Raw genomic sequence first — 55933 nt, 5'->3', positions numbered from 1 at the left:
GAAGGAATTCTCGACCTCGCCTGGAAGAAGCGGCTGATCGGGGCCAATCCGGCTCAGGGTATGAAGCCGGTTAGGCGTGAAGCCATGGAGGCCAGCGCGAAGCGCCGTCCCTTTGCGGCTGAACAGCTCAAGCAATTCTTCGGCGGGACGTTCTACCAAACGTGTGCGTTACATTCGCCGCCGTTCGGTCACGACAAGACCGGCTGGAGGTTCTGGCTACCTCTCTTGTGCTTGTTCATGGGCATGCGCCCAAACGAGGCCTGTCAGATGAGCGTTGGCGACGTCAAACAAACCATCAAAGGGACCGTGTACCTCGATATCGTCGCTTCCAGCGATGAGGATGACGCCGACCTGGGGGCTAAGCCCAAGAAAACCGTCAAAACCTGGAGCAGTAAGCGGAAAATTCCGGTGCATCCCCAGCTGATTTCAATCGGCTTTCTGGAATTCGTCGCGATCCGCCGCAAAACAGGGGCGTCGGTCCAGCTTTTCGGCGGCTTAAAGCCAGATGGTTACGGCAACCATGCGACGTATCCTCTCAAGCGTTTTCGGGAACAGTATTTGCCGAAGTCGATCCAACTCGAAGCCCGACAGAGCTTCTACAGTTTCCGGCATAATTTCAGGGATGCCCTTCGCCGGACCAGCGCTCCCCCTGACGCACTCCAGGCCCTGGGCGGATGGAGCCAAGGCAAACTGGTAAGTGACAATTACGGCGACAAATCCGATCCTGATTACCAGATCAAGTACATGCAGCTCGTTGATTTTCCTGGCCTCGATCTGCACCATCTTCAGTGGAAGGGCTGACGATAGTCAATGGCGTGCACTTGCTTCGGACGCCACCAGATACCCTGGCCGGTCCCGACCACGCCGTGTGGCTTACCATTAATCGCCTCGATGGGACGTCTCTCGCCCACGTTCGGTGAGAGTGCGCGAGCACAAGTTCTGGAGATCGGCAATATTGCCGATGGTCCACTCCGCACAAATACTCCCGTCATACTTCCACCCCTTTTTATTCTGACCTTCATTGTTCAGCTCATAGCTGAAATTTCCCGGAGCCAAGGAGGGCATTGATGGGAACGGTGACAACGTCATCGTCCGCCCCCCTGCGACCTGCGGACCGATCGACTTCGATGGGTCGCAGAGTGAGGCACCAAAATGGGAAAAAAGACCAAGAAGGCAAAGACGACAACCTACGGTAATCCGGGCGCCTACGCGATGGCGCGAAACCAAGCCGGATGTGATTGGGCCGCTGGCCTCTTATTGTATCGACTAAAGTTCAGATGGGGCCAGCAGACCAAGCTCAAACGACACAATAAAGAGTGGGTTGCGATGAGCAGGAGCGACTGGGCGAAAGAAGCGGGCCTTTCCGAAAGTGAAATGAAGAACCGTGCCCTGCCCAAGCTCCGAGAATGTCAGTTCGTGACCATACGCCAAATGAAATTGGGGGCTGTGAAACTGCTCTGGATGAGTTTGGACCTCGCAAAACTACACGAGTGGACCAAGGACGATGAGACCCATCAGATGCTCCTGAACGGCGCCACGTTCCCAGGATACGAAAAGCCCCCCGGAAATTATCCTTATAAGCAAGCGGAATGAGCACCGTTAGGCGACCTCCTCATTGCAATGCGTTTTGCGGGCAGGGGTGACTATCACTGAAAGTACTATCGGCCGCCGTTCATAGATAGTCCCCGGCCAAGACGATTAATATAAGAAGAGATATACGAGAGGAGCTACATAAGAGGATGACCTTCCCATTAGTATGAAGAATACTAATGGGGCACCCTACGCTGTCGCGTCGGGTGCAGGATCGCAACAACATAGAAAGGTTGATCCGGGGAGATAGAAAGATAAACGCGCGCGCGAGACGGCGTCAAAAATATTGGATCGCCAACCCGGCGGCATGCGTAGCGAGAATGCGACTTGTCACATCCCCGGCTCAATATTCGACCGCGCTTCAACGCCGAATTCGCACGCATAAGCTGGTCACTGTGACGTCTGCCGCGACTGGCTCTCGGTGATCGAGAGCCCACCTGCTGCTGTGCCGCGATTAGAAGCGTCACCGTGCGTTCTTTCATCACTGGGGTTAGGGTGGGGGCTCCGTCCGAAGAACTCGCACGTGCGCCTCTCTGTGGGGCTTGAGGGGGTAATCCTCTAGGCAGGCCGAAGCGCCGCATCCTGCCAGCCGGTGCCATCCAATACGAGAAAGGCCGGTCTTCAGTTTGGGACAACGAAACGCGGCCGGGGCCTCGTTGATAAAGAAGCAGCAACCGTCAGGATGTCGCGACAGGCCCTGCGGACTTGAGTTGGGACCAGACCAGCCCCAGAGGGAAGCCGTGGAAGACACGGTTCAGTAAAGCCTCGAACCGGGTTGGAGGTGATCCCTATTCGGCCCAATGCCCTCAGGAAATCAACAGTATACGCGCTGGTGAGACTTACGCCCCGATCGTGGTGGCAATGCTGTCCCGGAGGGCCAAGTCCCCGAGCGACAAACCCGGACGAAATCATAGTCCCCTGGCGAAGGCGGCGGCGACATTGCAGGACGCCCCGAGACATTCCTGGCCGGGCGTCTGCCGATGGGCCTTGGTTGTGATCGCAAGATCGAACGGCGCTTTTGGCGATTGTAGTGGACTTGGCGTCCCTGGCTCCCCTCAAAACTTCCAAATCACTCTTCGTTAAGATTGCTCATTTGGGGTGTCGCCCCTACCATCGGCGCAATTCCCGACGGCTGGTCGATGATGAGGACGGTCTAATCCGAAAGGTGTGCCTTGCAGAATACGAGAACTAGGGTGAACGTCCGAAAGCTAGCCGCGAAGGACTTAACAAATTCCGACATGATCCTCGTTCCCGGCGGCAGTTTCCGCATGGGTTCTGACAGGCATTATCCCGAAGAGGCGCCGGTCCATCGCGTAACGGTTGATGGATTTCGGATTGACCGCACACCGGTGACGAACCGTCAGTTCAAGGATTTCGTGCGCGACACCGGCCATGTCACCTTCGCCGAAATTCCGCCCGATCCGAAGGACTATCCGGGCGCGCTGCCGCACATGCTCTATGCAGGTTCGCTGGTATTCACGCCGCCCCCGCATCCCGTCGATCTCGGCAACTGGAGCCAGTGGTGGCAGTTCCTCAAAGGTGCGGACTGGCGGCATCCGTACGGCCCGAAGAGCAACATCAACACTCTCGGTGACCATCCAGTGGTTCACATCGCCTACTCCGATGCACTCGCCTATGCGCGTTGGGCCGGAAAGGACCTCCCGACCGAAGCGGAGTGGGAATACGCCGCGCGCGGTGGACTAGAAGATGCCGAATATGCATGGGGCGACGAATTGACGCCGGGCGGCTTGCACCTTGCCAACACCTGGCAGGGCAGCTTTCCGCACGAGAACCTGTTCGCCGACAGTTATGCCCGGACGTCGCCAGTGACAGCATTTCCTTCGAACGGCTACGGCATCCACGACATGATCGGCAATGTCTGGGAGTGGGCCAGCGACTGGTATTCCAACCGGCATGAAACCGATGCGCCGAAGGCCTGCTGTATCCCGGAAAACCCCCGCGGCGGACGCGAGGACGGCAGTTATGACCCGCGCGAGCCCAACGTCAGAATTCCGCGCAGGGTCGTGAAGGGTGGATCGCACCTTTGCGCACCCAACTATTGCCGCCGTTATCGTCCGGCTGCACGTCACGCGCATCCTGTTGATACGTCCACCAGCCACATCGGCTTTCGCTGCGTCATAAGGGAGAAGAAATTGTGAGTATACGCTCGTCGTTACGCCGCTGAATTCCACCATCCGATCCATCGCTGCCAATTCGCTTCACCATTTCACCAGGGAAGGATAGACTAAATGACTAACGGGATCGAGCGCGAGAAGGATCAGTCGAAGCCAAAGTCGAACAGCGCTTTAAATCGCCGCGAAATGTTGATGACTGGAACGTCGGCCCTCGCGGCCGCCGTCCTGCTGTCAACGGGGCAGACCACAATTGCACAAGCGCAGCAGCCAGCGCCTGCAGCAGCGACAGGCCGACGGCCCAACATTCTGATGATTTGGGGAGATGACGTCGGCTGGTTCAATATTAGCGCCAACAACAACGGCATGATGGGCTACAAGACACCCAACATTGACCGCATCGCCAAGGAGGGCGCGAACTTCACGGACTGGTATGGGCAAAATTCCTGCACCGCGGGGCGCGGGGCGTTCATCACCGGCCAGGTGGGCTTCCGCACCGGCCTGCTCACCATCGGAATGCCCGGCGGTAAGGAAGGAATTCAGGATCGCGACGTGACCCTGGCTCAGTTACTCAAAGGGCAGGGTTATGCCACCGCGCAGTTCGGCAAGAACCACCTCGGAGACCGCGACGAGCACTTGCCCACCGCACACGGCTTCGATGAGTTTATGGGTTCACTCTACCACCTCAACGCCGAAGAGGAGGCCGAGAATGAGGACTACTTCAAGGATCCTGAGTTAATCAAAAAGTTTCAAACGCGCGGCGTGCTCCACACTTGGGCGAACCCGGATGGAACGCAAAAGATCGAGCCCACCGGCCCGCTCAATAAGAAACGCATGGAGACGATCGACGACGAAGTGACCAAAGCCTCGCTCGACTACCTGCAAAAACGCAAGGCTGACGGCAAACCCTTCTTCCTCTGGTGGAATTCCACCCGCATGCACGTCCACACGCGTCTGAAGGACGAGAGCGTTGGGAAGACGGGTCTCGGTGTCTATGCCGACGGGATGGTTGAGCACGATGGCCACGTCGGCCAGCTTCTCGACAAACTCAAGGAACTGGGCCTCGAGGACAACACCATCGTCATGTACACCACTGACAACGGCGCGGAGAAATTTTCGTGGCCTGATGGCGGCAACTCACCCTTCCGTAGCGAAAAGAACAGCAACTGGGAAGGTGCCTACCGCGTGCCCTGCTTCATTCGCTGGCCCGGCGTGATCAAGCCCGGCTCGGTCTTCAACGACATCTTTGCCCACGAAGACATGCTGCCCACGCTGATGGCTGCTGCTGGCGTGCCCGATGTGAAAGAGCAACTGCTCAAGGGTATGAAAGTCGGCGACAAGACGTTCAAAATTCATCTCGATGGTTATAATCTCACCGACACGCTCGCGGGCAAAGTTCCTAGCCCGCGAAAGGAGTTCTTCTACTTCGCCGATAGTGGCTCGCTGGTGGGGCTCCGCTACAATCAGTGGAAGATCGTCTTCCAGGAGCAGCGCGCCCAGGGTATCGGTGTCTGGCGGGAGCCGTTCGTAACGCTGCGCAGGCCGAAGATCTTCAACCTCCGCATCGATCCGTTTGAGAGCGCCGACTATGAAGCTATAGGGTATGAAAGGTGGTGGTTTGACCACGCATATGTGATGGTGCCAGCGCTGCAATACGTTGGTGGGTTCCTCGGCACCTTTAAGGAATTCCCGCCGAGCCAGAAGGTCGGCAGCATGAGCCTCGACGACGTTATGGACAAACTTGCTGAGGGTGCGGGTGGAAAATAACGCCATGCCAGCCTAGTCACTGCTGATCGATGATTGGGGCTGCGCCTGCTTGCAACAGATGCAGCCCCGCTGGCCCTCGGTTATGTGCCGACGCTGGAGGATGGGCTCCGCCGTGATTGTAATCGTTACTCTTGGCCTGTTGGCGATGACGGTATGCCTCGCCTTCCAGGCGGTGGCATCGGTGATCGCCGCCCGCTACTTCGCCCGCGCTGCCAAGCGACCGCTGGGCGCTAAGCCGCGGTGGTCTATTTTCTTACAGTTCTCAGTACTGATGCTTACCCTCATGCTGGGCAACATTTTCCAGGTTGCATTTTGGGCGCTGATCTACAGGGCACTTGGGGCCTTCGAGGATTTCGAAACGGCGCTGTATTTTTCGGGCGTAACGTTCACGTCGCTGGGTTACGGCGACCTCGTGCTCGACGGCCGGATGCGATTGATTGCGCCACTGCAGGCGGCCAATGGTCTGATGATGTTCGGGATCACCACGGCTTTCTTCATCGCAGCCTTCCAACACGCTGCCAAGAACTGGAGGGAGACGCATCGAGATAGCGCGGGGCGCCGTGCAGACTAATGTGCCTTCCTGATTTCCGCTCATGACACCTTTCGGACATGCCAAGACTGCCGGACGATGTGCGCTCACTGGGGCAAAGCAGACATCCCCCTCGCCGAGATTTTTGAACTATCCGCTCAATTCTCCCTTTACATGACCGATCACAGGTTCATCCTTAACGGTGGGTAAGACGTCTCTAGGTGCTCCCCTCAACAACGAGGAGAGCGCTAAAATGGACCAGGCAGAATTATTCCAAGCCATCAGGGGCCGCCTATACGGCGCGGTGGCGGACTTCCAACCACCTCCGCCCCAGCTTCTGAATATCTCGCCCTACTTAGGGATGTCGCTGCTGCAGAAGGCAATCCGGCGCGGGAGGACAGAACTGGCCCTCAAGGCCGCAGCGACGCTTCTTCAACAATCACCGGAACGGCTGTGGCGGCGACTGGCATGCATCGCCTTCGAGGACGTGGGCCTTGGTGATCTCGACCTGGTGGCGATGGCAACCGCCGCCATGGCAGGTAAGAGAACGCGCGGACCCCTCGGGGGTGAATGGGCTGTTGCGAGCTTCCTAACGTCTAGGATGGCGGACGCGATCAAGTGTCGAGGCGCTGACGATCTCCTGCTCGTCGCCGAAAATCATCCTGACTTCGAGACCCAGCGGCTGCAATTCGGTTTCAGCACCATTAAAGAACTGACCGGATTAATCACCGGCAGCGAGCCGTTGCCCGTTAGGGCCTTGGCAGCCTGGTTCCTGCTGGGCACGGATCGCCGCCCGTCCCCTCGGCTTGCAAGACGTTCTGGCGACACCGCTGCACTGTTCGCGGCACTTGCAGGAATTCTGCCGCCCTGCCTAGTCGAGATCGCCCAGGAGGGCCATCGGCGCAGCGGCGAGGTGCTGCCAATCTTCGTAGCCTTGCTCGCTCCACAACTGCAGCCCGACCTGGAAACCAGCGAACCCGATGAGATGCCCCCGGAAGTAATGCTCGGGCCTGTCCCGGGGTGGGTCGTAGACCTCTACACAAGGCCCGGAAGGGCTGCACTCGCCAACTTCATCGACGGATCGACCCGGACAGCCCGATGGGTACGACTGCGCATTCCTCCCCGCCGGAGGGTCACGTTTCTAGGAACGATCGTGTTCCGATTGGAGGGGCAATGCGTGCGGCGTCGCTTACGATGGACCACAGCTGACGAACTGCGCCGACTTACCGATTACGAGTGCAATGGATCACATTGCCCAGATGCCACCGAAATCCTGCAACTCGCCCGAACTGATCTGGGCGAGCTGAATGCGATACGAGCCGAGCTTTTGGAGGCATCGAGCCATGCCAGCTGAACTTCTAACCCGTGATACTATTCACTTATCGGAGGTTAAAACGGCCTCGTTTGAGCGTTCAGCCACGCCATTGCAATTAATCTCACTCCCAACCGAATTCTCTCCAGAGACGCAATTTTTCGTCGAAAACAGCGTCTCGGAGAACAGCCGCCGGGCATACCTCAGTGATCTGCGGGAATATGAAAGGAGCGGCGGATCGATACCTACTTCCCCGGAGATGTTGGCCGCGCACATTGCTCAGAACGCTGGCAGGCTGAGCGTGGCGACCCTGGTGAGGCGTCTGGCATCAATCTCGAAAGCGCACGAGGTCGGGGGGCTACCTAACCCAACCCGCTCCGCCCTCGTCCGGGCGACCCTAAGGGGCATCAAGCGGACTTATGGCTGCGCCCAACATCAGGCTAGGCCGCTGCTGCTCGACGAGCTGATCCAGGTACTCGACGCAACGGGCGACAGGCCGAAGGACCTCCGGGATCGGGCTCTCCTTCTACTCGGCTTCGCTGGGGCGTTCCGCCGTTCCGAGCTGGTCGGCTTAAATGTCGGCGACGTCGAACATGCCCGGCAGGGCGTCATCCTGCATTTGCTCCGCTCAAAATCCGATCAAGAGGCTCGGGGGCAGAAAATCGGCATCCCACACGGCCGGGGGCGATGGTGTCCGGTCGCCGCCCTGGAAGCCTGGTTGGCGACCGCAGGCATCAGTGACGGGCCGATCTTTCGGCCGGTGGATCGCCATGGCAGGGTCCATGATTGTCGCTTGTCCGGCGAAGCGGTGGGCGAGATCGTCCGAGAGCGCGCCGCAGCAGCTGGCCTCGATCCCTCCGGGTATTCTGGGCATTCCCTAAGGGCGGGATTAGCTACGAGTGCCTCGCAGGTCGGGGTGCCGACTTGGAAAATTAGGGCGCAGACCCGGCACGCTTCCGACGCCATGTTGACCCGTTACGTGCGGGATGGCGCACTTTTTTCCCAAAACGCAGCCGCAGCACTGTTATGAAATACGGTATCTCCGCTCATGCGGCGTCGCGCGAGGCGGTGGCCGACTACAATTTATCGAACAGATCGGGTGTTTTTTCCGGAGGCTCAGGCAAATCTTCAAGCCGGATAACCTCCAAAGCCTCCGCTTTGCTATAGCGCCGAATATCGTCATCGTTCGAGTAAATGCGGTCCGCGCCCTCGACCTTCGCGATGGCAATAATTTGCCGGTCGAACTTGAGCTTCGCCCAGCTCTCGGCGCCCTCCTTCTTATCGTTGTTGCGCAACGCCTGCCGATGCCGCTCTGCCGCTTCCACGGCTGCACGCGGGCCGAACGCCGCAACCTTGAAACGCGGTGTCCTGTTCAAAATGTCCAAATAATGAGGTGCGGCATCGCCCGCCCCGATGAGTAGCTCGCTGAGGGCGGGTGTCGGGATAACGACGACGTCCCTCTGCTTATCGAGGGTTTGGACGAGGTGCAGGAGCTTCACATCCACCTCGCCAAAGCCTTTTACGCGTGGGTCCAGCAATGGGATGAGGAACGAAGCATCAAAGACCACGATCGCCATTTAGTGGCGGTCCTTATCGTCGCGACGCAGACCGAGAATATCTGTCAGCGCATCGTCACGCTGGTGCCAGGTGCCGCCCTCGACTGCGCGGAGCTGACTGACGACGTCGCCCATAGGGCTGTCCTCGAGAACTTCGAAATCATAGATGTCGAACTGCTCAAGCTCCCAGGTGCCGTTTTCCTCGCGCACCCATTTCCCGCTACCTTGCACCCGCAATATCCCATTGAGGTAATATGGCGCGAGCCGCAGAGCGATACCTTCGCCACGCACGTTGCAGTGATATTCGGCGTCCCCGTTCTTGAGCCAAACGGGTATGGTTTCGTCACGTCCCCCGATGCGAATGATCCGGCCTTCAAGGGTGCCGACTTCCCGGAACGGTCCATAGCGCACCGGTTTTGGCCGCGCGCGACCGGGAAATTCGATGACCTTGCTCATGCTCGGCGAAATGAGCACCGCAACGGCGCCGTCCTTTGCGAGCAGGTTATCAATGTTCTCATACGCCTGCATCGCATCTTTGGGGCCCTCGCCGTGGCTGACCCGCGTCACGCGCTCCTCGACCTTCGGGAAAGCGACCGGCTCGATGTTGGACACCAGCACGGCACTACCCGCCTCAAGGTGAGAGAAGTGCACGCGCTCGCGCTCGCCTAAAAGGGTAGCCAGCTCCGCCATGTACTCCGCGAGGCGGGCCATAGGCAGGCTAGCAACGCTGAAAACGTCGATCTTTAAGCGGTATTGCTCGTGCTCTGTCACGTCCATCGTTCCTCTAATGTTCTAACAATAACACCAACAGGGCCAAATAGTACGGGGAGGGGGTCAATTTTTTCCTCATAGGGTCCGACAACGGGCTTTTCGCACGCTAGAACGTCGGATGCTGCCGACCCCACGGGGCGGATTAACTTAAACTAGAATTTGGAACCATGTGGGTTCGGCGGGGGGACGGGTGCGGCTAAGCTGGAACGAAATTCGAGTGCGGGCCGCAGCGTTCGCCGACGAATGGAAAGATGCCCACTACGAAAAGGGCGAGACCCAAAGTTTCTACAATGAATTCTTCGAAGTCTTCGGCGTCAAGCGCCGCCGCGTCGCGAGCTTTGAAGAGCCAGTAAAACTGCTGGGCGCGAAGCGCGGGTTCATCGACCTTTTTTGGAAAGGCGTGTTGCTGGTCGAACAGAAGAGCGCAGGCCGCAGCCTCGTTCCAGCGAAAGCGCAAGCGCTTGACTATTTTCCTGGCCTCAAGGATGTAGAGCTGCCGCGCTACATCCTCTTGAGCGACTTCCAGACCTTTGAACTGCACGATCTCGACGAAGGCACCAAAACTAAACTCGCGCTCGCCGATCTGCCGCAGCACGCGGAGGCGTTCGGCTTCATCATCGGCGTCCAGAAACGTACTTTCCGCGATCAGGACCCGGTTAACATCGAAGCGTCGGAGCTTATGGGCAGACTACATGATGCCCTTAAAGCCTCCGGCTACACGGGCCATGATCTCGAACGCCTGTTGGTCCGGCTACTGTTCTGCCTTTTTGCGGACGACACAGGTATATTCGAGACGCGGGGCATTTTTGATGCCCTTATCCGGGAACGAAGCAACGAAGATGGCAGCGACACCGGCCAATGGCTGAGCAGCCTGTTTGACGTGCTCAATACGCCGGAGAAACTGCGGCAGCAGGCGCTTGATGAGGACCTTAAGCAGTTTGCCTATATCAATGGCGACCTGTTCGCGGAACGGCTGCCAATTCCAGCATTCAATCGCGGCATGCGCGAACGGCTGCTTGAAGCCTGCGATTTTTCATGGGATGCGATCTCCCCCGCAATTTTCGGTGCGCTGTTTCAATCTGTCATGAACGCGCGTGAGCGGCGCGCGCAGGGCGCGCACTACACGACCGAAAAGAACATCCTCAAGGTCATCGAACCGCTGTTCCTCGATGATCTGCAGGCGGAATTCGTCCGGCTGAAAGTCCGACGAGGCACCAGCCGCACGGCCGCGCTGCGCAGCTTTCAGAACAAGCTCGCGGGCCTGCGCTTTTTCGATCCAGCTTGCGGATGCGGAAACTTCCTCATTATCGCCTACCGCGAGCTGCGTACACTTGAAACCGAAGTAATCAAGGAGCTGAACCCAAAGGGACAGCGCGAACTCGACGTAACCGCGCTGTCCAAGGTCGATGTCAGCCAGTTCTATGGTATCGAGATCAGCGAATTTCCAGCGCGTATCGCGGAGGTGGCGCTGTGGATATGGACCACATTATGAATGTGCGCTTGTCGCTGGAATTCGGGCAGGTTTATGCCCGCATCCCGCTTGTGACCGCGCCGCATATTCACAACGCCGACGCGCTCGAACTCGACTGGAATACGGTCCTCCCTGCATCGAAATGCTCGTATGTCTACGGCAATCCGCCATTCATCGGTTTCGTGATGCGAGGCGCGCACCAGCAAGACCAGGCGTCCGGCCTTATGAACCGCTTGGGCGCTTCTGGAAGTCGCCTCGATTACGTGTGCGCGTGGTTCCTGAAAGCGGCCGAATACATTCAAGCGGGGAGCGCCAAGATCGGCTTCGTCGCCACGAATTCAATCACTCAAGGCGAGCAAGTCGCATCGGTCTGGCCCGCCCTACTTGACCGTTACCAGCTGGAGATTGCCTTCGCGCACCGCACCTTTGCGTGGGGATCGGACACGCGTGGCGTCGCACACGTCCATTGCGTGATCATAGGGTTGACGAAGCGTGATGCAGCACCTTCCGACCGTCGCCTATTCTCATACGATGGTCAGGATGCAGAACCCACCGAAACGCTGCACCGGGCGCTTTCGCCCTATCTATTCGATGCATCGCGGCTTAACAATTCGCACCTCGTCGTCACCCGCACCCGCCAAGCCGGAGGCGGCATGCCACCGATCCGGGTTGGATCAAAACCCGTCGATGGCGGCTACTTCATCATGGACAGCGTGGAGCGCGCCACGTTTGTAAGTAGTGAGCCCGCTTCGGCTCCGCTAATCCGACCGTATGTCGGTTCGGATGAACTCATAAATGGGGGGGACCGCTGGATCATCTGTCCACATGGGGTGGCACCAAACAAACTGCGCGCGATGTCGAAAGTACGCGAGGCAGTGGAGAGAGTGAGGTTGTACCGGCTCGGTCGCCTGCCGCCGCGCAAAGACCCGGACGGCGAGAACAAGAAAACGAGCGCCCTTTCAGTGAAGCTAGCGAAGACCCCGACCGAGTATCATGTCACGGTGCTGCCGAACCGGCCGTTTATGGTTATTCCGGAGGTGAGTTCGGAACGACGGCCATATTTACCTATCGCCTGGCTTGATCCGCCGACCATTCCTTCCAACAAGCTCTTGGTCGCCCTAGACGTTGAACTACACCAGTTCGCGCTGATCACCTCTCGCATGCACATGGCGTGGACCACCTATGTTGGTGGCCGCCTCAAAAGCGATTATCAGTACTCGCCCGGCATCAACTACAACCCGTTCCCGTGGCCCGCGCTCGACGATGCCGCAAAGACGCAGCTGAGCGGTCTGGCGCAAGCTGTCCTCGACGCACGATCCGCGCATCCAGGGGCAACCCTCGCCGATCTCTATGATGTTAATCTGATGCCGGGTAACGTTCGGCGTGCGCATGAAGGGTTGGACCGGGCTGTTGACCGCCTTTACCGTGCGGCTGCTTTCAGCGGCGACCGTGAGCGTGTCGAACACCTGTTCGGGCTTTACGAACGCATGGCTGCACCGCTGGCTCCGATGCCATTGCGGCGACGAACACGATCGCGCGCGGCATCATAATCCGATGCCAGCGCCAGTGCGTCGCCGATCGATGTGCAGACGCCGACACCTCAAACACCGGCCAGCCGAGTAAATTCGGAAAAACTTTTACTGACGCCGTCTTAGGCCTACCATCTTCCCAAAAACCAAGGAGAGGGTGGGATGAAATACGCTATTCTGGCACTGGGGCTGCTAGCCACCCCAGCACTGTCGGCTACCATTCGCACCAAGGACGAGTGCGACACGTTCAAGACTTATCTGGACGGCTGCGCCGAACCGATGGGAGACCCACCCGCGTGTCACGGCGGAATGACATCGGGCAGCATCGCTCGCCGCATGGCCGCCATCGAGCAGAAGTACCACATCAACCCAGAGCAGCTATATGCCATCTGCCGGAAGGTCTGCCATCAGAAGACTACGGTATCTGCCGCGCTCGACAAGTTCTGCCCCCGGGCCAAACCGTAGCCCAGTCCGCTTTCTCATCTGCCTGTTCGCTGGCGACTGAGGTACCGCTTGGGGCGCCATCTGCGCGCTGCACATTGGGTTCATGTCTGCCAATCGAAGCTCCAGCCCACCAGCTCGCACTTTGATTGCCCACCCAACCCTACAGCCCATCTGAAATAAGGCGCCCACGACCAATTCTCCTCGGTGTAGGCGCTGTTGGGGGGCAGCATCAATCCAGCGGCCCTTATACAGCCGTGGCGCAGCGAGGTATTGCTCTGGTACTGGGGCTGCTCGTCACTCCGGCCGCAGCGGCGCAGCAATTCGAGACAGTGTCCAAGAAGTTCATGATCTGCGGTTCTGTCGAGACCTTGCTCAAAAACTGCAACGAGAGCCGACTAAACAAGACGGGATGTAATTGGATCGTCACCGGCGGTAAGGCCAAGGGGTACAGTCAGATGCTCAATGATGGCTGGCTGTCGCCGAAGAAGTTCGAAGCCGTGTGCCACCGCGTGTGCGCCGGGCAGCTCAACGTATCCGATGCAACCCCGGTTCTGCCCCCCGGGCTGGCGCAAATCGTAACCCAGCCAGCCTTCTCGTTGTGGCGCTGGTTCGCTTTACGAAACTGACAGAAATTTTGGAGACGATTTCTAGCTCGTCGGTGCTTGCGGTCTACCCGCCTGCGCTGCCTCGGTGCGGCTCCTTTACTCACGGCGCCCAGGCGCTAATCTTCTTCCATTAGTTCATTCATTTAGATGGGGTCTTTCCATGTATCGCATTGCTTTGATCCTGTGGCTGCTCGTCACCCCGGCTGTTGCCGAAACTTACACGGCACGTGAGTGCGAAACGCTCGCCGGGGAATTTGAGTGTGGTCCATCCTCGGCATCCGGGGCTCGTCGGTTCGATGAGATACGCAAAAATCATAGAAAATGGGCGCTGAGTGCAAAATACAAAACCAAAACTGGCTTTAGCCCTACCGAAGAAGCGTTCGACGAGCTGCGGGGCCAGGTCTGTGACGGCAAAGTCACCCAGCAGGATGCGCTCAATAAATACTGCCCGGGCTACCGGCCCAAGACGCAGGTCGCGATCCCGGATACCGAGCCCTACACCCAACGTGACTGCGCTGCGATCGAGATGTTACTGACGGCCTGCAAGGTGTCGGGCAAGCGCATCCCGACCGAGCTGACCAAGGAAGAACAGCTCACGCTGTCCCGGGCCTACATATGGCTGGGGGCAAGGCACGCGAGTTGGTGGGGGGCAAGTGGCTTTGCGCCAACGTGTACGCAGCTGTTTGAGAGCAAAATCACCGGGGACGAGGTGTTACATAGATATTGCCCTAACTACCGGGCCAAGCCGTAGGCCGCCCCGGTTCTCAAGTCGCGAGCCCGGTGTAATGGACACGGAGGCGTGGCACTAACGTTGCCAAAATTGCACACCTCTGCCAGGCAAATTCAGGCGGCGGCAGTTCGCGATCGGTTCTGCCACCCACACCTACAGCCCACCTGAGATTAAGGCAGCCAGGACGAAATCACCTTGATGTAGGCGCTGTTGACCGATCAACCTCCTGGGCCGAGCACCCTTTTCCCTCGTGGCGCAGCTCAATCGATTACGATGCTGAAACTTGATGAATTTGGGAGTTGATAAGCAATTGGCGTTGAGACGTCGCCTTATGGCGGTCGAAATTGGTGGGATTTTGGAGGGATGACTTCCCCCTGCTCAACATTTTTTACTCTGCTACACAACCGTGCTACATCATGCGCTGACACGGCTCGATAAAACGCTGATTTTTATGGTGAAACATGGAGCCCGGAGATCACCCGCCTGGCTCCACCAGCCTTCGCTCGCTTCGCGAGCTTCGGCTGGGCAGGCCCGGACAGTCCATCGTAGCGAAGGGAGCGAAGGCTGCCCCGCCATAGCCCGAAGGGCGACGGCGGGCTCGGCAAGTTCTGCGACTCCACAGACTATCCACCTGCGGTATCCTGCCTTTCCGGGGTGGAGGGCTGACCGTGCGATACGTCTATATTCTCGAAAGTCTGGATTCGCTGCACTTCTACGTGGGCATGACAGATGACCTGCGCGCTCGTCTGGCTAAACATAACGCCGGTGAAGTGCCGCATACCTCGAAGTACCGCCCTTGGCGGTTACGAACTTATATTGCGTTCGATGACGAACAGCGCGCCATCGCGTTCGAGAAATACCTGAAGTCCGGATCCGGCCGAGCTTTTGCGAAGAAGCACTTCTGAAGGGATCCTACTCCCCCAACGCCGCATTCAACTTGTCGCGCAGGGCGAGCAGTTCATTCTTCATCGCCACCAGTTCGCCCACCGAGCACGCCGAGCTAGCCAGAATACCCTGCGGCACCGCCCGGGCTTTTTCCCGCAGCGCCTGGCCTTTCGGCGTCAGTGCGATCAGGACCTGGCGCTCATCCTCCGTGCTGCGTGTGCGCCGGATCAGTTCGGCGGCCTCCATCCGCTTCAGGAGCGGGGTCAGCGTGCCGGAATCGAGGAACAGCTTCTCGCCGATATCCTTGACGGGCACGCCGTCACGTTCCCACAGCACCATCATCACGAGATATTGCGGATAGGTCAGCCCGAGCTTGTCGAGCAGCGGCTTGTAGACGCGGTTGAAGGCATGCGCGGTGGAATACACCGCGAAACAGATCTGATTGCCGAGCAGCAGCGGATCGACCGCCGGTTTCCTAGCCATTTGCACCTCGCCAAGTGGGGACGCCCGTGATCATTTAGGGCCGCGGACGAGCCTAATCAATTGTATACAATTAAATTGCGGACCTCTTCATTCTTTCTATTGTGCACAATCTAATTGTGTGCAATACGATTGCCATCGAAACCAGACCCAAGGGAGACCAACATGTCCGTGAAAGTCCTCTACAAGACCACCGCAACAGCCACCGGCGGCCGCGACGGCACCGCCTCGACGGCTGACGGCGCCTTCAGCGTCAAGCTTGCGACCCCGAAGGAACTCGGCGGCGGCGGTGGCGCCGGCAACAATCCCGAACAGCTGTTTGCGGCCGGCTATGCCGCCTGTTTCATCGGCGCGATGAAGGCGGTTGCGGCTCAGGGCGGCGGCGTGAAGGTGCCCGCGGACGCCTCCGTGACCTCCACCGTCGGCATCGGCCCGCGCTCGGAAGGCGGCTTTGGCCTTGATATCGACCTCGCCGTTTCCCTGCCCGGCCTTGCCCGTGCCGACGCCGAAGCACTGGTCCAGAAGGCCCACCAGGTTTGCCCGTATTCCAACGCCACCCGCGGCAATGTGGATGTGCGCCTGACCGTGGTGTAACGACCGCGTCGAACGGCCCGCTGCAGCAAGCCGCGGGCCGTTTTTGCGCGTCTTCTGTCTCCGCATGCGCCTGTGCGCGCGCGGGCATTGCCGACGCGCCCGAAGACCGGTAGCTCAGGAATTCCATTGGTCTTACTTGAGCGAAGGTTTTTTCCATGAGTTCTCCGGCTCCCGGCGCAATGACCGGCCTGCGCGTGATCGATCTCACGCGCGTGCTCGGCGGCCCCTATTGCACGCAGATTCTCGCCGACCACGGCGCCGACGTGATCAAGGTCGAGCCGCCCGCCGGTGACGAGGTGCGCGACTGGGGCCCTCCGTTCCATGAGGAGGACGCGGCCTATTTCGTCGGCATCAACCGCAACAAGCGCTCGATCGGCCTCGACCTCGCCTCCGAGGGCGGCCGCACTGTGCTGCTAAAGATGCTGGAGACCGCCGACGTCCTGATCGAGAATTTCAAGCCGGGCACGCTCGACAAATGGGGCATCGGCAACGACGTGCTGCGCGCGAAATTCCCAAAGCTGGTGCATTGCCGGATTTCCGGCTTTGGCGGCGACGGCCCGCGCGGCGGCAATCCCGGCTATGACGCGATCATCCAGGCCATGACCGGCATGATATCAGCGACCGGTTCGCCGCAAAGCGGCCCGATGCGGATCGGCGTTCCGCTCGTCGACATCACCACCGGGCTTTATGCCGCGATCGGCATCCTGATGGCACTGTCGGAGCGGCAGCGCTCGGGGCTTGGCCAATTCCTCGAGACCACGCTGTATGAAACCGGCCTTGCGATCATGCATCCGCACACCGCGAATTATTTCATGCATGGCAAGCCGCCGAATCTGACCGGCAACGAGCATCCCAATCTCGTGCCTTATGCGATCTTTCCGACCCGCACCGACAACATCTTCATCGGCGTCGGCAATGACGGCACCTTCCGCAAGCTCGCCAAGGAAATCGGCAAGCCGGAACTCGGCACCGATCCGCGCTTTGCCCGCAACAAGGACCGCATCGCCAACCGCGATGCGCTGCGCGCCGAACTCGCCGCGGTGTTCAGCCAGCACGACGCCGCGCCGCTGTGCGACCGCCTGCTCGCGGCTGGCCTGCCGGCCGGCCCGGTCCAGTCGATCGACCAGGCGCTGACCGCCGCCCACACGGTTCACCGCGGCGATGTCATCGAGAAGGACTGGTACAAGGGCGTCGCCTCGCCGATTCGCCTGGAGCGAACCAAACCCAGCCTGCGCCGGACCCCACCGAAATTCAGCCAGCACTCCGCCGAGGTACTGGGCGAGTTCGGCTATTCCAAGAGCGAGGTCGAGGCGATGGTCGCCAAGGGCGTGGTCTGCGGCTCGGAGCGGAAGCGGTAAGCCGCATCTCCACCGTCGTCCCAGCGAATGCAAGGACCCTGCGTTCGCAGGGGCGACGTTAGGGTTGAGTCCGTCGGCCTCCGCCTATTTTCCGGCTTCCCTTGGCGCCCGCTTCCCCCCTACGCTGCTTTCGCTTATACGGTCATTTGTACGTCATCCGGCGCTGCTATCGCGCGAAACGAAGATGACGACCCAACCTGGAGGGAATTACATGGCATTTCGACAATTCGGCGTAGCGGCGAGCGTGACTGTCGCGCTTGCGCTCGCCACGCCTGCCTACGCTGTGACCGAGATCCAGTGGTGGCACGCCATGACCGGCGGCAACAACGACATCGTCAACAAGCTTGCCGAGGACTTCAACGCCAGCCAGTCCGACTACAAGGTCGTCCCCACCTTCAAGGGCAGCTATCCCGACACCATGAATGCCGGCATTGCGGCGTTCCGCGCCGGCACCGCGCCGCACATCATTCAGGTGTTCGAGGTCGGCACGGCGACCATGATGAGCGCCACCGGCGCCATCAAGCCGGTCTACCAGCTGATGAAGGATGCCAACGAGCCGTTCGACCCCAAGGCCTATCTGCCGGCGATAACCGGTTATTACTCGACGTCGAAGGGCGACATGCTGTCGTTTCCCTTCAACTCGTCGTCGACGGTGATGTGGATCAACAACGACGAGCTGAAGAAGGCCGGCATCGCCGAGATTCCGAAAACCTGGCCGGAAGTGTTCGACGCCGCCAAGAAGCTGAAGGCGGCCGGGCACACGACCTGCGGATTCTCCAACGCGTGGGCGTCATGGGTGCATATCGAACAGTTCTCGGCCTGGCATAACGTGCCGATCGGCAGCAAGGCCAACGGCCTCGACGGTTTCGATACCGTGCTGACGTTCAACTCGCCGCTGCACGTGAAGCATCTGCAGAACCTGATGGACCTGCAAAAGGACAAGACCTACGACTATGCCGGCCGCGCCAACGCCAGCGAGAACCGCTTTGCGTCCGGCGAGTGCGCGATCTTCCTGACCTCGTCGGGCTATTACGCCACCGCCAAGAGCACCGCCAAGTTCGACTTCACCTCGGCGCCGATGCCCTATTACCCCGACGCCGCCGGTGCGCCGCAGAACTCGATCATCGGCGGCGCTTCGCTGTGGGTGATGGGCGGCAAGAAGCCCGAGGAATACAAGGGCGTCGCCAAGTTCTTCACCTTCCTGTCCGACACCAACCGTCAGGCCGACCTGCACCAGAAGTCCGGCTACCTGCCGATCACCAAGGCAGCCTATGAAAAAACCAAGGCGGACGGCTTCTACGAGAAGAACCCCGTCCTGCAGACGCCGCTGAAAGAACTCACCAACAAGGAGCCGACCGAGAATTCGCGCGGCCTGCGATTCGGCAACATGGTGCAGATGCGCGATCTCTGGGCCGAGGAACTGGAAGCGGCGCTGGCTGGCAAGAAGACCGCCCAGGAAGCCCTCGACGCCGCGGTCGCGCGCGGCAATGCGATGTTGCGCACGTTTGAAAAGACGGCCAAATAGTATCGGCGAAGACTCCCTCTCCGCCTTTCGGAGAGGGAGCACCTCTGGCATCACAGCGTCCTGAATGGAAAAATCGGTCGTCTTCAACAACAAGCTGCTGCCATATCTGCTGCTTGTGCCGCAGCTCATCATTACATTCGTGTTCTTCTACTGGCCGGCGAGCCAGGCGGTCCTTCAGTCCTTCAAGCGCGAGGACGCGTTTGGACTGACATCCGAATTCGTCGGGCTGGAAAATTATCAGTCGCTTTTCGCCCAGCCTGAATATTACAAGTCGATGCTGACGACGGTGATCTTCTCGTCGCTGGTCGCAGCGTTGTCGCTTTCCATTGCGCTGCTGTTCGCAACCCAGGCCGACAAGAACCTCAAGGCCGCCGGCACCTACAAGACGCTGATGATCTGGCCCTATGCGGTGGCGCCCGCGGTCGCCGGCGTGCTCTGGATCTTCATGTTCCATCCCTCGCTCGGTACCCTGGCGCGGCCGCTGCGCTGGATGAATTTCGACTGGAATCCGCTGCTCAACGGCAACCACGCCATGATCCTGGTGGTGATGGCCGCGGTGTGGAAGCAGATCTCCTACAATTTCCTGTTCTTCCTGGCCGGCCTGCAATCGATCCCGAAAAGCGTGCTGGAAGCCGGCGCGATCGACGGCGCCGGCCCGATGCGGCGGTTCTGGACCATCGTCTTTCCGCTGCTGTCGCCGACGACGTTCTTTCTTCTCGTCGTCAACGTCGTCTACGTCTTCTTCGACACGTTCGGCATCATCGATGCGGTCACCGGCGGTGGCCCGGCCGGCGCCACCACCACGATGGTCTACAAGGTGTTTGCCGACGGACGGCTCGGCGGCGATCTCGGCGGCTCGGCCGCGCAGTCGGTGGTACTGATGGTGATCGTGATCGCGTTGACCGCGGTCCAGTTCAAATATGTCGAGCGCAAGGTGCAATACTGATGGTCGAGCACCGCCCGCTCAACGACATCATCGCCTACGCGATCCTGACGCTCGGCGTCTTCATCGTCGCCTTTCCGGTCTATCTGGCAATGATCGCATCCACCCACGACGCCGCGACCGTGGTCGGCGGCAGCATGCCGCTGACGCCCGGCAGCCAGACGCTGGAAAACTACTACCGCGCGATATTCGTCGGCGGATCGCGGACCAGCCGCGAGCCAGTCGGCCACATGCTGATGAACTCCTTCATCTCGGCGCTCGGCATCGCGATCGGCAAGATCTTCATCTCGATCCTGTCGGCCTACGCCGTGGTGTATTTCCGCTTCCCGTTCCGCAAGACCGCGTTCTGGATCATCTTCGTCACGCTGATGCTGCCGGTCGAGGTGCGCATCTATCCGACCTACAAGGTGGTCGCCGACCTCAAGATGCTCGACACCTATGCGGGGCTGATCATGCCGCTGATCGCTTCCGCCACGGGAACGCTGCTGTTCCGGCAGTTCTTCATGACGGTCCCCGAGGAATTGCTGGAAGCATCGCGGATCGACGGCGCGGGTCCGTTCCGATTCTTCTGGGATACGCTGCTGCCGCTGTCGGTAACGACGATCGCGGCGCTGTTCGTGATCCAGTTCATCTATGGCTGGAATCAGTATCTTTGGCCGCTGCTGATCACCACGCAGGATTCGATGCAGACCATCGTCACCGGCATCAAGAAGATGCTGTACACGACCGACGAGCTGGCCGAATGGCAGCTTGCGATGGCGACCGCCATCCTCGCGATGCTGCCGCCGGTCGCGGTGGTCGTGTTCATGCAACGCCTGTTCGTGCGCGGGCTGGTCGAGACGGAAAAGTGAGGACGCGAGTGGCGCTGGTGGCCCAAGGCAACGTAAATGGCTAACGTAACGCTGCGTAACGTCCGCAAGACCTATGCCGGTGGCTTCGAAGCCATCAAGGGCATCGAATTTGACGTCGGCGACGGCCAGTTCTGCGTGCTGGTCGGACCTTCCGGCTGCGGCAAGTCCACGCTGCTGCGGATGGTCGCGGGGCTCGAGACGATAACGGGAGGCGAGATCGATATCGGCGGCCGTGTCGTCAACCAGGTCGAGCCGGCCGACCGCGACATCGCGATGGTGTTCCAGAACTACGCGCTCTACCCGCACATGAGCGTCTACAACAACATGGCCTACGGCCTGCGCAACCGCGGCATGCCCGAGCCCGAGATCAAGACTCGCGTCGAGGAAGCCGCGCGCATCCTCGAACTCGGCGCCATGCTCGAGCGCAAGCCGCGGCAATTGTCCGGCGGCCAGCGCCAGCGCGTGGCGATGGGGCGCGCGATCGTGCGGCAACCGAAAGTGTTTCTGTTCGACGAGCCGCTGTCGAACCTCGACGCCAAGCTGCGCATCGCGATGCGGGTCGAGATCCGCAAACTGCAGCGTCGCCTCTCGACCACAGCGATTTACGTCACCCACGATCAGCTCGAGGCGATGACGCTCGCAGACATCCTTGTCGTAATGAATGCCGGCCAGGTCGAACAGATCGGCAATCCGCTCGACATCTACCAGAAGCCCGCGACCACCTTCGTCGCCTCGTTCATCGGCGCGCCACCGATGAACCTGATGCCGCTGCGGTCCGATGAACTGAAATCGCAACTGGCCAGCGACGTCAGACTCAACGAGGCCGGCATCCTCGGAATCCGTCCCGAGGACTTCGTCATTTCAAATGACGCCGTCGCCGGTGGTGTGGCACTTGGCCTCACCGTCGAGGCGATCGAGCATGTGGGGGCCGAAACCTTTATCTACGGCGCCCGACAGAACGAGACGCAGGCCGTGGCTGCAAACCCCGGCGAGCTGCCGCCCGGCGAGGTGATCGTGCGGATTCCCGGCGCCATCGGCCCCGCCATCGGCGAGCGAATCAGGGCGGTGGCACCAGCAGACAAACTGCATCTGTTTACCGCCGATGGCCGCAAGCGGGTGGGTGATTGATCCCGTCATTCCGGGATGGTGCGCTAGCACCAGACCCGGAATCTCGAGATTCCGGGTTCGGTCCTTTGGACCGCCCCGGAATGACGCAATAACAGGCCGCCGCGGCCGATTTACGCAGCGCCTGGAGCGGCTTGAACCCTCCCCAAATCACCCCCATATTGCTGTTTGACCGGTCAGCAAACCCGCCGGCCGGTCGCATGGGGTGCCGCAAGGGCCCCTCAAAGTCGCTTCGAGAGGACTTTGTAATGTCTCGTGTTCCATCGTTATCCAGTCCGTTCCTGCTTGGGTTCGACGAAATTGAGCGTGCGCTCGATCGCGTCGTCAAAGGCGCCGACGGCTATCCTCCCTACAACATCGAGCGCTGCGACCGCAGCAATGGGCAACCCGAACGCTTGCGCATCACGCTGGCGGTCGCCGGGTTTACCCGTGACCAACTCGATGTGACCATTGAGGAAAACCAGCTGGTGATCCGGGGCCGTCAGCAGGACGACAAGGCCCGGCAATACATCCATCGCGGCATCGCCGCGCGCCACTTCCAGCGCACCTTCGTGCTGGCGGAGGGGATGCAGGTGCTGGGCGCGGATCTGAAAAACGGGCTGTTGTCGATCGACCTTGCCAGGCCGGAACCTGAAAGGGTCATTAAGACAATTGCTATCAATGAGCACGAATAATGGAACGAGGAGCGGACTCGACCGCTTAGTCTCATAGAGGAGTCGAGACCATGAGTGATGTGAGTGTGACGTTCGAAACTGAAAAGGTTTCCGTTGAGGCATTGGCCCATCTTGGTGAGGGCCATATCGCCTACGTAAAGCAAGTCCGTTCCGAGGACGTGCCCGGGCTGTTTCCGCAGGCGCCGAAGATCGCGCCAGGACTGAAACTGTTCGCGCTGCATGCCGCCGACGGTACCCCGATCATGCTGACCGACAGCCGCGAGGCGGCGGTCGCCAATGCATGGAGCAACGAATTGCAGGCCGTCAGCGTGCACTGACACGGCGCTTGCTGCTGTCGCTGACGCAGGTTTGTAGGCCGCGATGAGAGTTCGCAATACGCGGGCATGTCCTCGGATCGGGGACGGCCCGCGTTTTTTTTGGCCGGTGCAATTCGCCGGCGTCAGTTCGAGAATGAGGATGTTACGCCGCGCTCGCCGGCGGCAGCGCCAACACCGAATAGATCGCCTGGGCGTCGCGCGAGGCGCGCAGTTTCTTGGCGACGTCCTGATCGCGCAGCAGGCGGGCAATCCGCGCCAGCGCCTTCAAATGATCGGCGCCGGCGCCTTCCGGTGCCAGCAGCAGGAATACCAGGTCGACCGGCTGGCCATCCATCGCCTCGAAATCGATCGGGCGTTCCAGCCGGGCGAAAAACCCGAACAGCTTTTCAAGCTTGGGCAGCTTGCCGTGCGGGATAGCAACGCCGTAGCCCACGGCGGTGGTCCCCAGTTTTTCGCGCTGCAGCAGCACTTCGAAGACCGCGCGCTCGTTCTGCCCGGTCAGGGTCGCCGCCCGCGCCGCAAGTTCCTGCAGCGCCTGCTTCTTGCTGATGACTTTCAACGCGGGGAGTATCGCCTCGGGTGCGACCAGATCGGTAATCGTCATGGGGCGTTCCGAGGTGAATTAAGCCGTCAGGGTGCGAAATGGGTTCGAGAACTTCAGCTTCAAGAATTGGGCGTCAAGAAGCTGAGGTGGGAGGCGGGCTTAGGCCCGGGTCCCGATTGGTCGGCTTCTACTCCAACGCATGACCGGTGCCAACTCCCACGGGCGAGTTCCCGCACGCTATCCTTAAAGGGCGGCGGACCATAGGGAGGGGCGCTTTGGGCGTCAATGCTGTCAGCCATGCTTGTCAGGGGGTAACCGCCGGCGGATCGACCCACCCGACATTGCCGTCCGTGCGCCGGTAAATGATGTTCAGCCGGCCGCTCGAGCCGTGCTGAAACACGATGCAGGCCGCCCCGGTCAGATCGAGCTCCATGACAGCTTCGCTGACCGATAGCCGCTTCAGCGACTTGGTCGCCTCCGCGATGATCACGGGACTATATTCAGAGACCTCGTCGTCGCCCTCCGGGGCCTCGATGATATAGCTCGGCGCGTCGAGGCCCCCGCCGTTCAACTCCGCGAGCGCCGCTGAAGCTGCATAGGTCTTGCGGGCCGAACGGTCCTTCAGCCGGCTCTTGTAGCGGCGCAGGCGCTTCTCGATCATCACCAGCGCCTGGTCGGCGCTGGCATAGGCGTCGGTGGCGTTCGAATCGGCTTCCAGCGTAATGCCGGAATCGAGGTGCAGCGAACAATCGGTACGGAAGCCGAAGCCATCCTTGCTCAGCGTGATGTGGCCGGAGTAATTGCCGTCGAAATATTTTCGCAGAACCTCATCGGTGCGCTCGCTGACGCGCGAACGAAGCGCTTCGCCGACGCTGATGCTTTTCCCGGAGATTCGAAGGGTCATTTGATGCCTCGCTTGATGCCTCGTTCACTCTGTCGGGAAACCGACACTATCGCGATTTGACGCGAACGCAATCAGGCCGGCGCCGTATCACGGGACCGGTCGGAGGAAGTGGCCGGGGCTGAAAGTGCGTTACCGAGCATGCTCTGTTTGTCACGGCGGCGCTGCACCGAGGAAGGAATTCGCATCGCTTCGCGGTACTTCGCGACGGTGCGGCGGGCAATATCAATGCCCGACTCGCGCAATCGTTCCACGATCGTATCGTCGGAGAGGATCGCGGCCGGGGCTTCCGCATCGATCAACTGCTTGATGTGGTGGCGGACCGCTTCGGCCGAATGGGCCTCGCCGCCGTCGGTCGAGGCGATCGAGGCGGTGAAGAAATACTTTAGTTCAAAGCTGCCGCGATTGGTCGCCATGTACTTGTTGGCGGTAACCCGCGACACCGTCGATTCATGCATCTGGATCGCGTCCGCCACCGCCTTGAGGTTCAGCGGCCGAAGATGCGCCACGCCATGGGTGAAGAAGCCGTCCTGCTGGCGCACGATTTCGGTCGCGACCTTCAGGATGGTGCGGGCGCGCTGATCGAGCGCGCGGACCAGCCACGTCGCGTTCTGCAGGCAGTCGGTGAAGTAGGATTTGTCGCCGTCCTTGCGGATCGTCTTCGACAGCTCAGTGTAATAGACCTGATTGACCAGCACACGCGGCAACGTGTCGCTGTTGAGTTCGACATGCCAGCCGCCGTCCGGGCCTGGCCGCACATAGACATCCGGCACCATTGTCTGGGTGCGCGCCGAGCCGAACTTCAGGCCGGGCTTGGGATCGAGCCGGCGGATCTCGCCGATCATGTCGGTGATGTCCTCGTCGTCGACACCGCACAATTTGCGCAAAGACGCGATGTCGCGCTTGGCCAGCAGATCCAGATGCTCGACCAGCGCCTGCATCGCCGGATCGTAGCGATTGAGTTCGCGGAGCTGGATCGCGAGGCATTCGCTCAAATTGCGCGCGCAGACGCCGGGCGGGTCGAACTTCTGCAGCACCGCAAGGACCGCATCGACATCGGCTTGCGCGGCGCCGAGCCGTTCGGCGGCCTGCCCGAGGTCCTGCGGCAGGTAACCGGCATCGTCGACCAGATCGATCAGATATTGTCCGATCATGCGCTGCACCGGACCGGGGAAAGCCACCGCCAGTTGTTCGGCGAGATGGCTGCCGAGGGTGATTTCGGCGGCGACGAACGCTTCCAGATTGTAATCGTCGTCGTTCGACGCGCCGCCGCCCCATTCGGTGTAGGCGGTGGGCGCCGCATCCTGCGCTGCCCGTGCAGCCGCTTCCGCAGGCTCCTCGGAGAAGACGTTGTCGAGCGGGGTATCCAGCGTCTGCTCAATTTCTGTGCGGCTGCCGAGATCGCGGTTCAGCCAGTCTTCCTGGCCGGCCTCGAACTGGCCGGGCTCAAAATTGTCGCCGGTGGAACCGGCCATCTCGCCCGGCTCGGCGCCGCCTTCGTCGCCATAGCTCTGGGAATCACCGGAATTGGAGAATTCGGCCTGTTCCGGGACCGGCTCGCCCCTGACCGGCGCTTCCGGGCCGTCGCTGGCCCGCTCCAGCAGCGGATTACGCTCCAATTCCTCCTCGACGAAGGCCGAGAGGTCGAGGTTCGACAGTTGCAGCAGCTTGATCGCCTGCATCAGCTGCGGCGTCATGACCAGCGATTGCGACTGGCGGAATTCTAGTCTCTGCGTCAGTGCCATGGAGGCGAGAACCGATCCACTGAAAGTTGGTCCGATTCTTGCTTATCCTAGTCCAAAGCCGATGTACACGGCTTGACGTCTGCTAAAAAAGGGCTAGAGGCGGAATTCCTCGCCAAGGTAAAGACGGCGTACATCCGGATCGTTGACGATGTCGTCCGGGCTGCCTTCAGTCAAGATTTCCCCGGCATAGACGATGTAGGCGCGGTCGGTCAGGCCGAGCGTTTCACGCACATTGTGGTCGGTGATCAAGACGCCGATGCCGCGATTGGTGAGGTGGCGCACCAGATCCTGAATGTCGCCGACCGCGATCGGATCGATGCCGGCGAACGGCTCGTCGAGCAGCATGTAGTTCGGACGCGTCGCCAGCGCGCGCGCGATCTCGACGCGGCGACGCTCGCCGCCGGACAGCGCGATCGACGGCGATTTACGCAGGCGCGCGATGTTGAATTCATCGAGCAGCGAATCGAGTTCCGCCTCGCGCTTCTTCCTCGAGGGTTCGACCACCTCGAGCACCGCGCGGATATTCTGTTCCACCGTGAGGCCGCGGAAGATCGACGCTTCCTGCGGCAGATAGCCGATGCCAAGCCGCGCGCGCTGATACATCGGCAGCTTGGTGACGTCATGACCGTCGAGTTCGATGGCGCCGCGGTCTGCCTTGATCAGCCCGGTGATCATGTAGAACACCGTGGTCTTGCCGGCGCCGTTCGGCCCGAGCAAACCCACCGCCTCACCGCGGCGAACATAGATGCTGACGCCGCGCACGACCTTGCGGGTGCCAAAGCTCTTTTCCACGCTATGCACAGCGAGGTAGCCCGGCCGCTGGATCAGGCGGGGCGCAGCTGCGCCATTGGTCCTGGATTGGTTCTTTGGGGCCTGGGTTCTGGGCGCCTGCGCGCGCGGGCGCGGTTCCTCGTACGGTGGCTCCACCGCGTGCTCCGGCGGCTGGGGCAATTCCAGTCCGGTCAGCGGGACGGCACGCGCCATCGGTGGCGCATCGCGCACCGGGTTCGTCAGCATGTCGCCAAAGGAATCGCCGAGCGCGGTGATGTCCTCGCGCGAACGCGCAAATCCTGCCGGCCCGCGCTTTGCGGGGCGTCGACGGAACATGCCGAGTAAATCCACCATCCCGCTTCGCTTAGCCTTTCACGGTGATCCCGCGACACTCGCCGGCGAATCGATCCGCCTGCAAAGCATGAATGAATGGATGTTCCGTGCCCAGTGGAACACCTTGCCGCGCCCGCCCAGTAGATACAGCCTCGGAACCCCGGCTTCAACCGTGCGAGCCCAAGATAATAATTAAGGCCTTGATCTGTCTTACTTTTTCCCAGGAAGCAGCATGGGTAGGCCCGGCTTCGCGCCGCCCGGCGTCGGCGCCGGCGCAGCTCCCGGCCCGCAGCCCTGTGAGCCCTGGTCGAACATGCCCTGTACCTTGCCGCTGTCGGATTCCACCCGCGACACGCCGGTAGTCATGTCCACCTTCAGGCGGTCGCCGCGCAGCACGTTCTTGCATTGGGTCAACACGATGCCGCCGGTCATCGTAATCAAATTGGCCTTGGTATCGAAGATGGCGGTCTCACCGGTCACCACCTGATCCTTTTGCGTGACGACGACGCTGCCCCTGGCTTCCAGCCGCCGGATCGATGAACTGCCGCCGGGTCCCGGGCTCGCAGCCTGCATCGGCGCGGATGCGGATTTGGCGGCGGCTTTGCTGTTGGCGGGCGGCGGGGTGGCCGGCGCCGCCGGGCCCGAATCGTAGAACACGACCAGGGTTTTCGACGTCATGGTGGTGTCGCCCTGCACGACCTTCACATTGCCAGCGAAGGTCGCCTCCTTCTTCTTGTCACGCATCTCCAGCGACGCCGCCTCGATCTGAATCGGCTGATCGCGGTTCTGCGAAAAGCCCTGCATCGCGTTGGGCACGCCCGACATCGCGCTTTGCGCAAGGGCCGCACCAGGCGCGCTCAGCGCAAGCGCCAACGCCGCCAGAGCCAGACTGCGCGAGGACATCTTCATGAAAATCATTTCGCGTTGGAAGATTTGCTGGAGACGGATCGCGTCTTCGGCGCTGGAGCAACGGGTTCGGGCGCTGGCGCAGGCTGAGCGGGCGCAACGTCATCACCCAGTTTGTCCAGATTCATCACGACATTGCCTTCGAACCGCACCACCTCGCCGCTGTTGAGGATTCTGAGCCTGTCGGCGACCAGCGTTCCGTTCAGCAGTTTGACATCCACATGTTCATCCGAGGTTACCGTGCCCTTGTTGATGTCGATATAGGCCTGCGACATGCGGGCTTCATAGCCGGTGGAGGATTGCAGGAAGATATCCTTACGCAGATCGAGCAATTGCTGCTTGCTGTCGTAATAGCCGGTGCGGGCGTCCATCGTCACCGTGCTCTTGTCTTCCAGCATCACCTTGGCGCGCGGCGCCTTGAGTTCCATATGGTCGGGATCGGTCAGATCCTGGATCGCGGCCTTGGCCCAGACTTCGTACGGCCGCTGATCGGTCGAAAAGCCGGCGAGATGCGGCGATTCCATCGTAATCTTGGTGCCGGAAACCACCAGATTGCCGATATCGACCGGGAGCTTCGGCAACAGCATCCGGAACGGGTTGAAAACCGACACGGCGACGATGCTCGCCATCGCCAGCACCACTGCCGACGGCACCGCGATCCGCAGCATCCGTACCATCCGGCTGTGGCGCGCCGCGCTGGCAAAGCGCGCCTCCATTCCGGCGACGTAGGCTGGGTTCTGTGACGAGTTCACCGCTGCTCCAGAGCGAGGTTAGCCCGCCATTGTAGCCGGGATTGCCTCACGATGCAGCCCGGACCTCGCTTTACCAGTGTGACCGAAACGGGGCGTAAACACCCCCAGGCACCCCGGGGACTGCTTCAAATCGCCCCGGTTCAGGAATGCGCGAAAATATCCTCGAGCTCCCAGCCGCCGAGGTCGAGCCTGGCCCGGGTCGGCAGGAAATCGAAACAGGCCTGCGCCAGTTCGGTGCGCCCCTCGCGCGCCAGCATGGCGTTGAGCCGTTCCCGCAGGCCATGCAGATGCAGCACATCGGAGGCCGCATAGGCGAGCTGCGCCTCGCTGAGGCTGGCCGAACCCCAGTCGCTCGACTGCTGCTGCTTCGACAGGTCGATATTGAGCACCTCGCGCACCAGATCCTTCAGGCCATGCCGGTCGGTATAGGTGCGGCTGAGCCGCGAGGCGATCTTGGTGCAGTAGACCGGCTGCGGCATCACGCCAAAGGCGTTGAAGAGGGCGGCCAGGTCGAAGCGGGCGAAGTGGAAGATCTTGATGACTTTGGGATTGGCGAGCAGCGCCTTCAGGTTCGGCGCGTCGCTGTGGTCCTTCGGGATCTGGATCACGTCGGCGGTGCCGTCGCCATTCGACATCTGCACCACGCAAAGCCGGTCGCGATGCGGATTGAGCCCCATGGTCTCGGTATCGATCGCAACCGAATCCGTGTAGCGGGAAAGATCCGGCAGATCGCCGCGATGCAGGCGGATGGTCATGGCGTTGGGAACCTCTTCGAATCGGCAGAGCCTAAAGTCCTAAAGTAACGTCGAAATCGCCGCCAAACGAGGGGCCGGCTCGCCAAATCGCGTACTTTATGGGGCCTTTTCCAGAATCGGCGGAGTTGCGTCAATATGGCCGCAACCACAAAGGGGGTGTACCGATGAAAGCCGAACAGCAGCGATTGCCCCGTTTTGCCGTGCTGATCGATGCCGACAACACTTCGCCGCTGATTGCCGGCGGCCTGTTCGAGGAAGTCGCGAAATTCGGCGAGGCCAGTGTCCGCCGCATCTACGGCGATTTTTCCGGGCCGCACCTCAAATCGTGGTCCGAGATCCTGCAAAAGTACGCCATCGATCCGTACCAGCAATTTGCTTACACCAAGGGCAAGAACGCATCTGATATCGCGCTGGTCATCGACGCCATGGACCTGCTGCACAGCGGACGGTTCGATGGTTTTTGCCTGGTGTCGTCAGACAGCGATTTTACCCGCCTTGCCTCCCGCATGCGCGAGCAAGGCGCCGATGTTTACGGGTTCGGCGCCCAGAAGACGCCCGAGAGTTTTCGGCAGGCGTGCCGCCGGTTTATCTACACCGAGAATCTTTTGCCGGCGGCGGCGACTTCGAGCGCAGAGACACCATCCAAACCGGTTTCCCTTCAGCCTCGAAGCGCCGCGATTCCATTTCTGAACAAGGCCATTTCGCAGATTGAAGGCGAGGACGGATGGGTCTCGCTGGGGCAGGTCGGCACGCAGCTGTCAAATCTGTTTTCCGATTTTGACCAGCGCTCCTACGGCCATAGCAAACTCATCGATCTCGTCCGCAAGACCGAAGCCTTCGACGTGGAAAGGATCGACAGCGGGCATGTGCGGATCAGGGCCAAGGCCGCCAGCAGCGGTCCGAAAGGCAAGGTCCAGATCGCGCATGAGCCGGCAAACACAAAATCGCGAAAACAACCCCATGCAAAGTAGAATGGGAGCCTGAAATCTGCTTGAAAAAGGGGCGGGCCAATAATAGTTATTGCCCCTGTAGGCAGGAAGGCCGGAGATCGGCATGGCAGTGAGCGCAGATTTGGGAGAGGTGCTGGAAAGCTTCGTGACTAAGCTCGTGGCATCCGGCCGCTACCATTCCAAGAGCGAAGTGCTGCGCGAAGGTGTGCGGCTCATTCAAGAACGCGAAGCAAGGTTGGCTGCGCTCGACGCGTCGATCGCGCGTGGCCTTGCTGACGCGGATTCCGGCCGGGTGAAGCCAAGCTCCGAGGTGTTTGACCGCCTGGAAGCGAAATTGGCGGTCAAAACGGATCGCAAGTGATCGTCGTCGTCACGGCCGAGGCCGAGGCCGATCTGGAGCAAATCGCGGCGTATGTTGCTGAGCAAAGCCCGCAGAGCGCGCTCACTCTGGTCCGCGAGTTGCGGGAGAGATGCGAGTCATTGCTGGACGCCCCGCGTGGCTACCCATTGGTACCGCGCTACGAGCACCTCGGCGTTCGACGCCGTCCCTTTGGCCGATTTCTGATTTTCTACCGCGTCAGTCAGGATGCGATTGAAGTCATCCATATCCTTCACGGCGCGCGAGATTATGAGCGCCTGCTATTCCCTGGGGAATGATGCGCACGAGGCAAGCGTTCTTGCGCAGACCTATTGCAGTCTAGCTGTCGATGCACCGCGCCGGGGGCGAAGACTTCTCGTCACATCGCCGTGATAACCAACGCGATTTTGTATTCTTTCGGAATTTTCGATGCGTTGCTTTGCGTTTAGACAACCTCTCGCCCGATTCTAACGCTTGATCGCCGGCGCCCGCCTCGGCTTGCGCCGTCCGCGTGAATCGATCTGTCCCAGCCCATATGTTCCCGGCAATGCGGCGTCCGTCCGGCGCGCCGCACGGCATCGCTCCCGACGGCGGAATCTCATGACCGAACAAATCGTGGCGGCGCCAATCGAGGAACAACCGGAGCAGGAGCGCGGCTTTTCGCGCTACCCGTCATTTCTCATTGCGCTGCTCGCGTTCGCGCAGTTCACGATCATTCTCGACTTCATCATCATGTCGCCGCTCGGCGCCATCCTGATGCCCGCGCTCGATATTACCGCCGGGCAATTCGGCGTCGCGGTTTCGGCCTACGCGTTCAGCGCCGGCATTTCGGGCATCCTTGCGGCCGGCTTTGCCGATCGATTCGATCGCAAGCGCCTGCTGCTGTTTTTCTATGCCGGCTTCACGTTGGGCACGCTGCTTTGCGCGGTGGCGCCGAACTATCACGTGCTTCTGCTTGGCCGGATCGTGACCGGACTGTTCGGCGGCGTGATTGGCGCCGTGGTGCTCGCCATCGTCACCGATCTGTTTCCGCTACAGCTGCGCGGCCGTGTGATGGGTTTCGTGCAGACCGCCTTCGCGGCCAGCCAGGTGCTCGGCATTCCCGCCGGACTTTTTCTCGCCAACCACTGGAGCTGGCATGTCTCTTTCGGCGCGATCGTCGGCCTGTCACTCGTCGCGATGGCCGCGATCCTGCTCGTGATGCGGCCGGTGAACGCGCATCTGCGGCTGAAGCAGGAACGCAATGCGTTCGGGCACCTGATCGCGACCGTCGGCCAGCCGCGTTATACGCTGGCTTTCGCGGTGACGACGCTGCTGTCGACCGGCGGCTTCATGCTGATGCCGTTCGGAAGCGCCTTCACCGTGCATAATCTCGGCATCGATATCCTGCATCTTCCGACCATCTATCTCGTTTCCGGCGCTTTCAGCATTTTCATCGGGCCGCTGGTCGGACGGGCGAGCGACGCGTTCGGGAAATTCCCGACCTTTGCGTTCGGCAGCGCCGATTCGGTGGTCATGGTGCTGATCTACACGCATCTCGGCCACGTCAGTTTGACGACCGCTATCATCGTCAACGTCCTGATGTTCGTCGGCATCTTTTCACGCATGATCCCGTCGCAGGCGCTGATTTCAGCGATACCGGACCCCAGCCAGCGCGGTTCGTTCAGCGCGGTCAGCGCGTCCCTGCAGCAACTCTCCGGCGGGCTCGGGTCAGTGTTTGCGGCTGCGATCATCGCGCAAAATCCGGACGGCACGCTCCGGCATTTCGACTGGCTGGGATACGTCGTGGTCGCGACGTCGATTCGCTGATCATGATGTATTTCGTGCAGAAGTCGGTCGCGAATCAGGCCGCCAGGCGCATGGTCTGAGGTTTGAGCGTTCCGCCAGCCGCGGCGCCCCGGCAGCGAGCGTCCGGTTTTGGGACCGTCCGGCGGACCGGTCGGCCCGCCATCAGCGACATCATGGGCATGGGCAAATGGTGCCCAGGAAAGGACTCGAACCTTCACGGCCGTTAAGCCACTGGCACCTGAAGCCAGCGCGTCTACCAATTCCACCACCTGGGCCCGGGCGGGTTAGTAAGGATCAGTCGCGAGCTTGTCAAATTGATGAATTGCAGGCTGCGCTATAAATTTTTGGCCCATCGCCCTTGCGGAAAACCGGAGCCCACTTTTCCGGGGCGGTGTGCAAATATGCTGTACAGCGACAGCGGGTTGGCGTATCGCGAATCCGCTAAATTCGCCCACGATCTCTCGAATTTGACCGCAGGAATGGACCCGGCAATGGACCCGATGGCATCGAACCAGGAAACGCTCGTCACGATCTTCGGCGGATCGGGCTTTCTGGGGCGAAACGTGGTCCGGGCGCTGGCCAAGCGCGATTATCGCATCCGGGTGGCGGTGCGGCGGCCGGAGCTGGCCGGGCATCTGCAACCGCTCGGCAGGGTCGGCCAGATCCACGCCGTTCAGGCCAATTTGCGCTATCCGGCCTCGGTCGAGGCCGCCATGCGGGATTCCCAGATCGCGATCAATCTGGTCGGCATCCTGGCCGAGGGCGGCGCGCAGTCCTTTGACGCCGTTCAGGCCAAAGGCCCCGAGACGATCGCCAGGGCCGTCGCCGCCGCCGGCGGGCGGATGGTGCATGTCTCCGCGATCGGCGCCGACGAGAACTCGCCGTCGGGCTATGGCCGCTCCAAGGCCGCCGGCGAACAGGCCGTGCTGGCGGCCGTGCCCTCCGCCACCATCCTGCGGCCGTCGCTGATGTTCGGCCCGGAGGATCAATTCACCAACCGTTTTGCCGCGCTCGCGCGGATGTCGCCGGCGCTGCCGCTGATCGGCGGTGGCGAGACCCGGATGCAGCCGGCCTATGTCGGCGACGTCGCGACCGCGGTCGCGGAGGTCGTCGACGGCAAGGCAAAGCCAGGCGCGACCTATGAACTCGGCGGGCCGGAAGTGCTGACCATGCGCGAGATCATGGAAATCATTCTGTCGATCACCGAACGTAAACGTGCGCTGGTCTCGCTGCCGTTCGGCCTGGCGAAACTGAACGCACTGTTCCTGCAATTCGCACCGGGTGCGCTGAAACTGACGCCGGATCAGGTCGCCATGCTGCGCTCGGACAATGTGGTGTCGGATGCGGCGAAGGCCGCAGGGCTGACGCTGGAAGGGCTCGGGATCGCGCCCGATTCGATGGAAGCGATCGCCCCGCAATATCTCTGGCGCTTCCGCGCCGCAGGCCAGTTCCAGCGGAAGGCCGTGTAGTTTGTCGTCCCTGCGAACGCAGGGACCCATACGCCGCGGCCGACATTGTCGAAAAAGAAGACAACGACCGGCGCGAAAAATTAATGTCGCCGGTGGCTATGGGTCCCCGCGTTCGCGGGGACGACGTGTGGATAGATCTACCTTCCCAGCGCCAGCGCGATCAGGCCGACCGTGCCGATGATGACGCGCCACCACGCGAAAAACGTAAAGCCGTGGCGCGTGACATAGGTCAGGAAGGTCTTCACCACGATCATCGCAGTGATGAAGGAAACCACGAATCCGATCGCGACGACGCCGATGTGATCGGTCGTCATCTCGCCGCGGTTCTTGTAGAAATCATAGGCGAAGGCACCGATCATGGTCGGGATCGCCAGGAAGAACGAGAATTCCGCCGCCGACCGCTTGTCACCGCCGAGCAACATCGCCGCCACAATGCTGGCGCCGGAGCGCGACACGCCGGGAATCATCGCCACGCACTGCGCGATGCCGATCCACAGATACATCATCAGCGGATACCGCGTGGCATCGTCCTCGCGCGGTTTGAGCTCGAGCTGATCGACCCACAACAGGACTGCGCCGCCGACAATCAGCGAGAAACACACCACCCACGGATTGAACAAAAGTTCCTTGATATACTTGCCGCCAATCAGGCCGACGATGACAGCCGGCAGGAACGCCACCAGCACGCCGATGACGAAGCGCCGGTCGTCGGGATTGGAGAACATCCCGAGCGCGACCCGCCACAATTTGCTGAAATAGAGCACCACGATCGCGAGAATCGCGCCGAGCTGAATCAGCACGACAAAACTCTGCCAGAAATTGCCCTCACCGAGGCCGAAGAAGCGTTGCGCCAGCAGCAAATGGCCGGTCGAGGAAACCGGCACGAATTCCGTGACACCCTCGATGATGCCGAGAATCACCGCCCGCACTGCATCTGACATCATGATTGGGTCCGTTCCGATCGAAAACCAGCCGAAAAAGCCGCGCCCTTCTCGCCTATTCGAACCCATCTCGCAATCGCAAAAAAACGGCAAACACCGGTTGCCTCGTATGCAGGCTCGGCTATAGCGTTTCGAGCGAACCGAACCCGGATCGGATAGCAATCTGCCTTACGCAGATCGGTAACTTATCTGCGGCAGGAAAACGCGTCGAAACAGGTGATTGCGGCCTCCCTTCTGATTTCAATCGGGACCCGAATAGGGTCTAGTGGCTCCGTTCGATCGACGCGGCCTTGAAGAGATTGAGGGTTTTTTAAGCGCCGCGAACTAACCCCTAATTCGAGGATTCCTGATCCAAGGACCAATTCAAGGACTTCATGTACACGCTGCACCATCATCCGTTCTGCCCGCATTCGCGTTTCATTCGCCTGGTCCTCGGCGAACACGGTCTCGATTTGCGCCTGGTGGAAGAACGGGTCTGGGAACGTCGCGAGGCGTTTCTCGCGCTCAACCCCGCGGGCACGACGCCGGTCCTGATCGCCGAAGGTTATCCTGCCATACCCGGCGTCGGCATCATCGCCGAATATCTCGATGAGGTGCATGGCCCCAGTGCCGACGAGCGGCGGATGCTGCCGGTCTCGATGGGCGAGCGCATCGAGGTGCGCCGGCTGATGGCATGGTTCAACGAGAAATTTTTCGAGGAGGCCTCCAATCCGCTGGTGACCGAGCGCATCTACAAGCGCTTCATGGCTGAGGAGAATGGCGGCGGCGCCCCGGCGGCCGACGTGATCCGCGCGGCCAAGGTCAATGTGCGCTATCATCTGGCCTATATCGGCTGGCTGGCGCAGACGCGGAACTTCCTTGCCGGCGACCGGCTGACCTACGCGGACCTCGCCGCCGCGGCACATCTTTCGGCGATCGACTATCTGGGCGACGTGCCATGGAGCGAGGACGACGCGGCAAAGGCGTGGTACGCGCGGGTGAAATCCCGCCCGTCGTTCCGCCCGCTGCTGAGCGAATGGCTGGCCGGCGTGCCGGCGTCGCAGAGTTACGTGGACCTCGACTTCTGAACAAGGCCAAACTCTCCGGCGAAGACCTCAAGGCCGCGCTGGCGCATGAAGCGCGCGCGCTCGGCTTCGATGGCATCGGCGTCACCGGTCCCGAAGCGATCGAGCAGGCCGGCATGCATTTTCGCGAATTCCTTCAGACCGGCGCCCATGGCGACATGGATTGGCTCGCCGCCAGCCCCGAGCGCCGCACCGATCCGCGCGTGTTGTGGCCCGGCGTGCGCTCGGTGATCATGCTCGGCGTCAATTACGGGCCCGATGAAGATCCGCTGCACATTCTCGAAAAGCGCACGCGCGGTGCGATCTCGGTCTATGCGCAAGGTGACGACTATCACGATTTGATCAAGAAGCGCCTCAAGGCGCTGGCGCGATGGCTGGTCGCGATGTCGGGCGACGAAGTCAAAGTGTTCGTCGATACCGCGGCCGTGATGGAGAAGCCGCTGGCGCAGGCCGCTGGACTCGGCTGGCAGGGCAAGCACACCAATCTGGTGTCGCGCGAGTTTGGATCATGGCTGTTTCTCGGCGCGATCTACACCGCCTCCGACCTGCCGCGCGACGAGGCGGACGGAGATCGCTGCGGCTCCTGCCGCGCGTGCCAGGACATCTGCCCGACCGCGGCATTCCCGGCGCCCTACAAGCTCGACGCGCGCCGCTGCATTTCCTATCTCACGATCGAGAACAAGGGCCCGATCCCGCGCGAATTCCGCAAGGCAATCGGCAACCGCATCTATGGCTGCGACGATTGCCTCGCCATCTGCCCATGGAACAAGTTCGCGCAACAAGGGCGCGAAACAAGGCTGGCTGCCCGCGCGGCGTTGCGAGCGCCCGCACTTTCGGAATTGGCCCGGCTCGACGACGGTGCGTTTCGCGCGCTGTTTGCGAAATCGCCGGTCAAGCGCATCGGCCGCGACCGCTTCATTCGCAATGTGCTGATTGCGGTCGGCAACTCCGGCGATGCGTCACTGGCGCATGAGGCCGAACGATTGCTTGACGACGAAAGCGCGCTGGTGCGGGGCGCCGCGGCCTGGGCGCTGTCGCAGCTGATGCCACCGGAAGCCTTTGCCGAACTGGCGAGCCGCGCGAGAGCCGGCGAGACCGACGCGACTGTTCGCGCGGAATGGATGGATTGCGCCCTGCCGGCTTGATTTTATCGCGCGGTTTCCGTCATGTTCGCCGGTCATGACAAACCAGCCCTTCTTCGCCAAAAACGGCGACGCCTTCATCCCCAATCCGGTCTCGAACGGTCCGTGGGACCCGAGCTCGATGCATGGTCGCGTCGTGGTCGGCCTTCTGGCCCACGTGATCGAGGAGCGTCACGGCTCCGACGAGTTTGTGCCGGCACGGCTGACGGTCGATATGTTCCGCCTGCCGGACATCCACACACCGGTGGAGGTCACCACGCGGCTGATCCGCGAGGGCCTGCGGATCAAGGTGGTGGAAGCCGAGTTTTTCTCCGGCACCACCCGCATGGCGCGCGCTTCCTGCCAGTTGTTGCGCCGGACGGAAAATGCGCCCGGCAATGTCTGGTCGCCGTCAAACTGGGACGCGCCGCTGCCGGAAACGATCCCGGCGCCGACCGACCCCAAGCTCGGCATGAACGGCAAATGGACGACCAGGCCGATCACGGGCCGCATGGGCTCGCTCGGCCCGCGGCGTTTGTGGATGAGCGAGGTCCGCGAGCTGGTCGAGGGCGTGCCGATGTCGCCCTTCGTCCACGTCGCCACCGGCGCGGATTTTGCGAGCCCGTTTGCCAATGCGGGCGATAAGGGGCTCGGCTATATCAACAGCGACGTCACATTGTATCTGCACCGGCTGCCGGTGACGCGATGGATCGGCTTCGACGTCGTCAACCATCACGCCAGCGACGGCATCGCGATCGGCGAGTGCTGGCTCTATGACGAAAAAGGCCCGATCGGCACGTCGACGGTCGCCGCACTGGCGCAGAAGAAGCCGATGACGAACGTGCCGCCGCCGTAGGTCGCTCCAAGCGTCATTGCGAGGAGCACTTGCGACGAAGCAATCCATCCATCCGTTATGCCGCGCTATGGATTGCTTCGCTTCGCTCGCAATGACGGGGAGAGAGAAATCTAATCCACCAAATGCCGCGCCATCTCGGGCCGCGCCTGCAGTGCGGCGCCCTGCTTGGCGACGATCTTGGCGATGCGCTCCGGCGCAAAATTCAGCTGGACGAAAGCGGGCGCGGTGTTGGCGACCTCGTGATATTCGAGAATCTTGCCGTCGCGCAGCCGCATGATCGAAACGCCCTCGAACATCGCCCGCGCGCCCTTGGCCTCCGGCAGCGTCGAGCGGTAGCTGAACGTGTAGCGCGCATAGAGCGTCTGGCCGTCACTGACCGGCGTGTGCATGTCCCAGCGAAAATCGGTGGCCGTGCGATAGAACCAGTCGTCGATCAATTCGGCGATTCTGGCGCGGCCGGCGAACGCGCCGTAGAACACGTCGTGATAGACGCCGTCTTCGGTGAACAATTCGGCGAACGCCTTGCCGTTGTGCTGTTCGACGCCGTCGCAGAACGCGCGCAGCAGCTCCGATGTGTTCATGGGGGTTCTCTCCCTTACCTTTTTCTTCCCCTCTCCCCTTGTTGTGGGAGAAGGAAGGGACAGTTTACCCGATCTCCGCCACCGCGGCGATGATCCGGGCGATGTCCTGCGGCCGCGACAGGCGGTGATCGCCGTCCTGGATCATGGTCAGCACCACGTCCTCGCTCGGCAGCCGGTGCGCCAATGCGAACGCGTGCTGCCACGGCACATCAGGATCCTGCGCGCCCTGCAGGATGCGGACGGGGCAACCGACCTCGATGGCGCTGCCGAGCAGAAGGTGATCGCGGCCGTCCTCGATCAGCGCGCGCGTGATCGGGTAGGGCGCGCCGTCGCCATATTGCGACGGCCGCATCCAGACACCCTTGGTCTGGATCTCCTGCTGAATTTCGGGCGTAAACTGGTTCCACATCAACTGCTCGGTGAAGTCGGGCGCCGGTGCGATCAGCACCAGTCCCGCCAAGCTCGGCCGGCTCGCTTGCGATGCCGCCTGGCTCGCTTCCCGCTTTGCGATCTCGCGCGCCAGCAGCAGCGCCATCCAGCCCCCCATCGACGAGCCGATCACGACCTGGGGGCCTCGACAAAACCGCGCGAACACGGCAACGCTCTCCTCCAGCCAGCGCCCGATGGTGCCGTCGATGAAGGCGCCGCCGGATTCGCCATGGCCGGAATAGTCGAACCGGACGCAGGCGCGGCCCTGTTCGGCGGCCCAGGCATCCAGCGACAGCGCCTTGGTGCCCTTCATGTCGGAGTTGAAACCACCCAGCCAGATCAGGCCGGGAGTACCTCCGGCCCGCGCCCGCACCGCGATTTTGCGCTCGCCATCGCCGCTACCCACCTCAATGAAGGCCGGTTCCTGATCGTTTACCGCTGGATTGGTCATGGATTCGCTACTCTTGCCCGCTGCTTTGTCGGCGAGCCCACCTCTTGGGTCAACCACCGGTCAACGCCGGCAAGCGCACAGGCAAATCTCGGGGCTGTCCTTGCGGAACGTGCCGTTGCGCTATATTTGCCGGGCGTGACCAAAATGCCTCGCATTTGACGGTTTTCGAGCGCAGACAGCGAGTTCGCTTGCCCAGCGCCGCGTATTGCTTCAAAATATAGCCTTCCTTCACAGCATTGGAGAATTACCCATTCGCCGTCCTAACAGAGCCCCGCCCGCTGCAGCCAAAGACGGGCCGCGCACCAATGATGAAATCCGCAACGCGCAGATCCAGCTGATCGATCAGAACGGCACCAACCACGGAACAGTCGAGACCGTGGTAGCCGTCAAGATGGCCGTTGAAGCGGGCATGGATCTTGTCGAGATTTCGCCGAACAATAATCCTCCCGTTTGCAAAATTATGGACTACGGGAAGTTCAAATATTCCGCGCAGAAAAAAGCCGCTGAAGCCCGCAAGAAGCAGAAGGTCGTCGAGATCAAGGAGATCAAGCTGCGGCCGATGATCGACGATCACGATTACGACGTGAAGATGCGCGCGATGCAGCGGTTCTTCGAGGAAGGCGACAAGGTCAAGATCACCCTGCGCTACCGCGGCCGCGAAATGGCCCACCAGGAGATCGGCACCAAGCTGCTGGACAAGGTCAAGGCCGACGTCGCCGAGTTCGCCAAGGTGGAGCAGGACGCGCGATTCGAAGGCCGCCAGGTCGTGATGGTACTGGCGCCGCGCTAACCAGCGAGACGCGTCTATTTCATACCGGAACACGCCCTCGGAATTGATCCGGGGGCGTTTTCATTTGGCGTCACGCCGAGACCTCGACGTCCCGGCGTTCGCGGCCCGAAATCATGGCGGCATCGATGCACGCAATGATGTGCCGCCCGTAGTCGCCGGTAACAGGCACATCCGTGTCATTGACGATCGCCGCCGCCAACGCCTGCCATTCCCTGACGACGGCGTTCTGCATCCACGCCGGATCATGGGAGTTCGGAACGTCCGTCCACTTTCCATTCTGTCCGATGGCAACCCCGCGATCGAAGTCGATCCGCAGCGTTCCTCGCTCGCAGACGAGGTCTATATCGAAGGTTCCCGCGCCGTCCCGGAAGCCGATGCTGGCCACCTGCCCAAACCGGCCGTCGGCAAAGCGCAGCAGCATCATGGCGCTGTCATCGGCTTTCTGATCGTGAAACGACGTGCTGACCGCGGCCGAAACCGACCCGACCCGGCCGTTCATCAGCCAGACCAGCTGATCCAGTGCGTGGATCCCGGCCGTCATCAGCATGCCGCCGCCGGTTAAGGGATCGAGGTGCCAGCCGCGGCGGTTCGGCTCCATCCAGATCTTCTGCAGCGAGCTCGACCCCATCACGGGCTTGCCGAGCTCACCGCGATCGAGGATCTCGCGCGCCACGAGGCAGGGCCAGACGAAATGCATGATCTGCCCGACCATCAGTTTGCGCCGGCCGGTTTCGGCTGAAGCAATGATGCGGCTGCATTCGGCGACCGACAGCGCCATCGGCTTTTCCAGCAACACGTGCTTGCCGGCCTGCAGCGCGGCCACCGCCAGCTCGCAATGCAAATGATGCGGGGCCGTGATCGCGACGGCGTCGACCGAATTGTCGGCCAGCATTGCGCGCCAATCGCCATATGGCCTGCCGCCATGTTCGGCGGCGAAAGCTTCGGCGAGCGCCAGTTCTTCCGCGCACACCGCGGCGATGCTGACATCCGGAACGGCCGCAATCGCGCGCGCATGAAAGGCGCCGAAAAACCCGGCGCCCAGAATTCCTACTCCCAGCATCAGACGTCCCTTGATCGAGCCGCGTCTTTCGCGCGTGTCGTCAAGCTACAGCCAATTCGGCGGATACGGCAAAGTCAGCTGCGTGTGGCCTGCCAGGTACCGCTGCAGCGATCACCGGTGATGATGCCGCTCCATGAGCCGGCACCGCTGGTGCCGGCGAGCCGGCCGCCGCCGCTGGCCTTGGATGCGCCAACCGACACGTTGACGGCAACCGCGCCGCCACGGCTGACGGAGCCGGAGACCCTGCCCCCGCCGGCCGATGACACCCGGGTTCCCATCACCTGGAACGGGACGCTGTAGCCGGAGCTGCAATTGCCCCGGGTGGTGGCGAACACCACGTTCCAGGTGCCGTTGTAGGCGCCTGAGGCTCTGGCCGCGTCAGCGGTGGAGGGCACCGCGGTCACGGCAAGCGCCGCGAACACGGGGAGCCAGCGCAGGGTCGAAAAGTGGGAAAAGGTGGCGAAGCGGGAAATGGAACGATGAAATCTGGTCATTTTGGTCCTGTTTCGGCTGGGACTGGGATCACATCAACGACTACGTCACAGCACAGGGTTTACCGGTTCAACGTTGCAAACATGCGTCTGGTCTGTCATAAGCCCAGCCTTCATCGCCCGGCTGATTAAGGGCTGCCGTGTCGATGACCCCGTGCGGGTGGTTTCGTTTTCGAAAAAACCTGAGCACTTTCAACGCTCTAACGAGCATTTTAAGCCGCAGAAGCGCCCCTCGGGGCGCGTTTTCCTGTGGCCATAGGAGAGCCAAATGCCCAAGCTGAAGACCAAATCAGGCGCTAAAAAGCGCTTCAAGGTGACTGCCACCGGCAAAGTGATGCACGCCCAGCGCGGCAAGCGCCACGGCATGATCAAGCGGACGAAGAAGCAGATTCGTCAGCTCCGCGGCACGCGCGTGCTGTTCAAGACCGACGGCGACAACGTCAAGAAGTACTTCTTGCCGAACGCCTGATCGCGCTCGCATTTCCGATTTAGCCGGCCGCGCGCGCGCGGCGATCCGTCACCTGATTTCAGATTTTAAGGATAGCAGTCATGTCTCGCGTCAAACGCGGTGTGACCTCTCACGCCAAGCACAAGAAAGTCTACAAGGCCGCCAAGGGCTTTTCCGGCCGCCGCAAGAACACCATCCGCGCCGCCAAGGCCGCGGTCGAAAAGGCCGGGCAATATGCCTTCCGTGACCGCAAGCGCAAGAAGCGCACGTTCCGCGCGCTCTGGATCCAGCGCATCAATGCCGCGGTTCGCCCGTTCGGCATGACCTACAGCGTCTTTATCAACGGCCTCTCGAAGTCGGGCATCACGGTGGACCGCAAGGTGCTGTCGGATCTCGCCATCACCGAGCCGGCGGCGTTCCAGGCGATCGCTGAAAAGGCCAAGGCTGCGCTCGCAGCCTGAGGTTCCAAGGTACCTGAAACGGCACCCGACTTGAGGCGTCAGCGGGCCCGCGCAGGGTTAGCTGCTTTCAGCGCCCGCTGCGAGTAACGCTGGGCGACCTTCGCCCGGCAGAACGCCGCGAACGAAATGTACATGGTGCCCTCCTCGCCGCTGTACTTGCGGTCGCAGGCATCCTTTTCGCGCTGATAGGCCTTTTTCTGCGCCCGCTTGAGGCGGGCGAGGAAGTCGCCCTCGCATTTTTCTTCAACGGCGTCGGTGAGCCCAACGTCGCCGGTGGCCCCGCCTGAGCAGGCCGAGGCGATTTGCATGGCACGGTTGCAGCTCGCCGCCTTCATCGCGGTCAAGACGTCGTCCCTCGACGTCGCCGGACAATCTTCGGCGGCGGCAGGTGCGGCAAACGACAGAACGAGGGCCAGGACGGCCACCCCAGGTCCAAAACGCATCGTGTATTCCTTCTCGAACTCACCTTGAGTAGAGCGCGCGGGATCAAGGGTTCAAAAGCCGCCTGATCCAGTTACGGGCTTTTTGCTTGACGTTTTAGCCCGGGAGCGGCGACAACCGGCGGCCTTTTGCGAAAGAGATTTGACCGTGTCCGACCTCACCACACTCGAACAGACCATCCTCACCGATATTGCCGCCGCCGCCGATGAAACCGCGCTCGAAGCGGTGCGCGTTGCCGCGCTCGGCAAGAAGGGATCGATCTCGGCGCTGCTGGCAACGCTCGGCAAGATGTCGCCGGACGAGCGCAAGACCCAGGGCGCCGCGATCAACGTCGCCAAGGACAAGGTCACGCAGGCGCTGACAGCGCGCCGCGATATTCTGAAATCGGCCGCCCTCGACGCCCGCCTCGCTTCCGAGACCATCGACGTCACACTGCCGCTGCGCGACGCGGTGGCCGAGCAGGGCCGCATCCATCCGCTGAGCCAGGTGATGGATGAGCTGACATCGATCTTCGCCGACATGGGATTTGCGATCGCCGAAGGTCCCGATATCGAGACCGACGACTACAATTTTACAAAGCTGAATTTCCCCGAGGGCCATCCGGCGCGGGAGATGCACGACACGTTCTTCTTCAACCCGAAGCAGGACAATTCGCGCATGCTGCTCCGTACCCACACCTCACCGGTGCAGGTGCGCACCATGCTGAACCAGAAGCCGCCGATCCGCGTGGTCTGCCCGGGCCGCACTTATCGCATCGATTCCGACGCGACGCATACGCCGCAGTTCCACCAGGTCGAAGGCCTCGTCATCGACAAGGGCTCGCATCTCGGCCACCTCAAATGGATCCTGCATGAGTTCTGCAAGGCGTTCTTTGAGGTCGACCACATCAACATGCGGTTCCGCCCGTCGTTCTTCCCGTTCACGGAGCCCTCACTCGAGGTCGACATCCAGTGCCGGCGCGACAAGGGTGAAATCCGCTTCGGCGAAGGTGAGGACTGGCTGGAGATTCTCGGCTGCGGCATGGTGCATCCGAACGTGCTGCGCGCCTGCGGCATCGATCCCGACGTCTATCAGGGCTTTGCCTGGGGCATGGGCATCGATCGCATCGCGATGCTCAAGTATGGCATGTCCGATCTCAGGCAGCTGTTCGACAGCGACGTGCGCTGGCTCAACCATTACGGCTTCAAGCCCCTCGACATCCCGACGCTGGCGGGGGGATTGAGCACGTGAGCGCGCGCGAACTCCGAAAGAATTCCACCGATGCTGAACGCATGCTCTGGTCTGAACTCCGCGATCACAAGCTGAACGGCATAGGCTTCCGGCGCCAAGTGCCGATCAAGAACTACATCGCCGACTTCGCCTGTCATACAGCAAAGCTGGTGGTCGAGCTCGATGGCGGGCAGCATTTTTCAGATCAAGCCGAGCAGGTTGATGCCGTTCGATCGTCCGTGATTGAAGCCCGAGGCTTCCAGGTGCTTCGCTTCAGCAATCATGACGTGATGACGAATCGCGCAGGCGTCCTTGAAACAATTGCCGCCGCCGTCGCGGAGAGAGCCCCCACCCTAACCCTCAAAGAGCGAGCTCCGCTCGTCTCGACCCGCAGGCGGGAGAGGGAGCAAGAAAAGCAACCGTCATGAAATTCACGCTCTCCTGGCTGAAGGAACATCTCGACACCGACGAGCCGCTGGAAAAGCTCGCCGACAAGCTCACCATGATCGGGCTTGAGGTCGAGCAGATCGAGGACAAGGCCAAGGCGCTGGCGCCGTTCTCGATTGCGCGGGTGATTTCCGCCGAACAGCATCCGAATGCGGATCGCCTGCGCGTCTGCATGGTCGATACCGGCGCAAAAAACGAACAAGGCTTGGGCGCACCGGTGCAGGTGGTTTGCGGCGCGCCGAACGCGCGCGCCGGCCTGATCAGCGTGTTCTCGCCTCCCGGCACGTTCATTCCCGGCAAGAACATCACGCTCGGCGTCGGCACCATCAGAGGTGTCGAGAGCCGCGGCATGCTGTGCTCGGCGGCCGAGCTGCAGATTTCCGAGGACCATGACGGCATCATGGAGCTGCCGGCCGATGCGCCCATCGGTGCGCCCTACGCGCAATGGGCCGGGCTCGGCGATCCCGTGATCGAGATCAACCTGACGCCGAACCGGCAGGATTGCACCGGTGTGCACGGCATCGCCCGCGACCTTTCCGCTGCCGACATGGGCAAGTTTAGGGATCCCGGTATCCGCCCGATCAAGGGTGAATTCCCCTGCCCGGTGACGGTGACGGTGGAAGACGCCACGCTGTGCCCGGGCTTCGCGTTGCGGCTGGTGCGCGGCGTCAAGAACGGCCCGTCGCCGGAATGGCTGCAGAAGCGGCTGACCTCGATCGGACTGCGTCCGATCAACGCGCTGGTCGATATCACCAACTTCATGACCTACGACCGCGCCCGGCCGCTGCATGTGTTCGACGCCAAAAAGGTGACGGGTAATCTCACCGTGCGCCGCGCGCGCGACGGCGAGAGCCTGCTAGCGCTCGACGGCCGCACCTATGCGCTCGATCCCGGTATCTGCGTGATCGCGGACGAGCATGGCGTGGAGTCACTGGCCGGCATCATGGGCGGCGAAGCCTCCGGCTGCGACGAGAACACCACCGACGTGCTGATCGAATCCGCGATCTGGAACGAGATCAACATCGCGCAGACCGGACGCAAGCTCGGCGTCAATTCGGATGCGCGCTATCGCTTCGAGCGCGGCGTCGATCCGGCGTTCATGGTGCCCGGGCTCGAGCTCGCGACCAAAATGGTGATGGAGCTCTGCGGCGGCACGCCGTCGGAGAACGTCGTCGTCGGCAACCCCTTCGGCGAAGATCGCGTGATCGACTTCCCGCTGAGCGAGGTCAAGCGCCTCGCCGCCATCGAAGTGCCGCTGGTCGAGATGAAGCGCATCCTCAGCCATCTCGGCTTCATGGTGGCCGGCAGCGGTCCGACCGTGAAGATCGCGGTGCCCTCCTGGCGTACGGATATCGGAGGCAAAGCCGATATCGTCGAGGAGATCGTGCGCATCGTCGGCGTCGACAAGGTGCCGATGACGCCGTTCGAGCGCGGTGACGCACCGCGCAAGCCGGTGCTCACCACGATCCAGCTGCGCACCCGCCGCGCCAAGCGCGCGCTGGCCGCCCGCGGCATGGTCGAGGCCGTGACGTGGTCGTTCATTGCAAAGCCGGCGGCCGAATTGTTCGGCGGTGGACAGGCCGAGCTCGCGCTCGCCAATCCGATTGCGTCCGACCTCTCCGACATGCGGCCGAGCCTGTTGCCCGGCCTGATCGCCGCGGCGCAGGCCAATGCCAATCGCGGCTCGTCCGATGTCGCGCTGTTCGAGGTCGGCCAGGTCTTCAAGGGTGACAAGCCGGAGGACCAGCTGGTCGCGGCCTCGGGCGTGCGCCACGGCTTTGCCTCGGCGAAGGGCATGGGACGGCACTGGTCCGGCTCGGCGGAGGTCGATGCGCTCGACGCCAAAGCCGACGCGTTTGCGGTGCTCGCGGCCGCGGGCGCGCCGATGCAGGCGCTGCAGATCGTACCGGGCGGCGCAAGCTGGCTGCATCCGGGACGTTCCGGCACCATCCAGATCGGCCCGCAAAATGTGCTCGGTTATTTCGGCGAATTGCATCCGCGCACGCTGGAGGCGCTCGGCGCCGACGGCCCACTGATCGCGTTCGAAGTGATCCTCGACCGCGTTCCCGACGCCAAGCACAAGCCGACCCGCGCCAAGCCGGTGCTTGAACTTTCCGCGTTCCAGCCGGTGTCGCGCGATTTTGCCTTCATCGTCGATCGCGCCGTCAAGGCGGGCGATATCGTGCGCGCCGCGCAGGGTATCGACAAGAAGCTGATCACGGGCGTGACCGTGTTCGACGTCTACGAGGGCAAGGGCATCGACGAGAGCAAGAAGTCGGTCGCGATTGCCGTGACCATCCAGCCGCGCGAAAAGACGCTCACCGATCAGGAGATCGACGCGGTGGCGGCGAAAATCGTGGCCGAGGTGACCAAGAAGACCGGCGGCACGTTACGCGCATGATACCGAACGGCGTGAGCGGTTCGGACATCACGCCCAAAAATACGTTCTAGAAACAGAACATGAGCCTCGAAGGCCTCATCCCCGCCAGCGTCAGCCTCACCGCCGCGATCGCGATCTGCGCGATTGCTTTCGTGTCCGGCTTGGCGCGCGGGTTTTCCGGTTTCGGCTCCGCGCTGATCTTCATGCCGCTGGCGAGCAGCATGGCGGCGCCGCAGCTGGTCGCGGCGCTGCTGCTGATCATCGATTTCATCGCGGCCGCACCTCTGGTCCCGAACGCGTGGAAACAGGCCGACCGCAAGGCGACCGCGGTGATGGTGTTCGGCGCCCTGATCGGCGTTCCCATCGGCACCTATTTCCTGAGCCGGCTCGAGCCGGTCACCACACGCTGGATCATTTCCGCCTTCGTGCTTGCGCTGCTCTTGCTGCTGCTTTCCGGCTGGCGCTACCGGGGCAAGGACCACGCCGCGATTTCCGTCGGCATCGGCGGCGTATCCGGCTTTTGCAGCGGGCTGGCGCAGACCGGCGGGCCGCCGATCGTCGGCTATTGGCTCGGCCGGCCGATCGCGTCCAACATTGCACGGGCGAACATCCTGCTGTTCTTCGGTGCGTCCGATTTCTTCTCGGTGGTCAGCTACAGCCTGACCGGGCTGATCACGATGGATGCGATCAAGTTCTCACTGGTGGTCGGGCCCGTCTACGGCATCGGCGTCTGGCTCGGCGCCTCCTTGTTCGGCCGAGCCAGCGAGTCATTGTTCCGCGCGATCTGCTACGCACTGATCGCGATGGCCGTCATTGCCGGCCTGCCCGCGCTGGATGGCGTGCTGCGCTAGGGCGTGGGTGGGGATAGTGGAGATGGCGGGGCTTGTTAAGCAGCGTTACTGCGTTCGACGTGCTGCGCCAGTTTATCGAGGGTCTGATAACCGAATTCGACCGCGCCGAAGCCGATCCCGGCATCACGCTGAGCCTTCGTCGGATGCAACTGCCGCAAGGTGATGACGGTCTTGCCGTCGCTCTGCTCATCGAACGTGAGGGTGGTGCGGAATATGCCGGGATCGTTGTCTTTGTCGGCGCCATGATCGATCTCGATCAGGTTCGGTCTCTCGATGCGCCGGAATTGCATCCGGTTCGTGTATCGCTTGCCGTCGGGCGCGATCATATCGAACCGCCATTCGCCGTTGACGCGGATATCCATTGACTTTGTCTCGACCCTGAAACCGGCCGGACCGAACCATTGGGGGAGATGACGTGGATCGGTCCAGGCGGAGAAAACCAGTTCTCGTGGCGCGTTGATCACGCGCGAAAGGACGATCTCTCGATCGAGCGCCCAGGTGGACAGCGGCGTTTCATTTTGACCTGCGCTTGCGGGCATTGGACTTCTCCCTTTTCTTCAGTTTCTCAACGTACGTTTCCAGTCGATCCAGTCGTTGCTCCCAGATCTCTCTTTGGACCGCCAACCAACCTTCGACGGTTGCGAGAGCTTCCGTCTGCAATGAGCACATCCTGACGCGACCGGTCTTCTCGGACGCAACGAGGCCGCTGCTCTCTAGAATGCGGATGTGTTTCATCAGGCTCGGCAGCGCCATCTCGAACGGCTTCGCCAGCTCTCCGACGGATGCCTCGCCGTCACATAGTCGCATGACGATCGCACGACGGGTCGCGTCGGACAGGGCCCCGAAAACGTGGTCGAGTTGCATTGATTGGTTAGCCATAAAGCTAACTATAGTGGAGACACAAACCTGTGTCAATAACAGTTCGCCATACGGCTAACTAATAGATCATGGGCACGGCGTCGTCGATCGAGTTTGCCAACTTGTGAAGCGAGAGTGCCCTTTGCAGAACCGAATTTATGAATTCGCGGCCTGGATCACCAGATCGCAGTAGGCGTAGCCATCGCGCTCGACGCGCTCACCGGTGCTGACGGAAAGTCGATGCGAAAACATCGGCCCCGCTACCACGCAGGTGTGAAATTCGCCGTTCTCGCCGCAGGGATCGACGCTGTCGGGCAAGTCAGCGAGCAGCTTCGCATCGAATTTGCGGCCCGCGAATTCCGCCGAAAGCTTCTTCATATCGACGGTTGCAAGGTAGGCTTCCAGCCCGCTCGCCATCATAGCCAGCGCCAGTTCGGGCGTCGGCCGGTCCCAGAGCGGAAAGATCGGCGTGATGCCAGTGCCTGCGAGTTTCGCTTCGCGATAGGCGCGGATATCCCGCAAGTACAGATCGCCGAAAATCATGTGCGTGACGCCGTCAGCGACCGCCTGCGCGACCGCCTCGCCCATGCGGGCCTCATAGATCTCGTTCGGGCAGGGATAGGGGATCGGCACGATCCGTTGCGGCAGGCCCGCGGCTTCGCATTGCGCCTGCAGGATCTCCTGCCGCACGCCGTGGATCGAAACGCGAGAAAAGGTCTCCGTCACCGTGGTCAGCGCGCCCACGACATCGAATTCGCCTGCGCGCCGCACTTCGTGCAGCGCAAAGGCGCTGTCCTTGCCGCTCGACCACGAGATCAGCGCCTTCGGTCGCAGCATCAGTTGAACTGCGAGGATGGCATTGACGCCTTCGGCTGCGGTGCGCGCTGACGCTGCTTCGGTGGCGGCGCTGCGGGTTCGGGATCTTTCAACGCGCCGATCCTGCGCAACGCCGCTTCGGCGGCGCGTTCGCCGCTTTCCCAGGCACCGTCGATCGTGCCCCACAGCGTCTCATGCGTGGCTTCGCCGGCGAGATACATGCAGCCGAACGGCTCGGTCAGAACCTTTCGCGAGGCCTGCGCGCCCGGCCCGGCTGCGGACATCGCACCGAGCGCGAACGGCGCGGCGTTCCAGCGCGTCGCGCTCGATTTCTTCACCGCCGCCGCAACCTCGCTGCCGTACAGCTTGGTCAACCACTCCACCGCAAAGGCGATCATGGCCTTTTCGCCCTGCGCGGAGAGATCGCGGCCGAACGAGCCGGCGACGTCGATCGAACACAGCGATGACGACCCCATATTGGCGTACAGCAACGCGGTGCGCGTCGAATTGCTCTGCTCGATGATGATGTCGTCGCGGGCGAGTCCCAGCGGATTGCCCGGCATTTGCAGGGCGATGCGGTCATAGCTGCCGAGGCTCAGTTTGGCAGCGGCATCCAGCGTGCGTTTGGGAATGTCGGGCGTGAATTTGATGTTGCCCGCCGCCAGCACGTTGCTCGAAACCGTCACGACGGCGGCGCGCGCGACAATCTTGCCCGAAGGCGTTTCCACCGCAACGTCCCGGCTGCCCCAGGAAATCCGGTTCGCGGGTGTCGACAGCGCCAACGGCACCTGCTCGCCGAGTTTCGCAATCAGCGTCCCCAGCCCCTGGCGGCAGGCGATCGCGGTGTTGCGATCCAGCGCGCGGACCTTGTCGACGACGGAAAGGTCCTTCAGATCCTTACCGGCGAAATTGGCGCCGAGCACGAATTCGGCGGTGCCCGCCCAGTCACCGAGGTCTTTCGGCAGCGCCGAGGCGCAGGAGACGTCGGCCCGGCGCGAGGCCTCGTCGATGGCGCGGTTGGCGCGCACCAAAGCTGCAAGAAACTCCTCGGTCTCGCCGGCGCGGGCGTTGCGGCGGCCGATGCGGATTTTCTGGCCCGACGGCGCGGTGATGATCTCGAGCCCGGCGGATCGCGCGAGCTTGATCATCGGGTTGGTTTCGGGATTGTGCATCCAGCGCGCGCCGCGATCGAACGGCACCTCGAAGGTGGTGGTATCGGTCTGGCAGCGGCCGCCGATCTGCCCCGCCGCTTCCACCACGATCACCTTGCGGTTCGCCGCCATGATCCGCCGCGCCGCAGCAATGCCGGCGGCGCCGGCGCCGATCACGACAATGTCAGCCTCGCGCGGCAGCGGCGCGGCCCCCGCCCGCCCACCGAAAACCGGCATCACCGCCAGGCCAGCGGACGCCGAGAGGAAATCGCGGCGAGTCATTGTCATGTCATGGTTTCCGGGGCCTTGAAGCAAAGAGAACAGCTAGCGAACTGTGCCGCATCTCACCGTGCGCAGCAACACTCATGGTAAATCAATCATGATTGACCCGCTTCACGCATGAACTAAATTGAAACGGCTTGCGACCATGCTAATGGAACATAAAAGCGGTCAAAGAACCGCGGGGGGATTTCATGGGCGTAATGCTCGATACGATTGGCCAGTTGATTGCGGGCTACCTGCAGAAGGAAGTCCCGGGCTATGAACCGTTCACGCCCAGTGATCCCGAGCATCTGCGCGGCGTCATCGAGCCCGGCGACGTGCTGCTGGTCGAGGGCAACAACCGCATTTCCGGCATTATCAAATACCTCACGCAATCGACCTGGTCGCACGCCGCGCTCTATGTCGGCCCGATCGACGGCGCGACGGAACCGGACGGCGAACCTCACGTCCTGATCGAGGCCAATATCGGCGAAGGCGTGACCTCGGCGCCGCTGTCGAAATATTTTCCCTATCACACCCGCCTCTGCCGTCCGGTCGGACTGTCCTATGAGGACCGCATCACGGTGTGCCGCTACGCCATCAACCGGATCGGCTTCGGCTACGACACCAAGAACATCGTCGACCTGGCGCGATATCTATTCCCGATGCCGGTGCCGCAGCGCTGGCGGCGGCGCATGATCGCGTTCGGCTCCGGCGATCCCACCAAGATCATCTGCTCGGCGCTGATCGCGCAGGCGTTCGACGCCGTGCGCTATCCGATCCTGCCCAAGATCACGCGCGCCGCCTCGCGAAAGGCCCGGCGCGAGATTCTCCACATTCGCGATTCGTCGCTCTACATGCCGCGCGATTTCGATATCTCGCCCTATTTCGAAGTCGTCAAACCCACCATCGTGCACGGCTTCGACTATCTGGCCTTGCATTGGGCCGACAAGCAGAAGCCGCTCCAGGAGGTAGCGGGCGAATTCGGTGTGTTTCCAGAAGTCGAGTCGCCGTCGCTTGTTCCTGAAGCGGTTGACGAAGCGGCGCCGCTTCCGGTTTCGTCTGAAGAAGTGATCGAGGTCGCGGTACCGACCGAGGTCACCGCGCAAACGACCATGGTCGAGCGCGTGACCGTGTCGGAGCATTTCCTCGCCGTGGAGTACGTCGCGGTCCGCCCGCCGGAGCGCCGCGCCCGTCCGCCCAGAAGGGTTATTGAGGCGGCGTAAGTTCTAGAATCTTCCCGCCAGCGTCAGCCGCACCGCGAGTGGCTCTGCCGGATGCACGTGGCGATCGGCAACGCCGTCGATCGGCTCGCCCGGCAACCGCGACAGATAATAATACTCGATCTGGTTGGTCTTCGCGTTGAACAGATTGAGCACGTCGAGCTGCAGGCGTATGCCGCTGTCGAATCTGTAGCCGGCCCGCGCATTGAAGATCAGCGATGACAGCGAACGCACACTGTCGTCCTCGATCAGCGGACGCGGACCGAAATAGCGTCCCTTCAGCGCGCCGAACCAGCCGGTTTCATTGCCTAAGGTGATCGCGCCACTCGCAATCCAGGCCGGCGCGCCGGGGATCCGATCGCCCGCGACATCGAAATCGGTAAAGCGGGCGCGCGTATACGCCACATCCAGATCGAACGTCAGCCACGGCACTGGCTTGTACTTGTTGGTCCACTCCACGCCGACCCGGCGGCTTGGCCTGCTGGCCTCCGTGGTGCCGGCATCGCCGACGAACAGCAGTTCGGAATCGAAGTCGAGCATGAAGACCGCGACCGAACTTGTAAGGCCTTCAACCGCCTTGGTGCGGATTCCGATCTCGGCGCCTTTCGACCGCACCAGCAGCGGCACGCGATCCTGCGGCGTTACCTTGTCGATCGGATCGACCGTGATCGTCGCGCCACGGATGTCGTTGCTGTGCAGGCCATAGCCGGCATTGCCGAAAAACTCCGTCTTGTACCAGGGTCCAAGCACGATGCCGGCCTTCGGGCTCGCAATCGAAGCCTGCGCATTGCCGGAGTTTTCAGGCGTGTCGCTCCGAACGCTGCCGGCAAAGACATCCTCGCGAATGCCGACAGTGGTCCGCAGCCAGTCTGTCCAGCGCGTGGTGCTGTCCATCCAGACGCCGACATTGCCTTCCCTGACGCGGTCCTCGCGCACGGTCGAAAGCCAGCCTCGCTGCTGCGTCTTGAACAGGCCGACATGGATATCGTCATAACGGCTTTGCAGGCCTACGCGTGTTTGCGTCTCAAGTCCGCCGAGGCGCCAATCGAAGGCGTGCCGTGCATCGAAGCCGCCGAGGGTACGGCTGTCGAGCTGGTTGAACTGGTCGCCATTGACGGGGTCGTCGAGGAAATAGGTGAAATTGTTGTAGAGCTGCAAGTTGGATCGGACGACATAGGTGTTGATCTTGGTCTGCCCGTATTCGCTCGAATGCGCAAAATTGCCGGACAGGCTGAAGCGGCTCGCCACACCGCCGTCGGTCGGATCGAGCGTGCCGAAGCGGCCGATCACGCCCTGGTCGATGGCGCGCTGCGCCACCTGGTCGGTCGAATTCCAGGCGTTGGAATAGGCCATGGCCGTCAGCGTCAATCCGTCGGTCACGGTACCTTGGCTGTAGCGCATGACGCCGTTGATCTTGCGCACATCATCAGGCACGTCCCATGGACCGTTGTACTTCACGCCTTCGATGGCGGAAAGAAGCGTACCCGCACCGACCGCGACTGAACCGGCGGCCACCCCGCGCCGATATCCGAAACTGCCAACCGTGAGCTCGGCCAGGTTTTTCGGCAGCCTGGTGAGGTAGTCGATTTCGACCGAACCCGCCGAGCTGAAGTCGCCCACATCGGAAAAATACGGACCCTTGCGGACATTCAGCGACTGGATCAGCTCGGGGATCAGAAAGTTGATATCGGCGTAGCCCTGTCCGTGGCCATGCGTCGGCATGTTGACTGGCATGCCGTCTACCTTGATGGACAAATCAGTTCCGTGGTCGAGGTTGAAGCCGCGCAGAAAATACTGGTTGGCTTTGCCCTCTCCGGAATGCTGGGTGACGATCAGTCCGGGCACGGCCTCCAGCGCCTCACCGGGCCTCAGGAAGGGAACGGCATTCACTTCCGCGCCGCTGATGCGCACGGCGCTGGCGGCGGTGGGCTGCAAGGCAGCAGCGCCATCGGATGAAGTACCAGGCGCTGCGCCGCTGGTGCCCGCAATGGCCGGCTGGTTCGTTTGAACAGCAGATGCGCCACGTGCCGCACGGCGCGGTGACGGCTTTGTTCGTTTCGCCGGCGCCGCTTCGGGCTGCGTCACCGTAACGGGCGGAAGCTGACTGGCCGCGGCAACGGTCTGCGCATTCACCGGAGGCGCGAAGGGGACAAACAATGCGGCGGCGGAAAATAACCGCCAGGAAACAACACGCAACGCCCATGCCCCCGCATGATAACTGCTACAATCGGCGCGACCGCACCAGTTCGACTAACCCGGCTCGCCAAGCTAGCAAGCCCGGTATGACGATACAATCAAAATATCATACTGCCGAAAGCACGGAATCCCAGATGCAACGGATCACCATCACGATCGAAGACGATCTGCTCGCCGAGATCGACGCCGCAGCCGAGGCGCGCGGCTACCAGAACCGCTCCGAGATCATCCGCGACCTCGCCCGATCAGGCCTGCAGCAAAGCGCCGAGGACGCCGCGCCGTCAGGGCAATGCGTCGCCGCGCTGGTCTATGTCTACGACCACGCCGCGCGCGACCTGTCGAAACGACTGGTGCAGAATTTCCACGGCCATCACGATCTGTCGCTGGCGACGCTGCACGTCCATCTGGACGACGACAGCTGCATGGAGGTCACGGCGCTGAAGGGCGCCTCCGGCGAGGTCAGGCATTTCGCCGACCACATCATCGCCGAGCGCGGCGTGCGCTACGGCCGCGTGGTGATGATCCCGACCACAGCCGCGGACAAGAAGCCGCGCAAGGGTGGGCATAAACACAGATGAAGGGTCACCTCGCCCCGCTTGCGGGGAGAGGTCGGATTGCGAAGCAATCCGGGTGAGGGGGTACCGGTCTATCAACAAACCCCGCTCGCGCGGATAGAGCCCCTCACCCCGACCCTCTCCCCGCAAGAGCGGGGCGAGGGAGAAGAGTCACGCCGCCTTCGCCGTCCCGCACGGCAATCCGGCTCGCGCCATGCCGCCATAAAGCTGCTCGTCCGGCATTTCCGATTTCAGGATAGAGCGCACCGCGACCAGTTTTTCGATATCGATGCCGGTCGCAAAACCCTTGCTCTCGCACAGGAACACGAGATCCTCGAACACGACGTTACCGGTCGCGCCCGGCGCGAACGGGCAGCCGCCGAGGCCGCCCAG

At 61.7% G+C, this 55933-nt stretch carries 58 protein-coding genes, 1 tRNA gene and 2 pseudogenes (2 of these 61 only partly in view); 38 read left to right on the top strand and 23 right to left on the bottom strand.

Annotated features, from left to right (window positions below; genetic code table 11):
• The 7 genes from JQ575_RS04240 to JQ575_RS04210 all read left to right on the top strand — a co-directional run.
• On the top strand, positions 1–801 hold the end of the coding sequence (locus JQ575_RS04240; protein ID WP_212032014.1) for a site-specific integrase. 951 nt of this gene lie to the left of the window's left edge; only the last 801 of its 1752 coding nucleotides appear in the window; its start codon lies off the left edge, out of view; it ends in the stop codon at positions 799–801.
• A 351-nt stretch (positions 802–1152) separates the two neighbouring features.
• Complete coding sequence (locus tag JQ575_RS04235; RefSeq protein WP_212032013.1) at positions 1153–1593, top strand: hypothetical protein; 441 nt, start codon at positions 1153–1155, stop codon at positions 1591–1593.
• A 1235-nt stretch (positions 1594–2828) separates the two neighbouring features.
• Positions 2829–3749, top strand: a complete 921-nt coding sequence (locus JQ575_RS04230; RefSeq protein WP_212032012.1) for a formylglycine-generating enzyme family protein — start codon at positions 2829–2831, stop codon at positions 3747–3749.
• 90 nt (positions 3750–3839) lie between these two features.
• Complete coding sequence (locus JQ575_RS04225) at positions 3840–5489, top strand: arylsulfatase (RefSeq protein ID WP_212032011.1); 1650 nt, start codon at positions 3840–3842, stop codon at positions 5487–5489.
• 112 nt (positions 5490–5601) lie between these two features.
• Complete coding sequence (locus JQ575_RS04220; RefSeq protein ID WP_212032010.1) at positions 5602–6060, top strand: potassium channel family protein; 459 nt, start codon at positions 5602–5604, stop codon at positions 6058–6060.
• Positions 6061–6271: 211 nt separating this feature from the next.
• Entirely contained in the window at positions 6272–7372 is a 1101-nt protein-coding gene (locus JQ575_RS04215; protein WP_212032009.1) for a hypothetical protein, read from the top strand.
• A complete protein-coding gene (locus JQ575_RS04210; protein WP_249166425.1) occupies positions 7362–8360 on the top strand; it encodes a site-specific integrase in 999 nt (332 codons plus the stop codon). Before JQ575_RS04215 ends, JQ575_RS04210 begins: the two co-directional genes overlap by 11 nt.
• A 46-nt stretch (positions 8361–8406) precedes the next feature.
• Here the strand turns inward: JQ575_RS04210 and JQ575_RS04205 are convergent, their stop codons facing one another.
• Positions 8407–8907 (bottom strand): PIN domain-containing protein, encoded by a 501-nt coding sequence (locus JQ575_RS04205; RefSeq protein ID WP_212032007.1) that lies wholly within the window; start codon positions 8905–8907, stop codon positions 8407–8409.
• A complete protein-coding gene (locus JQ575_RS04200; RefSeq protein ID WP_212032006.1) occupies positions 8908–9663 on the bottom strand; it encodes a hypothetical protein in 756 nt (251 codons plus the stop codon).
• A 163-nt stretch (positions 9664–9826) separates the two neighbouring features.
• Between JQ575_RS04200 and JQ575_RS44380 the strand changes: the two are divergent.
• The 6 genes and pseudogenes from JQ575_RS44380 to JQ575_RS04175 form a co-directional block, all read left to right on the top strand.
• A pseudogene (locus JQ575_RS44380) lies at positions 9827–11592 on the top strand (DNA methyltransferase); the annotation flags it as partial.
• Between the two features lie 189 nt (positions 11593–11781).
• Positions 11782–12678, top strand: coding sequence for a type IIL restriction-modification enzyme MmeI (locus JQ575_RS46375; protein WP_409364761.1), 897 nt, complete (start codon positions 11782–11784; stop codon positions 12676–12678).
• Between the two features lie 141 nt (positions 12679–12819).
• Positions 12820–13122, top strand: coding sequence for a hypothetical protein (locus JQ575_RS04190; RefSeq protein ID WP_212032005.1), 303 nt, complete (start codon positions 12820–12822; stop codon positions 13120–13122).
• A gap of 233 nt (positions 13123–13355) precedes the next feature.
• Positions 13356–13727, top strand: a complete 372-nt coding sequence (locus JQ575_RS04185; RefSeq protein ID WP_212032004.1) for a hypothetical protein — start codon at positions 13356–13358, stop codon at positions 13725–13727.
• 139 nt (positions 13728–13866) lie between these two features.
• Complete coding sequence (locus JQ575_RS04180) at positions 13867–14457, top strand: hypothetical protein (protein WP_212032003.1); 591 nt, start codon at positions 13867–13869, stop codon at positions 14455–14457.
• A gap of 647 nt (positions 14458–15104) precedes the next feature.
• The gene (locus JQ575_RS04175) at positions 15105–15341 is read left to right on the top strand and encodes a GIY-YIG nuclease family protein (protein WP_211995375.1); all 237 of its coding nucleotides are present in this window, start codon (positions 15105–15107) and stop codon (positions 15339–15341) included.
• 7 nt (positions 15342–15348) lie between these two features.
• Here the strand turns inward: JQ575_RS04175 and JQ575_RS04170 are convergent, their stop codons facing one another.
• A complete protein-coding gene (locus tag JQ575_RS04170; RefSeq protein WP_212032002.1) occupies positions 15349–15804 on the bottom strand; it encodes a MarR family winged helix-turn-helix transcriptional regulator in 456 nt (151 codons plus the stop codon).
• 162 nt (positions 15805–15966) lie between these two features.
• On the opposite strand from JQ575_RS04170, the gene JQ575_RS04165 reads away from it, so the two are divergent.
• The 8 genes from JQ575_RS04165 to JQ575_RS04130 all read left to right on the top strand — a co-directional run bounded on the left by JQ575_RS04165 (position 15967) and on the right by JQ575_RS04130 (position 23188).
• Entirely contained in the window at positions 15967–16395 is a 429-nt protein-coding gene (locus JQ575_RS04165; protein WP_212032001.1) for an organic hydroperoxide resistance protein, read from the top strand.
• A 155-nt stretch (positions 16396–16550) separates the two neighbouring features.
• On the top strand, positions 16551–17753 hold the full coding sequence (locus tag JQ575_RS04160) for a CaiB/BaiF CoA-transferase family protein (protein ID WP_212032000.1): 1203 nt from the start codon (positions 16551–16553) through the stop codon (positions 17751–17753).
• Positions 17754–17964: 211 nt separating this feature from the next.
• The gene (gene ugpB / locus JQ575_RS04155) at positions 17965–19278 is read left to right on the top strand and encodes a sn-glycerol-3-phosphate ABC transporter substrate-binding protein UgpB (RefSeq protein WP_212031999.1); all 1314 of its coding nucleotides are present in this window, start codon (positions 17965–17967) and stop codon (positions 19276–19278) included.
• Between the two features lie 64 nt (positions 19279–19342).
• On the top strand, positions 19343–20224 hold the full coding sequence (ugpA, locus tag JQ575_RS04150) for a sn-glycerol-3-phosphate ABC transporter permease UgpA (RefSeq protein WP_212031998.1): 882 nt from the start codon (positions 19343–19345) through the stop codon (positions 20222–20224).
• On the top strand, positions 20224–21072 hold the full coding sequence (gene ugpE, locus JQ575_RS04145; protein ID WP_211995369.1) for a sn-glycerol-3-phosphate ABC transporter permease UgpE: 849 nt from the start codon (positions 20224–20226) through the stop codon (positions 21070–21072). The genes ugpA and ugpE overlap by 1 nt, the downstream gene beginning before the upstream one ends.
• 36 nt (positions 21073–21108) lie before the next feature.
• The gene (locus tag JQ575_RS04140) at positions 21109–22200 is read left to right on the top strand and encodes a sn-glycerol-3-phosphate import ATP-binding protein UgpC (RefSeq protein ID WP_212031997.1); all 1092 of its coding nucleotides are present in this window, start codon (positions 21109–21111) and stop codon (positions 22198–22200) included.
• A gap of 245 nt (positions 22201–22445) precedes the next feature.
• Positions 22446–22871, top strand: coding sequence for an Hsp20 family protein (locus tag JQ575_RS04135; protein WP_024584318.1), 426 nt, complete (start codon positions 22446–22448; stop codon positions 22869–22871).
• A gap of 50 nt (positions 22872–22921) precedes the next feature.
• Positions 22922–23188 carry a DUF1150 domain-containing protein gene (locus tag JQ575_RS04130; protein ID WP_192736215.1) on the top strand — a complete coding sequence of 89 codons (267 nt, stop codon included), beginning with the start codon at positions 22922–22924 and terminating at the stop codon, positions 23186–23188.
• Between the two features lie 142 nt (positions 23189–23330).
• Here the strand turns inward: JQ575_RS04130 and ptsN are convergent, their stop codons facing one another.
• The 7 genes from ptsN to JQ575_RS04095 form a co-directional block, all read right to left on the bottom strand.
• Complete coding sequence (ptsN, locus tag JQ575_RS04125; protein WP_192736214.1) at positions 23331–23792, bottom strand: PTS IIA-like nitrogen regulatory protein PtsN; 462 nt, start codon at positions 23790–23792, stop codon at positions 23331–23333.
• 244 nt (positions 23793–24036) lie between these two features.
• The gene (gene hpf / locus JQ575_RS04120; protein ID WP_212031996.1) at positions 24037–24636 is read right to left on the bottom strand and encodes a ribosome hibernation-promoting factor, HPF/YfiA family; all 600 of its coding nucleotides are present in this window, start codon (positions 24634–24636) and stop codon (positions 24037–24039) included.
• A 71-nt stretch (positions 24637–24707) separates the two neighbouring features.
• On the bottom strand, positions 24708–26378 hold the full coding sequence (gene rpoN, locus JQ575_RS04115) for an RNA polymerase factor sigma-54 (RefSeq protein WP_212031995.1): 1671 nt from the start codon (positions 26376–26378) through the stop codon (positions 24708–24710).
• 93 nt (positions 26379–26471) lie between these two features.
• Positions 26472–27503, bottom strand: coding sequence for an LPS export ABC transporter ATP-binding protein (lptB, locus tag JQ575_RS04110; protein ID WP_212031994.1), 1032 nt, complete (start codon positions 27501–27503; stop codon positions 26472–26474).
• A gap of 189 nt (positions 27504–27692) precedes the next feature.
• Complete coding sequence (locus JQ575_RS04105) at positions 27693–28400, bottom strand: LptA/OstA family protein (RefSeq protein WP_212031993.1); 708 nt, start codon at positions 28398–28400, stop codon at positions 27693–27695.
• Complete coding sequence (gene lptC / locus JQ575_RS04100) at positions 28397–29140, bottom strand: LPS export ABC transporter periplasmic protein LptC (protein WP_212031992.1); 744 nt, start codon at positions 29138–29140, stop codon at positions 28397–28399. Before lptC ends, JQ575_RS04105 begins: the two co-directional genes overlap by 4 nt.
• Positions 29141–29280: 140 nt before the next feature.
• Positions 29281–29895 (bottom strand): ribonuclease D, encoded by a 615-nt coding sequence (locus JQ575_RS04095; RefSeq protein ID WP_212031991.1) that lies wholly within the window; start codon positions 29893–29895, stop codon positions 29281–29283.
• 164 nt (positions 29896–30059) lie between these two features.
• Here JQ575_RS04095 and JQ575_RS04090 point away from each other — a divergent pair, with 164 nt between their 5' ends.
• The 4 genes and pseudogenes from JQ575_RS04090 (at position 30060) to JQ575_RS04075 (ending at position 33071) form a co-directional block, all read left to right on the top strand.
• On the top strand, positions 30060–30866 hold the full coding sequence (locus JQ575_RS04090; RefSeq protein ID WP_212031990.1) for an NYN domain-containing protein: 807 nt from the start codon (positions 30060–30062) through the stop codon (positions 30864–30866).
• Positions 30867–30948: 82 nt separating this feature from the next.
• Positions 30949–31206: a type II toxin-antitoxin system ParD family antitoxin gene (locus JQ575_RS04085; RefSeq protein ID WP_212031989.1), complete on the top strand. Its 258-nt coding sequence runs from the start codon at positions 30949–30951 to the stop codon at positions 31204–31206.
• Positions 31203–31502: a type II toxin-antitoxin system RelE/ParE family toxin gene (locus tag JQ575_RS04080; RefSeq protein ID WP_212031988.1), complete on the top strand. Its 300-nt coding sequence runs from the start codon at positions 31203–31205 to the stop codon at positions 31500–31502. Before JQ575_RS04085 ends, JQ575_RS04080 begins: the two co-directional genes overlap by 4 nt.
• A gap of 301 nt (positions 31503–31803) precedes the next feature.
• A pseudogene (locus tag JQ575_RS04075) lies at positions 31804–33071 on the top strand (MFS transporter).
• Between the two features lie 108 nt (positions 33072–33179).
• Here the strand turns inward: JQ575_RS04075 and JQ575_RS04070 are convergent.
• Positions 33180–33266: transfer RNA gene (locus JQ575_RS04070), tRNA-Leu, on the bottom strand.
• A gap of 225 nt (positions 33267–33491) precedes the next feature.
• Between JQ575_RS04070 and JQ575_RS04065 the strand changes: the two genes are divergently transcribed.
• The gene (locus JQ575_RS04065) at positions 33492–34460 is read left to right on the top strand and encodes a complex I NDUFA9 subunit family protein (protein ID WP_212032118.1); all 969 of its coding nucleotides are present in this window, start codon (positions 33492–33494) and stop codon (positions 34458–34460) included.
• A 137-nt stretch (positions 34461–34597) separates the two neighbouring features.
• Here JQ575_RS04065 and JQ575_RS04060 read toward each other — a convergent pair whose 3' ends face one another.
• Positions 34598–35404: an undecaprenyl-diphosphate phosphatase gene (locus JQ575_RS04060; RefSeq protein ID WP_212031987.1), complete on the bottom strand. Its 807-nt coding sequence runs from the start codon at positions 35402–35404 to the stop codon at positions 34598–34600.
• Between the two features lie 371 nt (positions 35405–35775).
• Between JQ575_RS04060 and JQ575_RS04055 the strand changes: the two genes are divergently transcribed.
• Genes JQ575_RS04055 through JQ575_RS04045 form a run of 3 tightly spaced genes read left to right on the top strand, consistent with a single transcriptional unit; the run spans position 35776 to position 38442 of the window.
• On the top strand, positions 35776–36468 hold the full coding sequence (locus JQ575_RS04055; RefSeq protein WP_212031986.1) for a glutathione S-transferase family protein: 693 nt from the start codon (positions 35776–35778) through the stop codon (positions 36466–36468).
• Positions 36417–37610 (top strand): tRNA epoxyqueuosine(34) reductase QueG, encoded by a 1194-nt coding sequence (gene queG / locus JQ575_RS04050; protein WP_212031985.1) that lies wholly within the window; start codon positions 36417–36419, stop codon positions 37608–37610. The genes JQ575_RS04055 and queG overlap by 52 nt, the downstream gene beginning before the upstream one ends.
• A gap of 34 nt (positions 37611–37644) precedes the next feature.
• A complete protein-coding gene (locus JQ575_RS04045; RefSeq protein ID WP_212031984.1) occupies positions 37645–38442 on the top strand; it encodes an acyl-CoA thioesterase domain-containing protein in 798 nt (265 codons plus the stop codon).
• Between the two features lie 110 nt (positions 38443–38552).
• On the opposite strand, the gene JQ575_RS04040 is transcribed toward JQ575_RS04045, so the two are convergent.
• Together JQ575_RS04040 and JQ575_RS04035 are read right to left on the bottom strand one after the other, a co-directional pair.
• On the bottom strand, positions 38553–39023 hold the full coding sequence (locus tag JQ575_RS04040; RefSeq protein ID WP_212031983.1) for a nuclear transport factor 2 family protein: 471 nt from the start codon (positions 39021–39023) through the stop codon (positions 38553–38555).
• A gap of 64 nt (positions 39024–39087) precedes the next feature.
• Positions 39088–39903 (bottom strand): carboxylesterase, encoded by an 816-nt coding sequence (locus JQ575_RS04035; protein ID WP_212031982.1) that lies wholly within the window; start codon positions 39901–39903, stop codon positions 39088–39090.
• A 250-nt stretch (positions 39904–40153) separates the two neighbouring features.
• Here JQ575_RS04035 and infC point away from each other — a divergent pair, with 250 nt between their 5' ends.
• Positions 40154–40693: a translation initiation factor IF-3 gene (gene infC, locus JQ575_RS04030; protein ID WP_211995551.1), complete on the top strand. Its 540-nt coding sequence runs from the start codon at positions 40154–40156 to the stop codon at positions 40691–40693.
• A 70-nt stretch (positions 40694–40763) separates the two neighbouring features.
• Here the strand turns inward: infC and JQ575_RS04025 are convergent, their stop codons facing one another.
• Together JQ575_RS04025 and JQ575_RS04020 are read right to left on the bottom strand one after the other, a co-directional pair.
• Complete coding sequence (locus tag JQ575_RS04025) at positions 40764–41753, bottom strand: Gfo/Idh/MocA family protein (protein ID WP_212031981.1); 990 nt, start codon at positions 41751–41753, stop codon at positions 40764–40766.
• 74 nt (positions 41754–41827) lie between these two features.
• Positions 41828–42247, bottom strand: coding sequence for a hypothetical protein (locus tag JQ575_RS04020; protein ID WP_212031980.1), 420 nt, complete (start codon positions 42245–42247; stop codon positions 41828–41830).
• Positions 42248–42512: 265 nt separating this feature from the next.
• Between JQ575_RS04020 and rpmI the strand changes: the two genes are divergently transcribed.
• Positions 42513–42713 carry a 50S ribosomal protein L35 gene (rpmI, locus tag JQ575_RS04015; RefSeq protein ID WP_008539890.1) on the top strand — a complete coding sequence of 67 codons (201 nt, stop codon included), beginning with the start codon at positions 42513–42515 and terminating at the stop codon, positions 42711–42713.
• Positions 42714–42793: 80 nt separating this feature from the next.
• The gene (gene rplT / locus JQ575_RS04010) at positions 42794–43153 is read left to right on the top strand and encodes a 50S ribosomal protein L20 (protein ID WP_192736192.1); all 360 of its coding nucleotides are present in this window, start codon (positions 42794–42796) and stop codon (positions 43151–43153) included.
• Positions 43154–43191: 38 nt separating this feature from the next.
• On the opposite strand, the gene JQ575_RS04005 is transcribed toward rplT, so the two are convergent.
• Complete coding sequence (locus tag JQ575_RS04005) at positions 43192–43596, bottom strand: hypothetical protein (protein ID WP_212031979.1); 405 nt, start codon at positions 43594–43596, stop codon at positions 43192–43194.
• Between the two features lie 145 nt (positions 43597–43741).
• Here JQ575_RS04005 and pheS point away from each other — a divergent pair, with 145 nt between their 5' ends.
• From pheS to JQ575_RS03985, 4 genes are read left to right on the top strand one after another with little or no spacing between them, the layout of a single operon-like run.
• Entirely contained in the window at positions 43742–44824 is a 1083-nt protein-coding gene (gene pheS / locus JQ575_RS04000; RefSeq protein ID WP_212031978.1) for a phenylalanine--tRNA ligase subunit alpha, read from the top strand.
• Positions 44812–45231 carry an endonuclease domain-containing protein gene (locus JQ575_RS03995; protein ID WP_409364760.1) on the top strand — a complete coding sequence of 140 codons (420 nt, stop codon included), beginning with the start codon at positions 44812–44814 and terminating at the stop codon, positions 45229–45231. Before pheS ends, JQ575_RS03995 begins: the two co-directional genes overlap by 13 nt.
• Positions 45228–47651, top strand: a complete 2424-nt coding sequence (gene pheT / locus JQ575_RS03990; RefSeq protein ID WP_212031977.1) for a phenylalanine--tRNA ligase subunit beta — start codon at positions 45228–45230, stop codon at positions 47649–47651. The genes JQ575_RS03995 and pheT overlap by 4 nt, the downstream gene beginning before the upstream one ends.
• 59 nt (positions 47652–47710) lie before the next feature.
• Positions 47711–48481: a sulfite exporter TauE/SafE family protein gene (locus JQ575_RS03985; RefSeq protein WP_212031976.1), complete on the top strand. Its 771-nt coding sequence runs from the start codon at positions 47711–47713 to the stop codon at positions 48479–48481.
• Between the two features lie 35 nt (positions 48482–48516).
• On the opposite strand, the gene JQ575_RS03980 is transcribed toward JQ575_RS03985, so the two are convergent.
• The 4 genes from JQ575_RS03980 to JQ575_RS03965 form a co-directional block, all read right to left on the bottom strand.
• Positions 48517–49020 carry an SRPBCC family protein gene (locus JQ575_RS03980; RefSeq protein WP_212031975.1) on the bottom strand — a complete coding sequence of 168 codons (504 nt, stop codon included), beginning with the start codon at positions 49018–49020 and terminating at the stop codon, positions 48517–48519.
• The gene (locus JQ575_RS03975; RefSeq protein WP_212031974.1) at positions 48995–49360 is read right to left on the bottom strand and encodes a helix-turn-helix transcriptional regulator; all 366 of its coding nucleotides are present in this window, start codon (positions 49358–49360) and stop codon (positions 48995–48997) included. The genes JQ575_RS03980 and JQ575_RS03975 overlap by 26 nt, the downstream gene beginning before the upstream one ends.
• A gap of 135 nt (positions 49361–49495) precedes the next feature.
• Positions 49496–50176 carry an adenine nucleotide alpha hydrolase gene (locus JQ575_RS03970; RefSeq protein ID WP_212031973.1) on the bottom strand — a complete coding sequence of 227 codons (681 nt, stop codon included), beginning with the start codon at positions 50174–50176 and terminating at the stop codon, positions 49496–49498.
• Entirely contained in the window at positions 50176–51594 is a 1419-nt protein-coding gene (locus JQ575_RS03965; RefSeq protein WP_212031972.1) for an NAD(P)/FAD-dependent oxidoreductase, read from the bottom strand. The genes JQ575_RS03970 and JQ575_RS03965 overlap by 1 nt, the downstream gene beginning before the upstream one ends.
• A gap of 185 nt (positions 51595–51779) precedes the next feature.
• Here JQ575_RS03965 and JQ575_RS03960 point away from each other — a divergent pair, with 185 nt between their 5' ends.
• Complete coding sequence (locus tag JQ575_RS03960) at positions 51780–52793, top strand: YiiX/YebB-like N1pC/P60 family cysteine hydrolase (protein WP_212031971.1); 1014 nt, start codon at positions 51780–51782, stop codon at positions 52791–52793.
• Positions 52794–52796: 3 nt separating this feature from the next.
• On the opposite strand, the gene JQ575_RS03955 is transcribed toward JQ575_RS03960, so the two are convergent.
• Positions 52797–54875 carry a TonB-dependent receptor plug domain-containing protein gene (locus tag JQ575_RS03955; RefSeq protein WP_409364759.1) on the bottom strand — a complete coding sequence of 693 codons (2079 nt, stop codon included), beginning with the start codon at positions 54873–54875 and terminating at the stop codon, positions 52797–52799.
• Positions 54876–55120: 245 nt separating this feature from the next.
• Between JQ575_RS03955 and nikR the strand changes: the two genes are divergently transcribed.
• Positions 55121–55564 (top strand): nickel-responsive transcriptional regulator NikR, encoded by a 444-nt coding sequence (gene nikR / locus JQ575_RS03950; RefSeq protein WP_212031969.1) that lies wholly within the window; start codon positions 55121–55123, stop codon positions 55562–55564.
• 147 nt (positions 55565–55711) lie between these two features.
• Here the strand turns inward: nikR and JQ575_RS03945 are convergent, their stop codons facing one another.
• Positions 55712–55933, bottom strand: the final stretch of a protein-coding gene (locus tag JQ575_RS03945; protein ID WP_212031968.1) for a hydroxymethylglutaryl-CoA lyase. The gene runs 723 nt beyond the window's last position; the window shows 222 of its 945 coding nt (coding positions 724–945); its start codon lies off the right edge, out of view — the gene reads right to left on this strand; its stop codon occupies positions 55712–55714.

This window comes from Bradyrhizobium sp. JYMT SZCCT0428, assembly GCF_018131075.1.
Classification (GTDB): Bacteria; Pseudomonadota; Alphaproteobacteria; order Rhizobiales; family Xanthobacteraceae; genus Bradyrhizobium.
This window is presented reverse-complemented; position numbering and strand designations above follow the sequence as displayed.

Coding starts and splice junctions, on each gene's coding strand:
- JQ575_RS03985 (WP_212031976.1), top strand. CDS start 47,711: ATGAGCCTCGAAGGCCTCATCCCCGCCAGCGTCAGCCTCACCGCCGCG.
- rpoN (WP_212031995.1), bottom strand. CDS start 26,378: ATGGCACTGACGCAGAGACTAGAATTCCGCCAGTCGCAATCGCTGGTC.
- JQ575_RS04005 (WP_212031979.1), bottom strand. CDS start 43,596: ATGCGTTTTGGACCTGGGGTGGCCGTCCTGGCCCTCGTTCTGTCGTTT.
- JQ575_RS04210 (WP_249166425.1), top strand. CDS start 7,362: ATGCCAGCTGAACTTCTAACCCGTGATACTATTCACTTATCGGAGGTT.
- JQ575_RS04170 (WP_212032002.1), bottom strand. CDS start 15,804: ATGGCTAGGAAACCGGCGGTCGATCCGCTGCTGCTCGGCAATCAGATC.
- ugpE (WP_211995369.1), top strand. CDS start 20,224: ATGGTCGAGCACCGCCCGCTCAACGACATCATCGCCTACGCGATCCTG.
- JQ575_RS04065 (WP_212032118.1), top strand. CDS start 33,492: ATGGCATCGAACCAGGAAACGCTCGTCACGATCTTCGGCGGATCGGGC.
- ptsN (WP_192736214.1), bottom strand. CDS start 23,792: ATGACGATTACCGATCTGGTCGCACCCGAGGCGATACTCCCCGCGTTG.
- queG (WP_212031985.1), top strand. CDS start 36,417: ATGGCTGGCCGGCGTGCCGGCGTCGCAGAGTTACGTGGACCTCGACTT.
- hpf (WP_212031996.1), bottom strand. CDS start 24,636: ATGACCCTTCGAATCTCCGGGAAAAGCATCAGCGTCGGCGAAGCGCTT.
- JQ575_RS04235 (WP_212032013.1), top strand. CDS start 1,153: ATGGGAAAAAAGACCAAGAAGGCAAAGACGACAACCTACGGTAATCCG.
- JQ575_RS46375 (WP_409364761.1), top strand. CDS start 11,782: ATGCCACCGATCCGGGTTGGATCAAAACCCGTCGATGGCGGCTACTTC.
- JQ575_RS04190 (WP_212032005.1), top strand. CDS start 12,820: ATGAAATACGCTATTCTGGCACTGGGGCTGCTAGCCACCCCAGCACTG.
- JQ575_RS04165 (WP_212032001.1), top strand. CDS start 15,967: ATGTCCGTGAAAGTCCTCTACAAGACCACCGCAACAGCCACCGGCGGC.
- JQ575_RS03960 (WP_212031971.1), top strand. CDS start 51,780: ATGGGCGTAATGCTCGATACGATTGGCCAGTTGATTGCGGGCTACCTG.
- JQ575_RS04090 (WP_212031990.1), top strand. CDS start 30,060: ATGAAAGCCGAACAGCAGCGATTGCCCCGTTTTGCCGTGCTGATCGAT.
- JQ575_RS04140 (WP_212031997.1), top strand. CDS start 21,109: ATGGCTAACGTAACGCTGCGTAACGTCCGCAAGACCTATGCCGGTGGC.
- JQ575_RS04095 (WP_212031991.1), bottom strand. CDS start 29,895: ATGACCATCCGCCTGCATCGCGGCGATCTGCCGGATCTTTCCCGCTAC.
- pheT (WP_212031977.1), top strand. CDS start 45,228: ATGAAATTCACGCTCTCCTGGCTGAAGGAACATCTCGACACCGACGAG.
- JQ575_RS04135 (WP_024584318.1), top strand. CDS start 22,446: ATGTCTCGTGTTCCATCGTTATCCAGTCCGTTCCTGCTTGGGTTCGAC.
- JQ575_RS03965 (WP_212031972.1), bottom strand. CDS start 51,594: ATGACAATGACTCGCCGCGATTTCCTCTCGGCGTCCGCTGGCCTGGCG.
- JQ575_RS04215 (WP_212032009.1), top strand. CDS start 6,272: ATGGACCAGGCAGAATTATTCCAAGCCATCAGGGGCCGCCTATACGGC.
- lptB (WP_212031994.1), bottom strand. CDS start 27,503: ATGGTGGATTTACTCGGCATGTTCCGTCGACGCCCCGCAAAGCGCGGG.
- nikR (WP_212031969.1), top strand. CDS start 55,121: ATGCAACGGATCACCATCACGATCGAAGACGATCTGCTCGCCGAGATC.
- JQ575_RS04060 (WP_212031987.1), bottom strand. CDS start 35,404: ATGATGTCAGATGCAGTGCGGGCGGTGATTCTCGGCATCATCGAGGGT.
- rpmI (WP_008539890.1), top strand. CDS start 42,513: ATGCCCAAGCTGAAGACCAAATCAGGCGCTAAAAAGCGCTTCAAGGTG.
- JQ575_RS04020 (WP_212031980.1), bottom strand. CDS start 42,247: ATGACCAGATTTCATCGTTCCATTTCCCGCTTCGCCACCTTTTCCCAC.
- JQ575_RS04205 (WP_212032007.1), bottom strand. CDS start 8,907: ATGGCGATCGTGGTCTTTGATGCTTCGTTCCTCATCCCATTGCTGGAC.
- JQ575_RS04025 (WP_212031981.1), bottom strand. CDS start 41,753: ATGCTGGGAGTAGGAATTCTGGGCGCCGGGTTTTTCGGCGCCTTTCAT.
- JQ575_RS04105 (WP_212031993.1), bottom strand. CDS start 28,400: ATGATTTTCATGAAGATGTCCTCGCGCAGTCTGGCTCTGGCGGCGTTG.
- ugpB (WP_212031999.1), top strand. CDS start 17,965: ATGGCATTTCGACAATTCGGCGTAGCGGCGAGCGTGACTGTCGCGCTT.
- JQ575_RS04045 (WP_212031984.1), top strand. CDS start 37,645: ATGACAAACCAGCCCTTCTTCGCCAAAAACGGCGACGCCTTCATCCCC.
- JQ575_RS04035 (WP_212031982.1), bottom strand. CDS start 39,903: ATGACCAATCCAGCGGTAAACGATCAGGAACCGGCCTTCATTGAGGTG.
- JQ575_RS04085 (WP_212031989.1), top strand. CDS start 30,949: ATGGCAGTGAGCGCAGATTTGGGAGAGGTGCTGGAAAGCTTCGTGACT.
- JQ575_RS04225 (WP_212032011.1), top strand. CDS start 3,840: ATGACTAACGGGATCGAGCGCGAGAAGGATCAGTCGAAGCCAAAGTCG.
- JQ575_RS04230 (WP_212032012.1), top strand. CDS start 2,829: ATGATCCTCGTTCCCGGCGGCAGTTTCCGCATGGGTTCTGACAGGCAT.
- JQ575_RS04160 (WP_212032000.1), top strand. CDS start 16,551: ATGAGTTCTCCGGCTCCCGGCGCAATGACCGGCCTGCGCGTGATCGAT.
- JQ575_RS03975 (WP_212031974.1), bottom strand. CDS start 49,360: ATGGCTAACCAATCAATGCAACTCGACCACGTTTTCGGGGCCCTGTCC.
- JQ575_RS04040 (WP_212031983.1), bottom strand. CDS start 39,023: ATGAACACATCGGAGCTGCTGCGCGCGTTCTGCGACGGCGTCGAACAG.
- ugpA (WP_212031998.1), top strand. CDS start 19,343: ATGGAAAAATCGGTCGTCTTCAACAACAAGCTGCTGCCATATCTGCTG.
- rplT (WP_192736192.1), top strand. CDS start 42,794: ATGTCTCGCGTCAAACGCGGTGTGACCTCTCACGCCAAGCACAAGAAA.
- JQ575_RS04130 (WP_192736215.1), top strand. CDS start 22,922: ATGAGTGATGTGAGTGTGACGTTCGAAACTGAAAAGGTTTCCGTTGAG.
- JQ575_RS03980 (WP_212031975.1), bottom strand. CDS start 49,020: ATGCCCGCAAGCGCAGGTCAAAATGAAACGCCGCTGTCCACCTGGGCG.
- JQ575_RS04180 (WP_212032003.1), top strand. CDS start 13,867: ATGTATCGCATTGCTTTGATCCTGTGGCTGCTCGTCACCCCGGCTGTT.
- JQ575_RS04200 (WP_212032006.1), bottom strand. CDS start 9,663: ATGGACGTGACAGAGCACGAGCAATACCGCTTAAAGATCGACGTTTTC.
- JQ575_RS03970 (WP_212031973.1), bottom strand. CDS start 50,176: ATGCTGCGACCGAAGGCGCTGATCTCGTGGTCGAGCGGCAAGGACAGC.
- JQ575_RS04055 (WP_212031986.1), top strand. CDS start 35,776: ATGTACACGCTGCACCATCATCCGTTCTGCCCGCATTCGCGTTTCATT.